54 protein-coding genes (1 of these 54 running past the window's edge) are annotated in these 57,671 nt (G+C 45.8%); 9 read left to right on the forward strand and 45 right to left on the reverse strand.

Translation table 11 applies throughout. The features are described from left to right. Positions 1-282 precede the first annotated feature (282 nt). Positions 283-558 carry a hypothetical protein gene (locus BK127_RS45610; RefSeq protein WP_076236911.1) on the reverse strand — a complete coding sequence of 92 codons (276 nt, stop codon included), beginning with the start codon at positions 556-558 and terminating at the stop codon, positions 283-285. Positions 559-761: 203 nt separating this feature from the next. Between BK127_RS45610 and BK127_RS34635 the strand changes: the two genes are divergently transcribed. Further along, positions 762-1,802: a YheC/YheD family endospore coat-associated protein gene (locus BK127_RS34635; RefSeq protein WP_076236914.1), complete on the forward strand. Its 1,041-nt coding sequence runs from the start codon at positions 762-764 to the stop codon at positions 1,800-1,802. A gap of 239 nt (positions 1,803-2,041) precedes the next feature. Beyond that, positions 2,042-2,209 (forward strand): SE1832 family protein, encoded by a 168-nt coding sequence (locus BK127_RS44150; RefSeq protein ID WP_179097714.1) that lies wholly within the window; start codon positions 2,042-2,044, stop codon positions 2,207-2,209. A gap of 27 nt (positions 2,210-2,236) precedes the next feature. Here the strand turns inward: BK127_RS44150 and BK127_RS34640 are convergent, their stop codons facing one another. The 13 genes from BK127_RS34640 to BK127_RS34700 form a co-directional block, all read right to left on the reverse strand. After that, entirely contained in the window at positions 2,237-4,057 is a 1,821-nt protein-coding gene (locus tag BK127_RS34640) for an ABC transporter ATP-binding protein (RefSeq protein ID WP_256711585.1), read from the reverse strand. A gap of 34 nt (positions 4,058-4,091) precedes the next feature. Next, a complete protein-coding gene (locus BK127_RS34645) occupies positions 4,092-5,837 on the reverse strand; it encodes an ABC transporter ATP-binding protein (protein WP_076236920.1) in 1,746 nt (581 codons plus the stop codon). A gap of 48 nt (positions 5,838-5,885) precedes the next feature. Beyond that, the gene (locus BK127_RS34650) at positions 5,886-6,524 is read right to left on the reverse strand and encodes an SGNH/GDSL hydrolase family protein (RefSeq protein ID WP_076236922.1); all 639 of its coding nucleotides are present in this window, start codon (positions 6,522-6,524) and stop codon (positions 5,886-5,888) included. A 115-nt stretch (positions 6,525-6,639) separates the two neighbouring features. Further along, positions 6,640-7,338 carry a PadR family transcriptional regulator gene (locus BK127_RS34655; RefSeq protein ID WP_076236925.1) on the reverse strand — a complete coding sequence of 233 codons (699 nt, stop codon included), beginning with the start codon at positions 7,336-7,338 and terminating at the stop codon, positions 6,640-6,642. 185 nt (positions 7,339-7,523) lie between these two features. Further along, positions 7,524-8,519 carry a hydroxyacid dehydrogenase gene (locus BK127_RS34660; protein WP_076236928.1) on the reverse strand — a complete coding sequence of 332 codons (996 nt, stop codon included), beginning with the start codon at positions 8,517-8,519 and terminating at the stop codon, positions 7,524-7,526. 25 nt (positions 8,520-8,544) lie between these two features. Next, entirely contained in the window at positions 8,545-9,543 is a 999-nt protein-coding gene (locus BK127_RS34665) for a hydroxyacid dehydrogenase (protein ID WP_076236931.1), read from the reverse strand. Between the two features lie 24 nt (positions 9,544-9,567). Continuing rightward, positions 9,568-11,256 (reverse strand): type 2 periplasmic-binding domain-containing protein, encoded by a 1,689-nt coding sequence (locus BK127_RS34670; RefSeq protein ID WP_076236934.1) that lies wholly within the window; start codon positions 11,254-11,256, stop codon positions 9,568-9,570. A 56-nt stretch (positions 11,257-11,312) separates the two neighbouring features. Beyond that, the gene (locus tag BK127_RS34675) at positions 11,313-12,206 is read right to left on the reverse strand and encodes a carbohydrate ABC transporter permease (protein ID WP_076236937.1); all 894 of its coding nucleotides are present in this window, start codon (positions 12,204-12,206) and stop codon (positions 11,313-11,315) included. A 19-nt stretch (positions 12,207-12,225) separates the two neighbouring features. Next, positions 12,226-13,194: an ABC transporter permease gene (locus BK127_RS34680; protein WP_083689831.1), complete on the reverse strand. Its 969-nt coding sequence runs from the start codon at positions 13,192-13,194 to the stop codon at positions 12,226-12,228. A gap of 87 nt (positions 13,195-13,281) precedes the next feature. Then, positions 13,282-14,292, reverse strand: coding sequence for a Gfo/Idh/MocA family protein (locus BK127_RS34685; RefSeq protein ID WP_218639065.1), 1,011 nt, complete (start codon positions 14,290-14,292; stop codon positions 13,282-13,284). Beyond that, positions 14,270-15,061 (reverse strand): sugar phosphate isomerase/epimerase family protein, encoded by a 792-nt coding sequence (locus tag BK127_RS34690; RefSeq protein WP_076236940.1) that lies wholly within the window; start codon positions 15,059-15,061, stop codon positions 14,270-14,272. The genes BK127_RS34685 and BK127_RS34690 overlap by 23 nt, the downstream gene beginning before the upstream one ends. A gap of 256 nt (positions 15,062-15,317) precedes the next feature. Then, positions 15,318-16,367, reverse strand: a complete 1,050-nt coding sequence (locus tag BK127_RS34695; RefSeq protein WP_076236943.1) for an aldo/keto reductase — start codon at positions 16,365-16,367, stop codon at positions 15,318-15,320. A gap of 37 nt (positions 16,368-16,404) precedes the next feature. Continuing rightward, positions 16,405-16,833, reverse strand: coding sequence for an RbsD/FucU family protein (locus BK127_RS34700; RefSeq protein ID WP_076236946.1), 429 nt, complete (start codon positions 16,831-16,833; stop codon positions 16,405-16,407). 199 nt (positions 16,834-17,032) lie between these two features. Here BK127_RS34700 and BK127_RS34705 point away from each other — a divergent pair, with 199 nt between their 5' ends. Further along, complete coding sequence (locus tag BK127_RS34705) at positions 17,033-18,232, forward strand: ROK family protein (RefSeq protein WP_076236948.1); 1,200 nt, start codon at positions 17,033-17,035, stop codon at positions 18,230-18,232. A gap of 63 nt (positions 18,233-18,295) precedes the next feature. Here BK127_RS34705 and BK127_RS34710 read toward each other — a convergent pair whose 3' ends face one another. The 12 genes from BK127_RS34710 to BK127_RS34755 form a co-directional block, all read right to left on the reverse strand. Then, positions 18,296-19,177 (reverse strand): carbohydrate ABC transporter permease, encoded by an 882-nt coding sequence (locus BK127_RS34710; RefSeq protein WP_076236951.1) that lies wholly within the window; start codon positions 19,175-19,177, stop codon positions 18,296-18,298. Positions 19,178-19,192: 15 nt separating this feature from the next. Further along, entirely contained in the window at positions 19,193-20,152 is a 960-nt protein-coding gene (locus tag BK127_RS34715) for an ABC transporter permease (RefSeq protein ID WP_083689832.1), read from the reverse strand. A gap of 94 nt (positions 20,153-20,246) precedes the next feature. Further along, a complete protein-coding gene (locus BK127_RS34720) occupies positions 20,247-21,791 on the reverse strand; it encodes an extracellular solute-binding protein (RefSeq protein ID WP_076236954.1) in 1,545 nt (514 codons plus the stop codon). A 196-nt stretch (positions 21,792-21,987) separates the two neighbouring features. Next, positions 21,988-24,261 (reverse strand): AraC family transcriptional regulator, encoded by a 2,274-nt coding sequence (locus tag BK127_RS34725; RefSeq protein WP_076236957.1) that lies wholly within the window; start codon positions 24,259-24,261, stop codon positions 21,988-21,990. 292 nt (positions 24,262-24,553) lie between these two features. Next, positions 24,554-25,804, reverse strand: coding sequence for a DUF445 domain-containing protein (locus BK127_RS34730; RefSeq protein WP_076236959.1), 1,251 nt, complete (start codon positions 25,802-25,804; stop codon positions 24,554-24,556). Positions 25,805-25,897: 93 nt separating this feature from the next. Next, entirely contained in the window at positions 25,898-26,863 is a 966-nt protein-coding gene (locus tag BK127_RS34735) for a bile acid:sodium symporter family protein (protein WP_076236962.1), read from the reverse strand. 149 nt (positions 26,864-27,012) lie between these two features. Then, positions 27,013-28,353, reverse strand: a complete 1,341-nt coding sequence (locus BK127_RS34740; protein WP_076236965.1) for a UTP--glucose-1-phosphate uridylyltransferase — start codon at positions 28,351-28,353, stop codon at positions 27,013-27,015. Positions 28,354-28,405: 52 nt separating this feature from the next. Further along, the gene (locus BK127_RS46115) at positions 28,406-28,573 is read right to left on the reverse strand and encodes a response regulator transcription factor (RefSeq protein ID WP_256711582.1); all 168 of its coding nucleotides are present in this window, start codon (positions 28,571-28,573) and stop codon (positions 28,406-28,408) included. Continuing rightward, entirely contained in the window at positions 28,536-29,195 is a 660-nt protein-coding gene (locus BK127_RS46120) for a hypothetical protein (protein ID WP_256711583.1), read from the reverse strand. The genes BK127_RS46115 and BK127_RS46120 overlap by 38 nt, the downstream gene beginning before the upstream one ends. Then, complete coding sequence (locus BK127_RS44155; RefSeq protein WP_179097715.1) at positions 29,192-29,353, reverse strand: hypothetical protein; 162 nt, start codon at positions 29,351-29,353, stop codon at positions 29,192-29,194. Before BK127_RS44155 ends, BK127_RS46120 begins: the two co-directional genes overlap by 4 nt. A 264-nt stretch (positions 29,354-29,617) precedes the next feature. Next, entirely contained in the window at positions 29,618-30,445 is an 828-nt protein-coding gene (locus tag BK127_RS34750) for a PPK2 family polyphosphate kinase (protein ID WP_076236967.1), read from the reverse strand. A gap of 61 nt (positions 30,446-30,506) precedes the next feature. After that, entirely contained in the window at positions 30,507-31,352 is an 846-nt protein-coding gene (locus BK127_RS34755) for an amidohydrolase family protein (RefSeq protein ID WP_076236969.1), read from the reverse strand. Positions 31,353-31,646: 294 nt separating this feature from the next. Between BK127_RS34755 and BK127_RS34760 the strand changes: the two genes are divergently transcribed. Next, on the forward strand, positions 31,647-31,874 hold the full coding sequence (locus BK127_RS34760) for a 3-dehydroquinate dehydratase (protein WP_076236971.1): 228 nt from the start codon (positions 31,647-31,649) through the stop codon (positions 31,872-31,874). A gap of 167 nt (positions 31,875-32,041) precedes the next feature. Continuing rightward, on the forward strand, positions 32,042-34,573 hold the full coding sequence (gene hrpB / locus BK127_RS34765; RefSeq protein WP_076236973.1) for an ATP-dependent helicase HrpB: 2,532 nt from the start codon (positions 32,042-32,044) through the stop codon (positions 34,571-34,573). 113 nt (positions 34,574-34,686) lie between these two features. Here hrpB and BK127_RS34770 read toward each other — a convergent pair whose 3' ends face one another. Both BK127_RS34770 and BK127_RS34775 read right to left on the reverse strand, forming a co-directional pair. Continuing rightward, entirely contained in the window at positions 34,687-35,202 is a 516-nt protein-coding gene (locus tag BK127_RS34770) for an acyl-CoA thioesterase (protein ID WP_076236976.1), read from the reverse strand. A 151-nt stretch (positions 35,203-35,353) separates the two neighbouring features. Further along, positions 35,354-36,172, reverse strand: a complete 819-nt coding sequence (locus BK127_RS34775; protein WP_076236979.1) for a shikimate 5-dehydrogenase — start codon at positions 36,170-36,172, stop codon at positions 35,354-35,356. Between the two features lie 269 nt (positions 36,173-36,441). Here BK127_RS34775 and BK127_RS34780 point away from each other — a divergent pair, with 269 nt between their 5' ends. Then, the gene (locus BK127_RS34780) at positions 36,442-36,786 is read left to right on the forward strand and encodes an SdpI family protein (RefSeq protein ID WP_076236981.1); all 345 of its coding nucleotides are present in this window, start codon (positions 36,442-36,444) and stop codon (positions 36,784-36,786) included. Between the two features lie 14 nt (positions 36,787-36,800). Here the strand turns inward: BK127_RS34780 and corA are convergent, their stop codons facing one another. Then, on the reverse strand, positions 36,801-37,730 hold the full coding sequence (corA, locus tag BK127_RS34785) for a magnesium/cobalt transporter CorA (protein ID WP_076236983.1): 930 nt from the start codon (positions 37,728-37,730) through the stop codon (positions 36,801-36,803). A 142-nt stretch (positions 37,731-37,872) separates the two neighbouring features. Between corA and BK127_RS45885 the strand changes: the two genes are divergently transcribed. Beyond that, entirely contained in the window at positions 37,873-38,079 is a 207-nt protein-coding gene (locus BK127_RS45885) for a DUF6199 family natural product biosynthesis protein (RefSeq protein WP_076236986.1), read from the forward strand. A 177-nt stretch (positions 38,080-38,256) separates the two neighbouring features. Here the strand turns inward: BK127_RS45885 and BK127_RS34795 are convergent, their stop codons facing one another. From BK127_RS34795 to BK127_RS34830, 8 genes are all read right to left on the reverse strand, one after another. Continuing rightward, positions 38,257-38,697: a DUF2935 domain-containing protein gene (locus tag BK127_RS34795; RefSeq protein WP_076236987.1), complete on the reverse strand. Its 441-nt coding sequence runs from the start codon at positions 38,695-38,697 to the stop codon at positions 38,257-38,259. 164 nt (positions 38,698-38,861) lie between these two features. Next, positions 38,862-39,779, reverse strand: a complete 918-nt coding sequence (murQ, locus tag BK127_RS34800; protein ID WP_076236990.1) for an N-acetylmuramic acid 6-phosphate etherase — start codon at positions 39,777-39,779, stop codon at positions 38,862-38,864. Next, positions 39,780-40,793, reverse strand: coding sequence for an N-acetylglucosamine kinase (locus BK127_RS34805; RefSeq protein WP_083689835.1), 1,014 nt, complete (start codon positions 40,791-40,793; stop codon positions 39,780-39,782). It lies immediately after the preceding gene. Beyond that, positions 40,780-41,604: a carbohydrate ABC transporter permease gene (locus tag BK127_RS34810; RefSeq protein ID WP_076236992.1), complete on the reverse strand. Its 825-nt coding sequence runs from the start codon at positions 41,602-41,604 to the stop codon at positions 40,780-40,782. Before BK127_RS34810 ends, BK127_RS34805 begins: the two co-directional genes overlap by 14 nt. Before the next feature lie 55 nt (positions 41,605-41,659). Next, positions 41,660-42,613: a carbohydrate ABC transporter permease gene (locus BK127_RS34815; protein ID WP_083689836.1), complete on the reverse strand. Its 954-nt coding sequence runs from the start codon at positions 42,611-42,613 to the stop codon at positions 41,660-41,662. Positions 42,614-42,650: 37 nt separating this feature from the next. Next, positions 42,651-43,943, reverse strand: coding sequence for an ABC transporter substrate-binding protein (locus tag BK127_RS34820; protein ID WP_076236994.1), 1,293 nt, complete (start codon positions 43,941-43,943; stop codon positions 42,651-42,653). 76 nt (positions 43,944-44,019) lie between these two features. Next, positions 44,020-45,039, reverse strand: coding sequence for a serine hydrolase domain-containing protein (locus BK127_RS34825; protein ID WP_076236997.1), 1,020 nt, complete (start codon positions 45,037-45,039; stop codon positions 44,020-44,022). Then, positions 45,032-45,892, reverse strand: coding sequence for a MurR/RpiR family transcriptional regulator (locus BK127_RS34830; protein WP_076237000.1), 861 nt, complete (start codon positions 45,890-45,892; stop codon positions 45,032-45,034). Before BK127_RS34830 ends, BK127_RS34825 begins: the two co-directional genes overlap by 8 nt. A 252-nt stretch (positions 45,893-46,144) precedes the next feature. On the opposite strand from BK127_RS34830, the gene BK127_RS34835 reads away from it, so the two are divergent. Then, the gene (locus BK127_RS34835; protein ID WP_076237002.1) at positions 46,145-46,897 is read left to right on the forward strand and encodes a hypothetical protein; all 753 of its coding nucleotides are present in this window, start codon (positions 46,145-46,147) and stop codon (positions 46,895-46,897) included. Between the two features lie 86 nt (positions 46,898-46,983). Here BK127_RS34835 and nagZ read toward each other — a convergent pair whose 3' ends face one another. The 5 genes from nagZ to BK127_RS34860 form a co-directional block, all read right to left on the reverse strand. Further along, positions 46,984-48,237: a beta-N-acetylhexosaminidase gene (nagZ, locus tag BK127_RS34840; protein ID WP_256711584.1), complete on the reverse strand. Its 1,254-nt coding sequence runs from the start codon at positions 48,235-48,237 to the stop codon at positions 46,984-46,986. Between the two features lie 208 nt (positions 48,238-48,445). Beyond that, entirely contained in the window at positions 48,446-49,684 is a 1,239-nt protein-coding gene (locus tag BK127_RS34845) for an MFS transporter (RefSeq protein WP_076237007.1), read from the reverse strand. A gap of 143 nt (positions 49,685-49,827) precedes the next feature. Then, on the reverse strand, positions 49,828-50,652 hold the full coding sequence (speD, locus tag BK127_RS34850) for an adenosylmethionine decarboxylase (protein WP_076237010.1): 825 nt from the start codon (positions 50,650-50,652) through the stop codon (positions 49,828-49,830). 275 nt (positions 50,653-50,927) lie between these two features. Next, entirely contained in the window at positions 50,928-52,073 is a 1,146-nt protein-coding gene (locus BK127_RS34855; RefSeq protein WP_076237013.1) for a metallophosphoesterase, read from the reverse strand. 99 nt (positions 52,074-52,172) lie between these two features. After that, complete coding sequence (locus BK127_RS34860; protein WP_076237015.1) at positions 52,173-52,649, reverse strand: nucleoside deaminase; 477 nt, start codon at positions 52,647-52,649, stop codon at positions 52,173-52,175. Between the two features lie 175 nt (positions 52,650-52,824). On the opposite strand from BK127_RS34860, the gene BK127_RS34865 reads away from it, so the two are divergent. Continuing rightward, positions 52,825-53,205: a hypothetical protein gene (locus BK127_RS34865; RefSeq protein ID WP_076237018.1), complete on the forward strand. Its 381-nt coding sequence runs from the start codon at positions 52,825-52,827 to the stop codon at positions 53,203-53,205. Between the two features lie 189 nt (positions 53,206-53,394). Here BK127_RS34865 and BK127_RS34870 read toward each other — a convergent pair whose 3' ends face one another. The 3 genes in view from BK127_RS34870 to BK127_RS34880 are tightly spaced (at most 23 nt apart) and all read right to left on the reverse strand, a layout consistent with a single transcriptional unit that may run on beyond the window. Further along, positions 53,395-55,080, reverse strand: coding sequence for a ribulokinase (locus BK127_RS34870; RefSeq protein ID WP_076237021.1), 1,686 nt, complete (start codon positions 55,078-55,080; stop codon positions 53,395-53,397). Positions 55,081-55,103: 23 nt separating this feature from the next. Then, a complete protein-coding gene (locus tag BK127_RS34875; protein WP_076237023.1) occupies positions 55,104-56,903 on the reverse strand; it encodes an L-fucose isomerase in 1,800 nt (599 codons plus the stop codon). A gap of 13 nt (positions 56,904-56,916) precedes the next feature. Further along, a protein-coding gene (locus BK127_RS34880) for a LacI family DNA-binding transcriptional regulator (protein ID WP_076237026.1) crosses the window boundary here: on the reverse strand, positions 56,917-57,671 show its 3' portion. It continues 253 nt past the right edge of the window; 755 of the gene's 1,008 nt are visible here — the last part of the coding sequence; its start codon lies beyond the right edge, outside the window; the stop codon is at positions 56,917-56,919.

A 57,671-nucleotide genomic window follows, 5' to 3' on the forward strand; every position in this document is an offset into this window, starting at 1 on the left:
ACCTTGCGTTCCCGTTTCTCCTGCTGGTCCTTGTGTTCCTTGTGCTCCTGTTAGTCCTTGCGTTCCCTGTGCTCCTGCTGGTCCTTGTGTTCCTTGTGCTCCTGTTAGTCCTTGCGTTCCCTGTGCTCCTGTTGGTCCTTGCGTTCCCTGTGCTCCTGTTGGACCTTGCGTTCCCTGTGCTCCTGATGGTCCTCGGGTTCCCGGTGTTCCTGCTGGCCCTTGCGTTCCCGATGCTCCTGCTGGTCCTTGCGTTCCTTGTGCTCCTGTTGGTCCTTGCGTTCCCTATACTCCCGTTACACCCGTCGCACCCGCCGTTCCTGTTGCCCCTGTCGCACCTTTCGCTCCTGCTGGCCCTGTCCCGCCTTTCTCTCCCGCTGGTCCGGTCGCTCCTGTTGCTCCGACTGCTCCTTCGAGCCCTCGCGCGCCTGTTTCTCCAGCCGGTCCTACTGGTCCCTGCCGCCCTTGCGATCCTTCCGGCCCCACTGGTCCCTGGAGCCCTCGCGGTCCTTCCGGCCCTTCGGGTCCCGGAGGGCCAGGAGGGCCGTTAAATTTACCCATAGTCTCATCTCCCTATTATCAGATGTACTGCATCATATTTAAAAGATTAATAACATAAACACAGTAAATGCCTATCTATCTTAAAAATAGGTGAATGCGGCCGTACATTCGCTGATTTTCTATACAACTATGCGATTGTCCTATGCACAGATGTCTATGCTAGCATTAACTAATAAAAGAGATTGAAGCTTAGGAGTGATGAGATGGAGCAGCGCCCACTAATAGGTATTCTGGTAACTAAAAGGAATAGTAGAAAAAGAATTTTGGAGCTTTGTCATCGTTATCACAATCTAAATCTGAAGCTTATCGCCTTTACACCGGCAGATATTATTTGGAAGGAACAACGTATTATTGGACTTGGCCTGAAAAAGGGTAGATGGACACAAAGTTCGTTTCCTTTTCCTTATGTCGTCTACAACCAGAGCTTCAACAAAAAAACTGTAACCACTCAACGCTTGGAGATGGTATTAGGCAGAAACAAATGTTTCAATAGTATCAATTTTTTCAATAAATGGGATCTCTATAACGTGTTAAAACAGTCAAATCTTAAATCCTGTGTCCCTGACACATTTTTATATCATGGAGTGAAGATATCAGAGCTATTAAAGAAATATAAACTGTTGTATATTAAACCTTACTACGGATGTAAGGGAAAGTCCGTATATCGGGTTGAGCTAACAGATCATGGAGATATTCATATCTCTTTACACAGCCTTGCTCCAAGAATCATTTGCAGAAAATACGAAAACCTTCAGGAAAAATTGGATAAACTTCTTGGGCAAAAGAAGAAATACATCGTTCAGCAAGGGATTCGTATGAGTCAGCTTGATCAAAAATATTTTGATATTCGGGTCCTTGTCCAAAAAAATATTGTTGGAGAATGGACGGTTTCCAGCCTCGCCTGTAGAGTCGCATATAAACATTACTTCAACACAAGCATATGTGAAGCCATGTATGATGCTGCAGAAATTCTTCCGCGTTTTTTCGCACCACTAAAAATGAATGAAATCCTTCAAACTTTGCAAGAGCTAAGTATAAATGCCGCATATGAGGCAGAAACACATATTGGTTCATTAGGAGAATTGAGCGTGGATTTTGTATTAGACGAACACAGTAAACTACGGATTATGGAGCTAAACGGAAAACCCCAGAAAAATATATATAAAGACCTTAAATCAATTAAACACACCAAACTAATTTATAGCAGACCCATGGAATATGCTTATTATCTCTCGCAAAATTGAAGGAGAACAAGTCGTTAGGAAGTTTTCGCGTATGATTTCATATAGATTTGTTCAGTGTTGTGTTGAGGTATCCGTTCTAAATTATTATAGATTTCATGCCAAAAAAGCTGCAGATTCGATAATCAGCAGCTTTTTGATTACTATTAAACTTTAACATCCTCTGTGTCACACTTTACAAACCACTTCATTTTGCGTAATCTAATTCAAGACTAACTTATAGAATAAAGGAGCCGCTCAGCATGACAAAGGATCAAATCAAGGCAAGAATTGCCGAATTAAAATACGATTACATTCGTATTCAAGAGGATATTGAAAAAACGGAGTCCACAGGTGGCAGTATAACCAACGCTGAACGCCAACTTCAAGCTATTGAGGATGAATTAAAGCTGCTTCATCAGCAGCAGTGATCAATCATCAAACTTTTATTCCCCTGCTTAATCCAAAGCACCCTCCAAATTTTTGAACTGATTGTTAAACATTCGATTATAGGCGCCCTGTTCGTTGATCAAACGGTCATGGCTGCCTTGCTCCACAATCTCACCATGATCGATAACTGTGATCGTATCCGCATCGCGAATGGTGTTCAATCTGTGAGCAATGATAAAGCTGGTGCGCCCCTGCATAATACTTAACAAAGCATCCTGGATATGAAGCTCAGTTCGTGTGTCAATGCTGCTCGTAGCTTCATCAAGAATTAAGATGGATGGCTTCGCTAATATTACCCGGGCAATAGCCAGAAGCTGCCGCTGTCCCTGACTAAGATTACCGCCATTCTCCGAAAGCAGCGATTCGTACTGATTGGGCAGCCGTTTAATAAAAGCATCTGCATTGGCCATTACCGCCGCCGCCTCGATTTCCTCGTCCGTCGCATCCGATTTGCCATATTTGATATTTTCCTTGATTGTACCTGAGAATAAGTACGTATCCTGCAGCACGATCCCAAAGGCTTTTCTCAAGCTGTCCCTCGTATACTCCTTGATATCTCTACCATCAATCAGGATTCTTCCGCCTGTTACATCATAAAACCTCGTTACCAGATTGACGATTGTCGTTTTTCCAGCTCCTGTTGGTCCTACAAATGCGGTGCTGCTGCCTTCCTGCGATTCAAAGCTGATATTTTTCAGGATTGGCACATCAGGACGATAACCAAAGCTGACATTTTCAAATACGACATGACCTTTGGCGTTTTCCAAAGGGATGGCGTTAGGGGCATCGGCCGTTTCCTCAAGCTCGTCAAGCACCTCAAATACACGCTCCGCTCCGGCAACACCGGATTGCAGCACGTTAAATATGTTGGCGATCTCATTGAGCGGTCTGACAAACTGCCGGGAGTAGCTCAGAAAGCTGGCAATAATACCGACTGTAATCAAACCTTTGACAGCAAGCACACCTCCTACTACAGCAACCGCAGCAAAACCAATGTTGTTAATCACGGCGAGCAGCGGCATCAAAAAACCTGACCATATTTGCGCCTTCAGGCCCACCTCGCACAGCTTGGCATTTACAGCATCAAATTCTTCTATCGCTTTGTCTTCACGATTGAAGGCTTTGACCACCTCAATACCGGATATGGTCTCCTCGACATGACCATTCAGCTTGCCAAGCTGAACCTGCTGATCCTTGAACAGCACACTCGTTCTTTTTGTAATCGTACGAGCCAGTAAATAGACGAGCGGCACTGTAATCATACTGGCCAAGGTTAGTAATGGGCTTAAGATCAGCATCATCACCAAGGAACCGATAATCGCGATCGAGCCACCCATCAGCTGTGTGATGGATTGTGATAAGCTGCTGCTTACATTTTCAATATCGTTGGACAATCGGCTCATAATTTCACCGTGCCTGCGAGAATCGAAATAGGCGAGCGGCAGCTTTTGCAGCTTTTCAAATAAGGCAGTTCGCAGCTTCATCACAATCCGTTGGGAAATACCCGCCATCAACCAGCCCTGCAAAAAGGTAAGCAGTGCATCAGCCACATAAGCAGCTATTAAAGCTATAATGACCATTTCAAGCAGCTTGAAATTGACGGTTCCGGCGCTGCCGCTGGTCATCGTATCCACAGAGACACCAATTAGATAAGGTGCGGATAATGTGAGCGCTGAATCGATAACGACAAACATAAACACGATCATCAGCAGCTTTCTTTCACTGCCTACATAATGCCACAGCCGCCGCATGGTAGCTTTAAAGTTTTTGGGCTTGACTACAGCTCTCCCTCGATTCATCATTCCCGGTCTTCCCGCACCTGCCATCATGGGAATATCCGGCTGCACGGACGCTGGCTTCTGTTCATTTTTCTCCGGCATTTTTGAGTGTCTCCTTTCCCATCTGGGATTGGAATATTTCCCGATAAACCTCGCAGCTTTTCATCAGCTCATCATGCTTGCCTGTACCGACAATCTGACCTTGATCGAGCACAACAATCGTGTCAGCATCCATGACAGAGGTAATCCGCTGCGCAATAATGAGACAGGTGAGATCCTTGGCGTACAACTTCAAAGCACGCTTGATGTTGGCCTCAGTCGTGACGTCGACCGCGCTGGTACAGTCATCCAAAATCAAAATTTCCGGCTGCCTCACCAAGGCACGGGCTATGGAGACACGCTGCTTTTGCCCACCGGAGAAGTTAACACCATGCTGTCCCAGAACGGTCTCATAGCCCTCGGCAAAAGAACTGACGAAATCATGAGCATCGGCCATTCGTGCCGCTCTCTCAACCTCTTCCATCGTAGCATCTTCTTTGCCAAATCGAATATTTTCGAGCACTGTGCCTGTAAACAGCATCGTTTTTTGCGGAACAATGGCAATCTTTTCACGAAGCTGCTTCGGATCCATGTCTCTGACATCCTGCCCATTGACCCGAATCACGCCTGCGCTTACATCGTAAAAACGCGGAATGAGCGACACCAGGCTGCTTTTCCCAGAGCCCGTAGACCCGATAATACCTACGGTTTCACCAGGCAAACAGGTCATTGTCAAATTTTTAATCACAGGCGGTCCGGACGTTCCAGCGTAAGAGAAGCTTACGTTCTCAAAATCGACTCTTCCCTTTATAGCTGTCGCGTTCATAGCTCCGTAATTTCCTGCCATCCCATTCTCCTGAATAAACACTTCATTAATACGTCCAGCCGAAGCCTTGGCTCTGACAAACATATTAAATACCATCGTGATCGTCATCAACGCGAACAATATCTGCGTCATATAGTTGACAAAAGCAATGATATGCCCGACCTGCATACTGCCAGAGCTGACTCGTAAACCTCCAAGCCAGATCACGGTTACGATCCCGAGATTCACCGTCAAGGTTATCGCAGGACTGAACACAGCCATAGCCCTCATCGCTATCGTGGAACGAGACTGATATTCCTGATTGGCTTGATCGAATTTATTAACCTCATAATCAAAACGGTTGAACGCCCTGACCACTCTGACGCCGGACAAATATTCTCTCATCACACTGTTAACACGATCCAGCGCCTTTTGCACCTTGATAAAAAAAGGAAAGCCTATCTTCATATTAATAAAGATTAATATGCCGACAATCGGTACAACGACAACAAGCACCAACGATAGATGAGGATTCAGGCGGACAGCCATAATCAGTGCACCGATACAGAGCAAGGGCGCCTTGGCAAAAATCCGCATAAGTCCGTTCGCAAAGTTTTGTACCTGGGTGACATCGCTGGTCAGTCGGGTGATCAACGCAGCACGATCAAATTTGTCGATATTCTCAAATGAAAGCGATTGAATTTTACGAAATAAATCGGAACGCAGCTCGGCAGCAAACCTTTGGGATACATGGGTTGCCAGAATGTTCCGCATGGAAGCGGATACCGCACCGACTGCCGTAATCAGCAGCATAAGACCGCCCATACGCAAGACAAAATCCAATTGCTGTTCGGCTACGCCTACATCGATAATTTCAGCCATAACGCTTGGCAGCAGTAAATCGCATATGGCTTCTAAAGTCAGAAATGCAAAGGCAACACTGAAAAGCTTCCAATACTTACCTGCATAGCTATGTAAAAATTGCATGGAGCTACTCTCCTCCAATCGCCACAGTCTGAAGCTTTTCTTTTCATGCTAGCTGTTCAGAGCACCTACCGTCTGCAGCCAGGCTTTAGCAATCAGTGCGTGTCCCCCTGGAGATGGATGCACACCGTCCGGTGCCCAGAAAGCAGCAACCGCACGTGTAGAAGCCTGCGCAAATAAACCGTCCAGACAAACCAGTCTGGCTCCGAACTCTACAGCCAATTCACGAACAACCGTAATTTTCGGATCCAAATCTTCCCTCCAGCGCTTACGATCCTCCGGTACTGGCAGCAGGAACGGTTCGATCAGAACAAGTCTAGCTCCTGTCGCAGCCACCGTTTCTCTCAGCAGCTTACGATAACCTTCAGCGAATTGCTCTGTAGAGGTTGGATCATTACGGTCATATCGACGCCAAGTATCATTAATTCCAATATAAATCGATACCACATTAGGCTTCAAATCGATACAATCCTGCTGCCAGCGCTGCTGCAAATCGACAACGCGGTTGCCACTAATGCCTCGGTTTATAAATATCGCTTGCTTTTCTGGGTATAGAGCTGAAAATTGCGCAGCTGCCATTAACGCATAACCTTTGCCGAGATCATCCGATTTGTCGCGGTTCCGACCTGCATCGGTAATACTATCTCCTTGAAATAACACTACATCTCCCTGCTGAATCCATGCTTCCATCGGCTACTTCCTCCTAAGGTTCAATACGAATAGGTATAAAAAAAGCTTTGATTATTATACCATATTTTTGAAAAGCAACAGCTACTAAATATGACTTTGATGTCGTTGTTACAAATTAAAGTTTGTCCTCTTGATTGTCGTCCGTTAGTGAATCCGTTTCTGTTCGCTGAGCAGCTTTGTCATCCATACTGGGATTCGGGACAGAAACCAAAAATTGTTTCAAATCGTTTTGAAAATTGGTCATTATTTCTTGAAACTGAGCTGCATGCTTGGAGGCGGGGTTTTCCTGTACTGCTTCTGCTGCTCTCGCCATTATATAAATGACTTCAGACCATTCCTTCATAAAACCACGCAAATCACGCCTTCTATGGCCACCACCGGAATGCCTATGTCGTCCGGGACGTTCCCAGTGATCCTCTGGCTGTTTGTTCTCTTCACTTTCTCTTTCACGAAGAGCTGCCAGTCCCTCATCCGTTATTCGGTAAAGCTTCTTACCATCAGCTTCATCAATGAAGCCTAAAATAAGTTTCATGTCTTCTAGCAACTGTAAATTAGGGTAGATAGAACCTGCACTGGGGGTGTACAAGCCACCTGTCTTCTCTTCCATAGCCTTGATCAGCTGATAACCGTGCATCGGCACCAAGGCCAACAACTCCAGTAAAGCGAATTTGAACTCCCCACGCTCAAAAAAACGACGTTTGCCTTCCCCCCGTCCTCCAAAACCACCGTGCGAACCGCCATGACGGTACCTCAAAAACTTCTCTTCATGAGCAACACCTTTTCGTCCATAATGACGTCCATGGTTAAATCTCATATTATGTTCACTCCTCAATACGATATATCGTAATAATATAACGATATATCGTATTCATCAACAACCTTTTGTATTCTATTTTCTTTAATACCGATATGAGCACAAAAAAGGAGATCTAAGATCTCCTTTTTCTGTAATTCCGATGAACAAGTCAAGCTCCACAGGTGGGATTTACAATTGGCTTCTTAGGCCATATTCTCCCACATAGCCTGAGTCACTTCCATGCTTGTTTTTTCCTGCTTAAGACCTTTCAATATATCCTCGACAACACCCTCCATCAGCGCCAAATGACCTTGAACCGTAGCTCCGGCGACATGAGAAGAAAGCAGCACATTATCCAGCTTCGTGAGAGGACTGTCCGCAGGCAGCGGCTCCTTGGTAAACACATCAAGCGCAGCGAAAAACCGGCCCTTTTGCAGCTCTTCTATAAGCGCTTCCTCATCAAGCACATCGGCTCGGGAAGAATTGATCAAAATGCCGCCATCCGGAATCGAAGCGATCATCTCTTTCGTCACCATTTTATAAGTTGCCGGAAGCTTTGGCGCATGAATCGATATAATCGAGCAGCGCATGACCTCCTCCAGACTTGCTTTGGTAACCTGCAGTTGAGCTGCTGCTTCATCCTTTAAATACGGGTCATATACGAGTACGTTGACATGAAAGGGCGCCAGCAGCTTAAGAAATGCCCTTGCTGTCGAGCTGGCCGACACGATTCCAATCGTCTGTCCCGCTAATTCTCTGCCCTTTAAAGAACTGACACGCCATTGCCCTGCTTTCACCTGCTTATCAAAGGTTGGCATATAGCGAAGTGATGACATCAATACAGTTAAACAATACTCACCTACACTATGAGCAATTCTTGGTGCTGCCGAGAAGACGCGTACCTGCTTGGAAAAAGCCGTTGGCGGGATCCTTCCTTTAACGGTACCTGCAGCGTGTCCGATCACTCGCAGCTTAGGCGCCTGCTCCAGCATTGCCTCAGTAATTGCTGGAGAACCCCAGCTGGTGAGAATGATCTCAGCCGATTCGATTAAAGCTGCGAGCTGTTCTTCGGTGTAATCAATACCCGTTTCATTCCATACCGGATCAAAATGCTCGTTGATCAAGCTTCTGCAAGTATCTGAGCATACCTCATCTAATCTGGATTTCGGTGGTAGTATAAGTGCCTTCGGTTTTCCCATTCTCCTGTTCCTTCTTTCTATAAGTTTAAGTCATAATGGCAAGCTGCGACTCCTTCACTTCAAAGCGCAGCGGTCCGTTGTTATAAAATTGCTGCAGCTCCTGTACCATCAACGTGCCTATCCGTAAGCGTGAATCCGGATTAACTCCGGCCAAATGCGGTCTTACGATAACGTTGTCCATGTGGCGAAGCTCGCTGTCAGCAGACAACGGCTCCATAATAAATACATCCAGTCCAGCATAAAACCGATTCTTCCTCAGCTCCTCAATTAATGCAGCCTCGTCAATCAAATCCCCACGCGCTGTATTAATGAGCAGAGCACCATCTCGGAGCAGCGACAATTCCTTGTGCCCGATCATCTGATACGTTTCCGGTACCTTAGGGGCATGCAGCGACACAATATGGGATTCAGCTATAACATCATGCAAAGGTTTTAGCTCGACATTCCATTCCTGGGCCTGTTCTGCCGACACAAAGGGATCGCAGCCAAGAAGCTTGACGCCGAACGGTTGAAGCAGCTTAATCACCTCGCGGGCAACCATGCCCAAGCCAATCAAACCAACGGTTCTTCCTCTTAATTCATAGGTTTCATATACCGCGCTTTTGGCATTTCTGCCCGTTCCCATCTCTTTGTTCACGGGAATGATCTTATGTCCCAATGCCAAAATTAGCGCCAGCACAGATTCACTGACCGAAACTCCGATCGCGTAGTTACTGTTCAACACCCGAATTCCACGACGATAAACGTCAAGGGTAGGCAGAATCGGTTTCACGGAGCCAGCCATGTGAGCGATCAGCTTGAGCTGATCGGCGTGCTTTAGTACCTCTTCACTGATAGGAGCGCTTCTCCAGGTTGTGATGACGGTATCCACTCCCTTGATGTGCTCGCATAGCTCCTGCTCGGTAAATGGACGATGATGTGGGTTCCATATGATATTGCCGAGCTGATGAATACCTTCAAGGCTTTCATCGGTGAAAAAGAGTTCGATCTGATCGTGTGGAATTTGCACCAAAATGGTACGCATCGAAGCCACGCCCCCTCCGGCCACTTATTTCTTGACGTTTTTCCCGTCGAGAGCTTTTTGATAAATTTCCAAATATTTTTTAAGATTCATTTTATCCAGCGTGGCTACATAGTTGGTCCACTCTTTCTCAATGTCCAGATCTCCGGTAACAAAACGCGCAATGCTCGTTTTTACATAATCATTGATCGTTTTGTCCAACTCAGCGAGTTGTTGAGAATCGGCAGGAGAGAAAAATAAAGGTGGAATGATCTCATCGATTTTCGGTTTATAAGGATCGTAATTTTTCTTCGTAATGTCGTAATACATTTTTTCTTTGTCCGGAAGCTTCAGCACCGCTTGACCTGCATAGTAGTCTTTGTCGGTACGGTAGTTCAGACCGTATTGTGCCCAGTTCTCATTTTGTACGCGCCCATAAGGGATTAACAGTCTATAGCTAGCCGGGTTGCCATCTCGACCCAAATCACCTGGTTTCGCTTTTTCCCATGCGGAGCCTTCGACACCGAAGTTCGAATACAAGGAGGCTTCAAACGTATACATCGCGTCCGCCCACCGCATCGTGGCTTCCGGATTTTTATTGGCGTTTGTCATAATAAATTGGCCTTTACCGTTAGCAATTTTGTCGTAAGCCAGCCACGTCGTTTTTTGTACGCCATTGGGTCCTTTGAGTGGTGCAATCGGTTGATACTCCAGCCATCTTCCGCTTTTGCCTTCAACAATTGTAATATCCGAAGGAGAGTGGGCAGGAATAGCTCCGCCGATGGCAATATCCGGATTTTCGGCAATCTTTTTCAAGCCTTCCTTATCGATCGTGAATGATTGGCGGTCAAGCAAGCCGTCTTTATACAGCTTATTCAGGTACTTGAGCCCTTCCTTCCATTCAGGCTTATTGTAGGCCACATCCACTTTCCCATTATTGACAATCATCCGTTTGTTGCCATCATCATAAATGAAGGAATTCATCAAAAATACGTCAATATCCGATTTTGAAACCCCTTTGGCTGTGCCGCCGATCAGGGCAATTTCATCCGCCTTGCCATTACCGTTCGGATCTTTTTCTTTAAATGCCTTCAGCATGTTATAAAATTCATCAAGGGTAGTCGGCTCCTTCAAGCCCAGCTTATCCAGCCACGGTTTGTAAACGTACATTTTGTAATCCAAGGAACAATGGAAGCAATCATTAATGTAGGGCAGTGTGTAAATTTTATTGCCAGGGGCCGTGACCGCACTCTTGGCTTCAGGCATTTCCGCAAAAATTTTCTTCGTGTTGTCCCCATATTTTTCGATCAAATCGGTAAAGGAAACGAAGGTTCCCTGCTCTCCGTAAATCATCTGCTGTTCAGGAGAAACATCGAGATTCATCAGGACATCCGGCAAATTACCTCCGGCCAGCAATAAATTCAGCTGCTCCTGGTAGCTTTTTTCATCCAAAATCGTCCAATCGACATGGACATTGGTTTTATTTTCAAGCCATTTGGTATATCCATTTGTCTTCATGTCTTCAACCAGACTGCTGCCTCTAATCGCGACCTTCAGCGTAATTTTGTCTTTTACAACAGGGAATTGTCCTACTGGCGTTACATTAGAAGCGGTTGCGCTCTCTTTGGGCGCAGTCGTAGTGCCTGCTGCCGGGGCAGCCTGGTCTTTCGTGCAAGCAGATAAAATCAATGAGGCGCACATCGGGACCGCCAACATCATGTACAGCTTTTTTCTCATACAGTCAACCTCCCTTTTCTTATCAATCATAATTGTACGTCAATCAACATTACGCCTTAGCCCTTAATGGAGCCTATCATCACCCCTTTGACAAAATGCCTTTGCACAAAAGGATAAACAATCAGCATGGGAGCGGTGGCGACGACAATCAATGAATATTTCAGCAAATCGGCAAGCCCCTGCCGGGCAATTAAATCCTCTTCGCTCGTGACCATGCTGGGATCAATCTGATTCTGAATCAGGATCGTACGCAGCACGATCTGTATCGGGTATAGGCTGCGTTCCTTCAAATACAGTAAAGCGCTGAAGTACGTATTCCAATGACTAACTGCATAAAAAAGTGCAAGAACAGCAATAATCGGTCCTGATAAAGGAATCACGATCTTCCACAAAAACTTCCAATCCGTGCAGCCGTCTACCTGCGCCGCCTCAAGCATTTCACTTGGTAGCGTCGTCTGAAAATACGTTCTGGCGATAATCACATTGAACACGCTCAGTGCCGCCGGCAGCAGCATCGCCCAACGCGTATCGAGTATGCCTAAATCCTTGACCAGCAAATAATTCGGGATAATCCCTCCCGAGAACATAATCGTAAATACAAATATAAACATAATGGCGTTACGCCCGATAAAGTCTTTGCGCGATAAAGGATAGGCTGCCGCAATAGTTAAAGCAACGTTAATTATCGTGCCAATTGCTGTATAAAACAGCGAGTTACCAAACCCTGTCCAGATTGCTTTATATTCGAATACAGCCTTATAGCCCTTGATTCCGGGTTCAACCGGCCATAGCCAGACCCTTCCCGAAATAACTGCATCCGTCGAGCTAAAAGAAGCGCTTACAATATAAACGAGCGGGTACAGCACAGCCAAAAAAAACAGGCTGAGTATGGTATAATTGACAACATTAAACAACCTGTCAACACCGGCTTCTTTCACTGTCGTATTCATTTTGTCGCCATCCTCCTTTCTACCACAGGCTGCTTTGGCCCATTTTTTTGGCAAGGCGGTTCACGGTAAGCAGTAAAATCAGATTGATCACATTTTTAAATAAACCGATTGCTGAAGAATAAGAGAAGTTCACGACTGTGGAGGCAAGACCAACTTTGTATACGTAGGTGTCAATAATCTCAGAGGCTTGAAGATTTAGTGGATTTTGCATTAAAAACGCTTTTTCAAAACCGATTTCCAGCATACGTCCGACTTCCAGGATTAGCAAAATCATCGCTATCGGTACAATTCCTGGCAGATCAACATGCCATACTCTTCGTAATTTGGTCGCACCGTCAACAACGGCTGCCTCATGCAGTGCAGGATCGATTCCCGCCAATGCGGCCAGGTAAATGATACAGCTGAAGCCAACATTTTGCCAGACGCCTGACCATACATAAATACTTTTGAAGTATTCAGCCTGACCCAGCAAGTTAACAGAGCCAAAGCCCAAAGCTTTAAGCAGCTCGCTCACAAGTCCGATACGAGGGTCCAGCACCTGGAAAATGATACCGACCATAACAACCACTGAAATAAAATGCGGCGCATAGGTGACCATTTGGACCATTTTTTTGAATTTATCGTGCATCACATAGTTCAAACTTAAAGCCAGTATGATTGGAAAAGGAAACCCGGCAGCAAGCTGATAGAAGCTCAAACCGATTGTATTACCCATGATGGTCCAAAACTCGTAGGATTCAAAAAAGCGAACAAAATTATCCAAACCTATCCAGGGGCTTCCCCAGATTCCTTTCGTTGCCACGAAATTTTTAAAGGCAATTTGAGCCCCATACATCGGGACATATTTAAATATGACAATGTAGGCAAAAGGCAGTGCCATTAAAACATATAGCTGCCATACCTTGGCCATATCCCTGATTACACTGCGACTTTTTCTTGTGTGCTTCACTGAAGACACCTCTTCAACACTTACCGATTCCACGGCCATTAGCTCACCTCCTCCAATTCACTGCCTGCTGCCTGAAGCCGAGGTGAAACCGAAACTCTACAGTCCCACCCAGCCCTCCTCTTATTATCATTTACCGTTAAGCAGTGCTTGAGCAAGAATAACTTCGGCGATCTCCATCGTTTTCAACGCATCCTTGAAATTCGATGAGGGCTGTGTCCCTGCCTTCAAACAGTCAATAAATTCACGATGTTTGGCCTGAAACCCGCCATATTGAAACAGCTCCGTGCCGCCGGCTTCTTCACGAGCATCGTATTCAATACCTGTAGTATCCCCGTCAGCATATAAGTAGCCTTTGGTTTCATGCTCAGCCTCAACACAAATATTAGGGGCATGCATTTCAACCGAAAATATTCTACGGCCACTCGACCAGCTATTAATCAAATATCCGGTTGCTCCCGTATCAAATTCAATTGTCGCTGAAATAAAGTTAATATCGGGAACACCTATACGTTTGGTTGTGCTCTCAATCTTGACCGCTTCGCCTCCACACATCCAGCGAATGGTGTCGATCGAATGAACCGTATCATCCATCATTCGATCACGAGCCCCAAGAAACGGTTCGATCTCCGATTTATAAAATTTGCATACCGCATGTGTGATCGGCCCACGCTTAAGGCACTCGTCACGCAGCTTCATAACCATCGGAGAACTGCGTCTTTGAAAGCTTACCTGGGTGATGCAGTTATGCTGCTCTGCCGTATACACCAAAGCTCTAGCCTGATGAATCGTAATGCCGAGCGGCTTTTCAATATACAGATTCAAGCCCTGTCTCAGGCACCACATCCATACATCGTACATGATGTGCGGCTGCCCGATCGCATACACCGCATCCGGCTTGGTCTCTTCAATCATCGCTTTGTAATCGATATAACGATTCTCTATTCCGTACATATCGGCAGTTTTCTTGAGTGATTCCGGATATACATCACAAATTCCGACAATATCGACTTCTTCACGGAAAGAAGCAAGTGATGGATAATGAACACTATTAGCCATTCTCCCCGCTCCAATAAACACAACTCTTAGCTTGTCATTCATCTGTGCTTTCTCCTCCTCAGGCAAATAATGACTTCGCATAGGCGATATCCTCTTTGATTAAACGATCTACATCGGCTTCATTCGTATATTCGGCACTTAAGCAGATCACTCCGCTGTAATTACGTTTTTGAAGATAGGCTGCTGCACGGGGCCAGGAAGCGAGTCCTTGACGACCTGATGTGAAATATCTTTTCCATTCTGCCGATTCGGCTTCAGGTCCGCTCATCAGCTTATAATAAGCATTTTTAAAATTGACCATGCACAGATGCGACCATACGATATCAAGTCCAAATTCCGGCTGCTGTCCAGCTAGCGCGTCATGAGCTGTATCCCAGATCGCCCCAACATGATCAGCGTTATAAGCTTCCAGCAAGTGAAGCAGACCCATGGAATCGATAACATTATTTCCGTAATGCTGCTGGCAGCCAATCTTCACCCCATATTTTTCACAAAGCGGCAGCAGCTTATCGATTTGCTCACGCGCCAACTGCTCCGAAGCCAGATACCCTTGCTCATGCTTGATGACAGGCATCGTACGAATCATCGGTATACCAGCCTCAGCACAACCGGCAAACACACTTTCAGTCGGTTCACTCGCAACACTGAATATTTTCAAGCCATGATCAGCGAATTGCTGTACCAATTGGGGCAGTTGATCTGGTTTAGCAGGTTCTAGCTGGTAGCCGTCACGCAGAGGAAATTCAATACCGTCAAAACCCAAATCACTTACAAATTTCCCAAGCTCCCAAACCGTTGCCGCTTTCCAAGGCTTCGTAAATACAGAAAATGAAATCGAATCGATTGTCATATATGGCACTCCCTTTACGTTGTAAGTTAATTTAAAGCAGCTGTAAAATCAATTTGATAACGCTTTCATTGGCCTTATAACCATTTTATATTAAACTTCTCAATTACGTCAATAATTAAATTATGTTTAGATCGAACTAATTATACTCTGTAAATATCTGTTAAAATAAAGTCAAATAAGCACATTTCACGCTGATTTTATTGTATTAATAGAAATTTTATAGCGTACCTCATATCATTATGTCTATTTTTAAACTTTAATAAATCCTGCTATTCAGACGGCTCTCGTAGTAATCCGGATTGCTGCCCAGCCTTTGCAGAACGGGCTCCGTGATTTCATTGAGACGCTGAATCGTTGCCTGTGACAGCTCATAGGACGCACCCTGAATATTCAATTCCAGCTGCTTGACATTACGCGAACCTACTATTGTCGTACTGATCGCTTCATTGGAAATGGCCCAGGCTAATGCAAGTGTGATGATAGGTGTGCCAATCGTATGGGCCAGCAGACGAATTTCCTGAAGTGCCTGCTGGATCTCTGCTTCTGCCCCCTCCTCACCATGCCTTGTCCCTTCCCCTCTGCTATGGTGGAAATGGCGAGACCTGGCTTGCAGCGGTCTAAGCTCGTCCAGACTTGTGACTTTATCCGTCAGCAAGCCCTGCAGCAGCGGCATATAACCGATAACGCCAATCTCGTTCTGGATGCAGTAGGGCAGTACGCTCTCCTCTATAGCCCGTGATAGCAGATTGTAGGCCATTTCATTAGCCACAACCTTGACACCTGCGTCCTGCACCTCCTTCATCTGCTGCACACCATGATTGCTGATGCCGATATGACGAATTTTCCCTTCCTTTTGCAAAGATTGAAGTGTTTCAAAAACTTCCTGAAGCTGCGGCGGATTCGCAATCAGAGCTGCATCCTGAGTGAAATGCTTAACGGATAGCGGACTGATCGGCCAGTGAAGCATATATAGGTCAATATAATCGGTTTGCAGCCGCTTCAAGCTTGCCTCACAATGAGCTCTCAGCACCGACGGCTGCGTATTCGAGGTGCTGATTTTACTGCCGATAATCGCCTGAGCTCGCCTGCCTTTGAGTGAAATCCCAAGTGCCAGCTCGCTTGCCCCATCATTGTAAACCTCAGCCGTGTCAAAGTAGTTCACGCCCAGATCCAGCGCCTTGTGTACGACCTCGTCGACATCCTTCTGGCTTTGCTCCCCCCAATAACTGCCGCCTCCATACTGCCAGCAGCCCATACCGAGCACACTAACTTCGATTCCCGAGGTGCCTAAAACCCGTTTTTTCACAATTCCCCCTCCTTCATTATGGTACAAGCATACATCCTCAATCTCTCACAACACCCTTTTTCAAAATCAGATTGCCTTTGAAAGACTTGTCACCTGTTGCGACAATAGCAAAAGCCTTAAGTGCCCGCTCATAAAAGGAGAAGCGTTCCACATAACCAAAATCCGTGAATCGACTCTCATGAGGACGGATCAGACCACGGTATACTTCCCACACCTCCGGTGTCGGGTCAGCTGGCAGCAGGGACATCACAACCGCCGGATGCTCTGTAGCATGATCCAAAGGGAACAACGGAATGATCGCTTGAAGCAAATCCGGAATCGAATGCCCGTCACTACGTAGCAAACGCTTCGCGTGCGAGGCAGCAGGAAAATTTCCATCCGCCAAAATAATTTCGTCGCCGTGCCCCATTTCCATCAAGGTCTTCAATAGCTCAGGTGATAGTATGGATGGGATCCCTCTTAGCATCTTGTAACCCCCAATTGCAATGACTTGTTTAACTTTCTGGAAGCGATTTCTAGATTATTCTAACATCGCAACCGACTTATGTAAATATTTAAATTATCTCATTCTTTTTCGTTGAGATTATAGTCTTTTATGCTATAATTAGAACCAATGATTCCCGTTTTTGAAGTTTTACCGACAGAATATAAGATAGGGTGCTGTTATGAGCAACAATGAAATCAGAGATCAAAAGGGCAGTAAACTAACTATTCTACAAACGCTGCGCATACAAGGCAGCATGTCGAGAATTGAGCTTACCCGAATTACCGGATTGAGCCGGGCTACCATTTCCATCTCCATAGCCGAATTAATTGAAAACGATCTTGTGTGCGAAACTGATAATCGTTTATCCACCAAAGGCAGACCTGCTACAGCTTTGGAGTTGGTTCCGAATTCCAGAGTTATTATCGGGGCCGATCTCGATAACAAGACCTGGACACTTGGCGCCTTCGATCTGCTTGGCAATGTGATCAAATCAATGAAAATTCCTCTGTATACTTTCGAACCAGAAGAGACCTTCAAAGCCTTGGCCATAGAAATCTCAACCTTCGTCAAAAGTCTGGACAAGAGTCCTATTCCTTTGCTCGGCTTGGGGGTTCCTGGTCTTGTCGATGCCAATCACCGTATGATCCGCAGTGCCGCTGATCTGGAATGGAATCAAGTTGATGTGGCTGGCATTATGGAAAAAGAAATTGGCTGGCCGACGGTCGTCGTGAACCGTCATCGGGCAAGGGGATTAACGGAATGCCGATACGGTGCAGGGCTTTCCTACAACAATATGATCTATATCGGGGTTGGCATGGGCATCGCAGCTGGATTATATATTGACCGTCAGCTGCTATCGGGATCACTTGGAGGCGCCGGCGAAATCGGTCATACCACCATAGAGCCGTCAGGTCCACTATGTCCATGCGGCAATCACGGCTGTCTTCAGGTACTCGCTGCTGGCCCTGCCATTGAACAGGAATTTCGCAAGCTGGTCCGTTCTTCCGAGCAGGAGCTTGTATATCCTTATCAAAATATGGACCTTCAATTTCTGAAAATGCATGATGTATGCGCGGCTGCAGAGGACGATGACAAGCTGGCTGTTCAGGTTATTAGCAATGCCGCTTCATACCTGGGAATTGCCATGGCCAACCTGCTGAATACATTTAATCCCGAGGCTATCATTCTGGGCGGCACGATACCGAACGCCAGTACGCTGTTTGTAGAAACAGCCACCAGAGTCATGCGCCAACGGGCTATGCGTCCGCTATCTGCTGACACCATAGTCAAAACCTCCGTGTTCAAGGATATCGGTGGAGCATTGGGTGCAGCTAATTTCGCTTTTGACAAAAATATTTCCATTTCAATTTTTAATTAAGCACAAATAAACCAGCAAGCCATGGGCAGCTTTTGGGTCTGCACACTGGCTTGCTGGTTTAAATCATCCTTTTAAAGCCCCGACCATAACACCTTTCACAAAATATTTCTGAAGGAAGGGATACAGCGCAAGAATCGGGATCGTCGACACCATGATGGTAGCATATTTGATGGTTTCTGCCACGTTCTGGGCTTCATTGATTGCGACGTTATTACCCATCATCATTTCCATATTATTGTCAATAAGAATGTTTCTTAACACCAATTGCAACGGAAACAATTCTTTGTTACGCAAAAATATATTCGCCTGAAACCAGCTGTTCCAATGCTGAACCCCATAAAAAAGAATCATAACGGCTACTACAGGTATCGCGAGCGGTAAATAGACCCTGAACAAAATAGTGATATGGCCCGCACCGTCCATAACAGCCGATTCTTCCATATCACGGGGGATACTCATAAAGTACGTTCTCATTAATATGAGATTAAAGGTGTTGATCGCACTAGGTAAAATTAATGCCCATAACGTATCGTGCAGCTCCAAACTGCGAACCGTCAAGTAGAACGGGATAAGCCCTCCATTAAAAAACATCGTGAAAACGATAAAAAACATGATCCCATTCTTCCACATGATATTTTCTCTGGATAGGAAATAAGCGCCGAGCGAGGTCAGTATCAAATTGATGGTCACACCTACAACAACAATAAACAGTGTGTTTCTATAGCCCATCATAATATTTGGGTTTCTGAAAACGGCATCATAAGCGGAGAAAGTAAAGCCTTCTGGCCAGAATAACAGGCCGTCATGGGCAATAAACTGGTTTCCGTTGCTGAAAGAGGCCGCGACAATGTATATAAAAGGGTATAGCGTTACCATGATCAATAGCAGCATGATGACGACATTGAGGATGTCAAAAATTTTCTCTCCCAACGATGTCTTATTCATGAATAATCCTCTTCCCTACCATAGGCTGTTACCGCTCGTTTTTTTGCTAAGATAATTCGCTAGAATCAACAAGATGAAATTAATTACCGAATTAAACAAGCCAACCGCCGTACTGAGACTGTAATTGAACTCTATAATCCCCTTGCGATATACATAGGAGGAAATCACATCTGCGGTTTCGAACGTTGCAGGGTTATACAATAAAATGATTTTTTCAAATCCGACGTCCATCATATGCCCCAATTTCAGAATAAGCAATATAAGGATGACGGGCCGAATACCCGGTAAGGTGATATGCCAAATTTGCCTCCATTTGTTGGCTCCATCGATTTTGGCAGCTTCATATTGCTGCTGATCAATACCGGTGATAGCTGCAAGATAGATGATTGTACCCCAACCTACACTTTGCCAGATCTCGCTCGTTATATAGATCGTCCGGAAATAATTGGCTTTCTGCAAAAAGGCGGTTCGGTCTCCTCCAAATGCTGCGATTACATCGTTAATTAACCCATCGGAAAGAGTAAAGTCGCGAATAATACCCGCAACCACAACCATAGTAATAAAATGTGGCATGTAGGTGATCGATTGCGTAATTCTTTTAAACACCTGATTTTTCAACTCATTAAATAAAAGGGCCAATATGATCGGAGCAGGAAAACCGATAATCAAGCTGTAGAAACTGATCATGATCGTGTTTTTTACAACTCTCGTGAAATAGATACTATTAAAAAACTCTCTGAACTTGGCGAAACCAACCCACGGGCTGTCGAAAATGCCCTTGGCCGGAACATATTCCTTAAAAGCAATAATCGCACCGTACATAGGCACATAAGAAAACACAATGTAAAAGATAACCACAGGCAGCACCAAAAAATATACCGCTTTATTACGGATAAAGTCTTTGCGTGCTCTGGCTAAGAATGCTGTTTTCTTGTTGATAGCACTCGTTGCCGCCTGAATGGAAGATGAATTCATAGAGTAATCTCCTTGTATCCGTTTTTTAAGCTAATTAATACCGCGCGAAGCGTTCAAGGACAGGGAGATTTAAGGTCAAATCCCCCTCGGCAGCTTATCTCTTTTTGTAGCGGTCGTACGCAGCTTGCTTCAGTTTAATGGCTTTTTCAATTCCCATTTTCTTTAGTGTGTTCACATTATCATCAAAGGTATCGATCGATATCGTACCGAGAATATATTTGATTTCCGTTTCCAATACGTAAGCGTTGATATCAGCCATAATTTGCGCGATTTCATTTGACTCCTCTGTGGTATGAGTGATTGGCGGAATAGCATATTTTTCAGCGTCCGTATCTCTCCATTTGGCAATGGCTGCAATCCACTTTTCACCTCTTGACGATTCGGTATCCCTTTGAAGCTGCGGGAAATTCGTATTTTTACCGTACACTTGCCTTGCCTGATCCACAGTCAATTTATCCGGATTCTTTAAGATTAGATCCGTATATTTCACTTTTCCATTTTCCATCGTATAACTGACACCTTCAGTACCGTAGGTTACGAGTGTTGATCCTTCTTTGGAATAGAAATAATCCAGCCATTTGGCAGCAGACTCCACATTCTTGCTCTTGGCCGAAATCGCACCGGAATTACCACCCGGATAGGCATTCTCAAGATGGCCGAACTTAGATTTCACTCCATTTTGAAGAGACGGGTACGTAATACCGATGTAATTGGCTTGGGGCAGACTTTCCCGAGTTGCGTTATGGTACTGGTCGGTACGGCTTCCTAATTGAATAGTAACTCCGCTTCCCCCTGTCATCATCTTCCGATCCACGGTATTCGAGTCTATAGAAGCAAAATCCTTATCAAGCAAGCCTTCCACATACCATTTGCGAAGTAATATCATAAAATCCTTGTACTTAGGCTGCATGTTTCCGAACACAATTTTTTCATTCTCCAGATAAAAGCCATTCATAACCCCATAAGCTCCAGAAAATGCTCCTGTTGAGAAAAAGCGGGATGCCAAAAAGGTTAACGGTGCCGCTGCGTTCTTCTTTTCTTTGAATGCCTTCAGAACGGTGTACCATTCATCAATCGTCTCTGGCACAGGCAATCCCAATTCATCCAGCCAGTCTTTACGGATAATCGGACCTACATAGGTTTTATCAAATTCGGATCGAATAAAAGGAAATGCATAATAATCCCCTTCGTCCGTCCTTATATCCTTAGCAATTTGCGGATTTTCCTGCAATACCTTCTTAAAGTTAGGCGCATACTTGTCGATAATATCATTCAACCTTAGTATGTACCCTTGATCGATTGCCCTCTTGGGACCACCCGGAAAATTAAGCCAATTGTTCATCCAAACATCCGGCAAGTCATTCGATGCCAGAACAAGATTAAACTCCTGGGTGTTCATACTGGCCCCACCTAAAAATTTGGTCTTGATTCCTGTTCTTTTCTCCAATTCTTCAAAAAAATGATTGGGGGGCGTTAATTCAACAGCTGCCTTGTCCTCTCCCATTCTTGTTAAGGTTACGTCTACTGGCTTTGTAGTTGTAGGCTTAGCAGGAGCATCATCGGGTGCTTTAACAGCTGTACACCCTGCAATAAGAAGAAGAGCAGCAATAATGGCAAGAAATTGTTTTTTATTTTTCATGTGACCTCCTTGATTATTCTTGAGTTTGGGATCCCACTTACACTATAGTAAGCGCATTCAATTATATCAATCAGCATTAAAAAAGGAGTTGTCAAAAACCAAAAAAAGGCAATCGACGATTTGAAATTGATTGTTCAATTGTTAAAAAACCCCATGGTTTACCATGAGGCACATGAAATAGATATACAGACAGACCCTATTGCTCATTAAATTGATACTTTCCTGGTGTGATGCCCTCGTATTTTTTAAACACCTTGATAAAGGTACTGCTGCTCGTGAAACCTGTATTTCGTGCAGTGTCTTCAATACTCTCACCCTTAAGGAGCAACCGCTTGGCATGTTCAATCCTCGTTTGACAAATAAATTCATGTAATCCCTGGCCTCTCTGTTCCTTGAAGAGCCTCGACAAGTATTGTGGGGTCATCGAAAAGTGCTCGCCGAGCAAAGACACACTAAGATTCGGGTCATGATAATTCTCTTGAACAAATTCAGTCACATGCTCATTCTTTACAAGATTCGAAATACTTTTGTTTTTACTTTCTATGTGTTGACAAACATAATTAAATATTTCAAGCATCTGATACTCAATCTCAAATTTCGTATTGCATTTAAGCAGTCGGCGGAACGGTCGCAATTCTTCCCAAACCGAACCATTATGCTGATCCTGGATCAGCTTCATCATCGTGCTCACCAAATCTATCATAATGCATTTCAGCATTTCGATTGAAGTATTTCCTTGGTTGAAGCTGCTCTGGATCACCCCCGTTACCAGCTCACGTGCCTGGATAAAATCACAGCTTTTGAGCAGATTGATCAGTATGAGCTCTTGGTTGACTGTGTAATAATAATCCTTGTTGGTGTGTTTCAAATCACCATACCAGACAACCTTTTCATCACCAAGCAGCATTAAATATTCGAGCGCCTCCAAGGCTTGCATAAAGGCCTGATGTATACCTCCCAATCCTCTTTGCAATTCACTTATCGTTGTCGCAAATTGAAAATTGTATCTTTTCTCTATAAATTCTCTGGCCTCTTTCAATACCGACTCTAAATTATCCTTCCAATCATCAAAGCCCGCTGGATGTATATTCAATACAGCTGCCAGCGTTCCGTCCATATCTGTGAAATGGAGAGTATGCTTAGCTCCAATCAGCTCGGTAACCACATTGGAAATGATAAACTGCAGCAATTGAAACTCGTCGGAAACCCCCTTGTCACTTTCAAGATGGAAGAGCATAACAAGAAAATAATCGGAAGACCACACTATGTGATAGGCTTTGGAAGCCTCTTCCAGAGATTGTTCCTTTTCAATATGACCTTTCATCAATCGGTGTAAAAAGTAATTACGCAGCAGCTTAATGTGCTGAACCTGTTTGTGATTACTATCATCTCTTTCCTGAATGGTTTTAATAAAATGCTGACGGATCAATTCAAATTCGTCTTGCTCTTTCTCTACAGGGGCAAAAGCTTTCCCTGTTACAAATCTGACAAGCTCCTGAATCGGATTATAGTTCTTTCTGGCAAATACCAGGATCATCACGCCGCCAATGATAAAACATATGAACAAACCAAGCAGATTCAAATTTCGTATATGTTCTGCTCTTTCCCAAAACACTTCCGCAGGAATCATACTCACATATTTCCAATCCACCACACTCGACGAAGCGTGAGAAATCATTACCTTGTGTCCCTGAACGTTCTCGAAAAAGGGCTCGTCCTTCTTCAGTTCCATTTCGCTGTAATGTATAGATAAAGGAAGCCCGGCATCCTTGGTATGAAAAACTATCTGATCATTTTTATCGAGAATTAGCACTTGACCATATTGAATCCAATCCATATTTTTTAGAATCTTTTCTATTTTGTTGTTGTTCAATGTGATGACAAGTGTACCCAACGGTTGGTTACTGTTATCAATCGGTAGTGACTGCACAAGCGCGGCGGTTTCGTTCAAAAGGCCGTTGTCACGCGTAGGAAGGACCCGGTATTCTTTAATATAATTACTTCTAGCGAATTTCTGCCAATCCTTAAAAGTAAAGACAGCGCTTTCATAATACATTTGATAAAAATGACTTTCTTCCACGAAGGTATCCGGTGTCAGCACCATATTCATACTTTTCGAGTATACAAAAATATCTTTAATAAAATCATTGTATAGCAAGTATTTATGGATTTCTTGTTTGGTTTTATAAATTTGAAAGGGATCCTTTTGTTGATCTACCTCCAGGTATTTTCTGATATCCGTATTAATGGACATTTGATTGCCAAGCTGTTCTGTCTGCAGCAGCCCGCTATCCACGATAAATTTAACCTGATTAAGCAAAGCCTTATTAGCCCGTTTAATCTCATACTCCACAATGCTCCCTGTTTGTACATATATAAGAGCGCTGATCAGTATCGGAATGAATAAAATCACACCATACGAGATTTTCCATTTGAACGCGACACTATTTTTGATATGCATGCGCAGCATGACCGGGTCCCCCCACCGCCTAAATTGAAATCATTTTCCCATCAACAATTTTGCACACGCAAACTGACTTCGTAAACGTATAATGGCCTAGTGGATTCTGTTGGATTTATTATAGAGGAAGGAGCTATGAAATGCACACAATATAATCACAAGTAATCACTATGTTCCCTTGCAATCATCTTGCCACATAAAAAAAACACAGAGAGACGAACATTGGCGCATCTCCGTGTTTTTGCATAATCTGATTCATTTCGTCTTATTCATGAGGGTATCAAAATGGAGTTTTTAGCGGTTATCCAGCAAAAAGCTTAATACCAGCCAATATAATCCCGATCAAAAATCCACAAATGGCTCCATTAACTCGAATCCATTGTAAATCGCCGCCGATTTTATCCTCCATCAACGTAATCAGCGTTTTATCATCAAAACGATCAATGTTTTCACGAATCAGCGTACCGATTTTGTGGTGATTCGCCTCGATCCAACGGGCAATTTGCTCACGCAAGCCGCTTTCGAGCCGATCCAGCAGCTCCTCGTTGTCACAAACCTGATTAACCAGCTTGTTCACCACCGGTATCACATAGGCTTCTACATAATCCTCACGGTTCACAAATTCCAATGCTTGAGCCTGCAAACGCTGCAGCATTTCAAGCAGCTTCTCCTCAAGCTTCCATTCATCCAGCAGCTGTGCCTTCCAGTGATCCATTTCGATCGCCAGCTTATACTGGTTGCCCGGATTATCCAGCCAGCTGTGTATGGCACGCATGACCGCTTTGCGGTTAGGATTATTAACAGATCTCAATCCATCCAGCCCATTCAGCATGAACTGTTGGATCAAACCACCCAGCTTCTCATCATTGAAAAATCCGGCAAAAGCGTTAAGCGCAAACTGCATCATCCCGCCCGCATTCAGATTTTGCAGCGCCTGAGAAGCCATTGCACCCATTCGATCGCGTATTTCCGGTTTCATAATTAACTGTTCAGCCGTATTCAGCGCAAAATCGAATACCTTCTCATCGTAGCCCCTGGTGTACACCTGTTGAAGTCCTTGTTTGAGCAGATCCTGCAAATCCAATGCATCAATCATATGTCTGACTTCTCGTTCGCCTAATGCGGCTAGCTTTTCAAGTGGCAGCTGACGAATCGCATATTCACTTAGCGTCACCACACCAGTCTTAGCCGAATTTGTACTGAGCTGCCCTGCTGCGCCCTGCAAAATTTTGGATACCAATGGGATTTGAGCCAGCTTGTCCGTAATGCTTTGCTTGCTCAGTAAATCCTCCTGAATGGTATTGACCAACGCTCTGGATACCTTTTCCCGATTTTTGGGGAGTAAGGCCGTATGTGGAATCGGTATGCCGAGCGGATGCCTGAACAGCGCTGTCACTGCAAACCAGTCTGCCAGTCCCCCTACAAGCCCCGCTTCAAATCCGCTTTGTAAAAACCGAACCCATGTCGGACCTTCGACAAATAAGGTTCCAATGAATCCTGCCGCCATAACAACAAGCGACACTGTTGCTGTATATCTCGAATTGCTTCCCATCCTCATTGTCACCTTCCTTCATGTCAGCACCTGTCTATTTAAGCAACATTATATCATTCTCCTGTTCCCGTTGAAAATCGCCACCCCTAAAGGCTATTTGGCTGTACTGGAAATGGAGGATGTCATGCCATATTTTTTACCCAATTGCTGTCCAAACAAAGCAGCGAGGATTTGCTGAAACAGCATACCGGCGATAACCGGCAGGGCGACAGGAGGCGGGAAGAAGCTGATTGCAAGCACCGCGCCTGCACTTAAATTGCGCATCCCTGAATTGATCGTAAGCGCAATGGTCACTTCACGGTCCCATTTCATCCAATGAGACACAAGCCAACCCGCGATATAACCAAAAGCCGCAAGCACAAAGGCTACGATGATGATCTCCAACAGCTTCATATTAAATTGCTTCAAATAGGGAGCTACCACCGAGCTATTGATCGAAACGACAATAAACAGCCCGATTTTGGAAAAAGGAGCAAGCTTTGGACCGAGCATCGGTTTGATTTTGCCCTTCGTTAATTGATTGAGCAGCATCCCGATAATAGAAGGGACAACAACCATCCAGAGCAGCCCGCCCATAATATCCAGCGGCTCCATATGAACCTTGGCTCCTACAATCCAGGAAAGACTCAGCGGAACGATAATAGGGGACAGCAGCGTATCCAACAGGATGAGTGCCAGCGTTAGCGCAATATTCCCCCCATAAATAGTGACCCAGACGAGACTCACGACTCCGGTTGGAATGACAAATAACAGCACAAATCCCGTCTGCGTCAAATCATCACCTGGAAAAAAGTAGGCCCCGGCGGCCCAGCCTAATATAGGCATGACCAAATGCAATATAAGTAGATTAGCCACAATCGGCAGTGGAAGCATCATTACCCGGCCCAAATCCTTGAAATTGGAGCCAATGCTGCCAGCAAACGTCATTGCGGCAAAAATCCACGGCACCAAAAAACTGAACGAGTGCAGCCATGCGGCACCCAAGAGACCCACGAGCACACCTGTCGGTGTAAGAAACGGCATACATTTTTCTAATATTTTGTTTAATCGGTTTAGCATACTCCAGCCCTCTTCTGCTTTTAAATGAACAACATTTAATGAATTATCGTTACATTGTAGCATAATCACGCGAACTGCAAACGATCTTTTTTGCTATTCATCCAAAAAGAAAACGCAAAAAAAGAGCAGTTTGCAGCTGCCCTGTTAGATTAAGTCTCTCTTGCTAATCCTTCTCCAGCGTACGATAGCAGCGGCGAAATCTCGACAGGCCCCTGAACCTCATCAAGCGAAGCACCCGCTTTCAGCAGCCAGCTCCGATGCAGCTCGTAAATAAGCTCTCTGGCTGTTTGCGGGCTGTCCTCACCTTCCTTGTTTTTTACAGGTGCAAAATCATGTTCACGCTTTCCTTTAAGAACCGTGATCCCCGCAGCCCATGGAAAAAAATCAAAAATAAACCGTTCGAATTTGTACCCATTCGGCTGTGAAGCTTCAATGATATGACCATTCACATCTACATGCCTGATTTTCTTGTGAGCGATATGGTAGGGAATGCTGCTGTTCACCTGCTGCTCGATCCAGTCACGACGAAATAAATGAATCGAGATATTGCCAAGCCCATACGTCAGCTTCCCTTCATTATTGTGCTCAAACATCAAATGCTGTGGCAGATCGGAGTATTCCACGACCATAGGCCGATTGTTTTTCATACATATAATACCGACCTTCTCCTCGGGATACGCCTTATCTATCACTTTGGTCGCAATCGGGTTGTTATAATGAGCCGCAACACCAACAAATACAGGGTCCGCCACCTTAATAAGTGCATTATCCACATTATAATAAAATAACCAATCGACACCGCGGCGCTTCATGTCGGCTATCGCTCCTGACTTGTTCAAGGCGGCAAAGCACTCTCCATTTCCGCTCGGAGCCAGGCTGATCTCATCCTTCTCCGATAAAAAGATGCTGCCATCCTCATCCACAGCAGGCATGACCCCCTGTTCAAACATAATGCAATCTTCAGCACAATAACCAAAATAATCAGCTGCTATCATATAATCGACCGTTTGCTGATGATTATCCGGGCTTGTCATGATATACCAAGGGATTCGGCTGCCTGCTCGCTTAGACAGATTGAGCAAGCGCTCCGCTTGAAGCTGAAACAACGACTTGTGGGAAGGCAGGCCAATATCGTAGGTCCCCTTTGGTCCTTCATGCCCCAACCGGCTTCCCTGGCCTCCGGCTACAACAATCGCTCCAACCTTCCCTTGACGAAGCAGCTCCCAACCCTTATCTGTAAAATACTGCTGCTCCTCCTCACTGAACAGCTCCCAATCAAGCGCTCCGATCGGCGACAGGTCTTCATAGATTGCAGGTGTTTGTGCTGCGCGCACTTCACCTAATGCTGCCCACTGGTCCCAATTGATACTCAGAATCTGATTCAGCAGCTTCAGCTGTGATGCCTCAGACAGTTCATCATAGAACTGAAGAAGATGTGCCTGATTGTGCCGGATAAGCAGCTCCAGCACTCCGTTATATAGCTCTTCCATTGCCCGCCTCCTAAACCAAAATTTCTTACAGCTGCTATGCTAGCTTCAATTATTATTGCAGCCAACCATTTTTCTCGGCAATACTGATCGCATCAATACGGTTTTTGGCCTCAAGCTTCTGCAAAATTTCCGATACATAATTCCGTACCGTGCCTCCCGTCAGGAACAGCTTTCTGGCTATTTCATTTACCGATAACCCCGCGGCTACCAGCTTCAGCACCTCCTGCTCCCGTTCCGTTAACGGATTTTCCGCTTCCCATAAAGAAATAGAAAGTGCAGGACTGATGACCCTTCCGCCCTTGAATATATTCCGCAGTGCGACTGCAAGCTCGTGTACGGGCGAATCCTTTAACAAGTAACCCTGAACCATTTGATCGAAAATTTCCCCGCATGATGACAGGCATCACGGTCATCACCAACGCGGAAGGCAGAGCATTGATTATATCCGATTCATTCAGGCCAAGACCTCTATAAAGTAGAGCAAGAATGAGCAGCCCAAGCTGAGCTGTCATTGCGGTTATAAACTGTTTATTGTCAGACAGCATACCGACGATGAAAGCGGTATAGAATCCCATCAAAATAAAGCTATCATTATAACGCAAACACAAAAAGCCAATAATCACGATCAGGCCTATCACATATAGAAGTCGTCTTGACGAGTTCAGATAACACAGCAGGTAAATCATACCAAACAAGGCAAGCGTAGAAAAGCCGATCCACATCTCGAAAATCGATTTGTGGAACAGCGTATGGATAGGTATGAACAGATAAATCAGAAAAACGAATGAATAGATCATGATTTGTCGTATTTTCCTGTCGAATGTCAAACTGAACCTGCTCATACCGCTTCCTTCCTTTTAATCATATAAGGCGATAATATCATAAAAATGATCACGTATGCTGTAAGAATCACAATACCTCCCCAATCCAGCGACAACCCTGCAATGATGTTCCAAGCACCTTTACCGTATCGGTAAGAAGGCATCCACAAAGCAAACATAAACATAATAAATTTCCGCTTCCTCACAGTACGCAGCAGCTATGCTTTATACACCTCATTTTTTTGGAGCTCACGCTTTTAGCTCTTTACTATAGCCTTAATTGACTTTACACCATACCGACGAATGTCATCACTTGCACCTGACAAATGTCACATCCATGAAAAAGAGTCCTCCATACAAAAAACATCCCTAGCCCACTTGATAATAAGCGGTCAGGGATGCTTGTAGTGTTCATATCGGTTGTCACACCAGTAACGAACCCACTATTCAGGCTGTTCGCCAAGCGGCAGCAATTCGATTAAATCCTTCATCGCAATGTCCGGCTGCGGATAGGACAGCGGCAGCTTTTTCAATGTATCCACAATTAGCGACAGCACAACATAATCTCTGTACCAGCGGTTATTACCGGGCACCAGATGCCAAGGCGCGTCCTTCGAGTTGCAATTGGTGAACACACCCTCGTATGCCTTTTGATAGGCGTCCCAATAATTGCGCTCCAGCAGATCGCTCGGATCGAATTTCCATCTTTTTGATGGATCGTGAAGCCGTTCCTCGATTTTTTTAATTTGAAAGTCTTTCGAAATATGTAAGAAAATTTTCAATACGACTGTATCATGATCAGCCAGCAGCTTCTCAAATTGCTTGATGTGCTTGAAGCGCCGCTCAGCCTCTTCATCCTCAATCTGATTGTGTACACGAGTGATCAAAACATCCTCATAATAGGAGCGATTAAATGCCGTAATGAACCCTCTGCCCGGCGTTTCCTTGTGGGCTCTCCACAGAAAGTCATGTGAGGATTCTTCGGTTGTCGGTTGTTTAAATGAAGTCACCTTGAAGCCCTGCGGATTGACCCCGGACAACACTTTTTTAATGACGCCATCCTTGCCGCTGCAATCCATCCCCTGAAAAATAATGAGCAGTGAATACTTTTTCCCGGCAAACAGCTTGTCCTGCAGCTCTGTCAATTCCTCTTTCAGCTTCTCGTAATGCTCGGCAACCTCATCCTTTCCGGAAAAAGAACCTGTATCATCGGGATCATACTGGCTCAGCTTGATTTTTTTGTCCCGCGGCAGTTTAACATTTTTGGACATTTTCAACCACTCCTCTGGATTGTGATGATCTGATGATACCCTGTACTGCGAACTTGATAACCTACCGAAGCAAATGCTCCAGCTTGTAAAAACGCAGGGCGTTATGGCCGAATATCGCCGTTTTTTCCGACTCTGTTATCCCTTCGGGCAAGGCTTCCTCCAACAGCTCCACAACTCGTTCATAGCTTGCTGCCAGCAGGCAGACGGGCCAATCACTGCCAAACATCACACGCTCTGTGCCAAAAGCTTTTACTATATGATGGATATAAGGAGTCACCTGCTCTGTCGTCCAAGTATGATGATCGGCTTCTGTTACCATCCCCGACAGCTTGCAGGTTATCGACGGATAAGAGGCAATTCCCTCCAGTTGTGAAGCCCAAGGCTCCCACTGTCCCTGTACAATAACTGGCTTGGCGATATGGTCAATAACCCCACGAAGATCAGGTACCTCCTGCAGTAATTTCAGCACAGTCGGCAGCTGGTGTGAACGCATCAGCAGATCGACCGGAAAATTCTCAGCCTCCAAAAACTTCAGCGCTTGTAAACTTGCGGGGCGCAGAACCGCATCCGCGTCCTCCATGATTTGAATCATAATACGAATTCCAACCAATTTGGACTGTTTTCGTAACGATTCATAATGCTCGCGGAAATCCTTGTGCTCCAGATCCAGCCAACCGACAACACCTGCAATAGAGTCGTTGTGCTGTGCCAGCTCAAGCATAAATTCCGTATCCTTCATTGTCGGAGCTGCCTGTACAACAATCGTCTTGTCAATCTGAGTGCGTGCCAAATGCTCTGACAGATCGGCAGGAAAATAATCCCGATGCAATATTTCCCCATCCTCTTTGGTCCAATCGTAATCTCCACGTGCCAATTGCCAATAATGCTGATGTGCGTCTACTCTCAACCTGCGTAACCTCCCTCATTCACTCTCTTTTTGCAGAGTTCTGTTAGTCTCTTAGCCATTATATTACAATAGAACCAAACGGTTTTACAATGACTTCAGATGTTCCATACTTTTTACAAAATAATTGATATTTTGCTGTTTCAAAAGCTATAAGATGGGTAATTAATTGTATCGAAACAACTTGGTGAACAAAATTAATGAAAATATCGCAAAATTGTACAATGATTTTAAGGTTATTTTAATGATGATCATATATACTATGTATTATATCCAATTATTAGGCGGGTGAGCGTAATGAAATTGTTCATAACAGTACAGAATAAAAAGGTGCCTGTTTACTCCGATGAAAAGAACAAAAAGAAACTGAATCTTCTTGTTTCTGCTCTGGAATCCAAAGTAGTTAAAGGAAAAAGAGCAATTAAAAAATGTCTCGACTCCTTAATCAGCATCGAAATTGTCGGATGCGAAGCGATTCTTCATTCTTACAACGAAACTGACTCTTTGGCTTTATCGCTCTATTAAACTACGGTAAAGCCTTCTCTGTTACCCAACCATACATATTACAAATTAAGAAGCTGCTGCTGCGGCTTCTTTGTTGTTTATTACATACACGTCTCCCTTTGCAGGTGAATGGTATCGGATTCTGTTATAATTCTTGCATACATAATAAGAATAGCTGGAGTGATAGAATGACCATTTTGCCCATAGATACGATTCTTCCTCAATTAAAAGAAACTTTACAAGTCCACTCGGCCATCGTACTGGTGGCCCCACCCGGAGCAGGCAAAACAACGCGAGTTCCACTAGCGCTGCTGGATGTGCCCCTATTCGCAAAGCAGCGAATCCTGATGCTGGAGCCGCGCCGACTCGCTGCCCGCACTGCAGCCCGCTATATGGCTGCATCGCTTAATCAGCAGGTCGGTGAGACCGTTGGATATCGGGTTCGAATGGATACCCGCGTAGGCCCCTCTACACGAATCGAAGTCATTACGGAAGGTGTCCTTACCCGGATGCTTCAGCAGGACCCAAGCCTGGAGGGTGTAGGTGCTGTCATCTTCGACGAATTTCACGAGCGCAGCCTTCACGCAGATCTTGGACTTGCCTTGTGCTTGCAGGCACAGGCTTTGCTTCGTGACGATTTACGTATCATCGTGATGTCGGCAACACTGGACGCCCAAGCCGTTGCCGGGTTGATGAACGATGCGCCAATCCTGATTAGCGAAGGGCGAAGCTTTGAAGTAGCTACCCATTATTTGGACCGAAAACCTGATGGACGCATTGAGCAGACGGTTGTACGCGTAATAGTCCAAGCGCTCGAGCAGCATGAGTATGGCAATATGCTTGTGTTTGTTCCAGGAACAGGAGAAATCAGACGAATCGAAGCAAGACTTCGCGAGCTGCAGCTCGGTCCGCTGGTTCAGATCACCCCACTGCACGGTTCCTTGCCACAAGAAAGTCAGGATAGAGCTATCTCCCGAGGTCAAGCGAATGAACGTAAAATTGTGCTTACCACATCCATTGCTGAGTCGAGCCTTACTGTTGATGGGATCGGGATTGTCATTGACAGCGGCCTGAGCCGTGTCCCCCGCTTCTCACCGCGCACTGGGATGACCCGTCTGGAAACCGTTCCGGTATCTCTGGCATCGGCCGACCAGCGCAGGGGGCGGGCGGGTCGCCTCGGTCCAGGTACCTGCTACCGCCTTTGGACGGAAGCCGACCATCGTCAGCTCCTACCGCTTAGCAAGCCGGAAATAGCAGAGGCTGATCTGGCTCCCCTAGCTCTGGAGCTGGCGGCTTGGGGTGTAACCGAGCCTGCTGAGCTGACGTGGCTTGACTCTCCACCACGAGCTGCATTCGTTCAAGCACGTTCGCTGCTTGTCCAGTTGGGAGCAATGAACCCGGATGGATCGATTACATCAGAGGGTCGCCGTATGGCAGGACTTGGACTTCATCCACGCTTGGCACATATGCTGCTTAAGGCGATTCCGCTTGGATATGGAGAGCTGGCTTGCGAGCTGGCTGCCTTGCTCAATGAACGGGATTTCTTAAAAGGTGATTCTGCAGCTCCTAATGCAGACCTGCGGCTGCGTGTGGAAGCACTTCGAAGGGCCATGAAGTCAAAGGATTACTCGTCTGGAGCCTTATTCTATGAGGGCTTTACAGTAGATGCTGCCGCCTGCAAACGCATATGGATGGAAGCTGGTCAGTGGAAAAGAGAGCTGCGTATTCAGGTTGCAAGCCAACCAGAGGATGTACATCACTGTGGACTGCTGCTAGCCTTTGCATTTCCTGACCGAATCGGACAGCGCAGATCACAGGGCGGCTTTCTGTTGAGCAGCGGACGCGGAGCGCAGTTTATTCATATGCAGCCGCTAGCCAACTCGCCTTATAATGTAACTGTGGAGCTTGATGATCAAGGTACAGACAGCCGGATTTATTTGGCTGCTCCGGTTGAATGGGAAGAGTTGGAGCAGCATTTCAGCGAAAGTATTGAACGGGATACCATTACCGTATGGGATCCAACTGTACAGGCCGTCCGTTCCCGCCATTATATACGTATGGGTGCTATTCTTATCAAGGATGTCCCAAACCACACACCTGATCAGGACGATGTGTACCGTGCTTTGGTCAGCGGAATTGTCAAGGAAGGTTTAGCCCTGTTGCCTTGGACAAAAGCATCCCTTCAATTACGTGAGCGTCTCCAGTTTATGAATCATTATGATACGGATTGGCCTGACATGGCGGACCCTGCACTTATCATTAATATTCAGGATTGGCTGGCTCCGCATCTGCATGGGCTCAAAAGCCGCAGCGACCTTCAGCGACTGAATATGTTCTCCATACTGGAGTCCATGCTGTCGTGGGAGCAGCGCCGCGCATTGGACGAATCGGCTCCAACGCATATCACCGTCCCAAGCGGTTCACGGATCTCCGTCGATTACAGCGATCCCGATATCCCTACCTTATCCGTTCGGCTGCAGGAACTATTCGGATTGGAGCAAACTCCGCGAATTGGAGGCGGCCGAGTCCCTATACGGCTTCAGCTGTTATCACCTGCCCAACGCCCAGTTCAGGTAACGAGCGATTTGGCAAGCTTTTGGCGTCATACGTATTTCGAGGTCAAAAAAGATCTTAAGGGTCGTTATCCGAAGCATTACTGGCCCGATGATCCGCTCGTTGCGATGCCCACCAGCCGGGTACGGCCGAAAAATTTACAATAGTGAATATAATGAATTCAAATAAGTTAAATGACCGTTGAAGACCAAACAAGACCAGACTGGCATTACCCATCTGGTCTTGTTTGTCATTCATCTTTTAGGCATATGTATCTTTTTTACTCCCAAGGGAACTTGGTGATCAGGTAATGGGCAAACTTTTTACTTTCTTCCCTGCGAGCTTTTCTCATCTCCGCCCGTTTGAAAGCCGTCTCGTGCAGCTGCTTCTCTTCCTCGGTCTCCGGAATAACGGATGGAACCTTGGCCGTTTTTCTATTTTCATCAAAAGCAACGAAGGTCAAAAACGAAGTCGCCGCGATATTGCGCTCTCCTGTCTTCAAATCCTCGGTTACTACTTTCACAAAAACCTCCATCGAGCTCGTTCCCGTCCAGGTAACGAAAGACTCCAATGAAACGGCATCACTTGGGTTAATCGGCAGCAAGAAGTCTACCGAATCCGTTGAAGCCGTCACAACCGAACATCGTGAATGCTTTGACGCTGCTATTGAGGCAATATCGTCGATATACGCCATTAGTTTTCCACCAAACAAGGTGTTGTTGTTGTTGACATCAACTGGAAATACCCGTGCTGTTTTGTAGGAACGGGACTCCTTGACAAATCGCTGCTGCTCCATAAATTTAGCTCCTTTTTTCTTCTGAACTTTATCTACCCTAACATATCATATCCGTTTATAACTGACTATAACGTCGCTTCTATTTACAGCCAGTGTGCACCCACTTTCAACGTACCCCAGCCGAAACGGTCTTCATCTCGCATGATACGTATCAGCCTCGGGCGTATTCTGCCGCTCTTTTGAACTGCTCGTCGGTTGGGCGTACACCTGTATACAGAATGAATTGCTCCAATGCCTGAATAGCAAAAACCTCCGCACCAGTAATCACTTTCTTACTCTTTAGCCTTGCATGACGGATCAGCGGAGTCTCGGCAGGGAGCGCAACCACATCAAATACGGTCTCAGCCTTTTCGATAAAATCGGGTTCAAATGACAAATCGTCAGCCTCTAAACCACCAGCCATACCAACAGGTGTCACATTCACCAACAACTCCGGACGAATCCTTCCCAGATCATCCGTCCACTCATATCCATAAGCTTGTGCCAATGCACGACCAGCCACTTCGTTCCTGGCAACAACAAAACCTGAACCAAAGCCTGCATCACGCAGCGCACATAAGACAGCTTTGGCCATACCGCCGCTTCCACGGAGAGCGAATACACTATCACGCCGCACGTTGTGCTGGTTCAGCAATTGCGAAACCGCTATATAATCGGTATTATAGGCTTTCAATCGCCCCTGATCATTCACAATAGTGTTAACAGATTGAATCGCAGTCGCAGATTCATCCATCTCATCAATAAACGGGATACAGGCTTCTTTGTAAGGCATGGAGATAGCGCAACCACGTATTCCCATAGATCGAATGCCACCGATTGTCGCTTGCAAATCATTCGTGGTAAATGCTTTGTAAATGAAATTAAGATTCAACTCGTTGTACAAAAAATTGTGAAAACGGGTACCAAAATTACCCGGCCTTCCTGCAAGAGACATGCATAGTTGAGTATCTTTATTAATGGCTGCGTTCATAATTAATTACCTCCGTTTAAGCAATTAGCCTGCTGTTTAAGTCATCATTTTGTGCACATATTCGGTCAGTGTGCATATGTATGAGATTCATTCTTCTTATTGTATTCAGCCTCTTCATAGATTACAAGTTCGCTTCATCTAAGGCTACACCTAAATGTCTATGTTTTTCGATCTCATAATTTGTTACAATAACCATACATCTGTTGAAAGAAAGTCAAATTATGGGCAATTTAAAAGTCTGCAGTTGTTCATCAAAGGAGTTGCTAAACATGATATTTGTAAGCATTGGTTTTGCTTTGTTAATCGGCATCATTTTCATTCTATCCGGGCAATTATTAAAGCGTAACCCCCCTAAGGACATTAATGCCATTTATGGGTATCGGACCTCTCGCTCAATGAAAAATATGAACTTATGGAACGAAGCGAATCAATATAGCTCGAAAATTATGATAAATAACGGTTATGTGATGATTGTGGCTGGATGCTTGGTTGGCATGGGGCTTGGAGTCAAGTATCAAGTAGCTGCCATATTTTCAATTATGGGTATGATGCTTTTGCTAATCATTATGATGTTTATCCAAGTAGAACGTAGATTGAAGCAATTAGACAAATAAACAAATCGCAAGGTCTACATCCACTTTTTACTTTTGAAAAAAAACAGCATTCCCACCATGATCGCGGCCATTAGAATCCACACATAGAGATACCCGAAGCTCCAATCTAATTCCGGGATATCTTTAAAATTCATGCCATAAACCCCAGCGACAAAAGTTAACGGAAGGAATATCGTGCTGATGACGGTAAGTGTTTTCATCGTTTCATTCATGCGATCGGATTTCATACTAACCAGCATTTCGAGCAAGCCCGTCAGAGATTCACGGTACATATCAATGGAGTCCACAACTCGTGAGATGTGATCGAAAATATCTGCGAAATAAACGTCGGCATCGGGATGGGAATACGGAAAGCTTTGATGACTGATGGTTCCTATCACGGTTCTTTCTTCAACGAAAACCCTGCGAAGGTTATGTGTGATGCGTTTTAATTGGAAAATTTCACGGGATATTGGGGCGTATGGATCATCATGAATAGCCTCTTCCCATGTTTCCACCTTATCTTCAATGTGATCTATAACTTGAACGTATTCATCCACACACCTGTCCATAATATGGTACAGAATCTGAGCAGGAAACGTCATCCTTCCCTCAATTTCTTTAAATTCCTCATATAAACTATCTAGCAGTGGAATATCAGCTTTATATACAGATACGACATAGTTCTTCCCAATTACCAAGGCAATTTCCATAGGATCATACTGCTCATTGATAGCAAAAAATGAAATGAAAATATTGTTTTTATATCTATCCATTTTTGGGCGTCCATGTAGTTGGATACAATCCTCTACCAAAAGATGATGACTTTCAAGTAAGTCGGATAACACATGCTTGGTTTCTGATGACTCCGGGTTGCGTAGACGAATCCAGACCATCTCATGGTCCTCTGGCTTTCTTACTTTTTCTGTAGTTGTTCGATGGGTCAAAGTATTATAAATGAGCATAAGTATCCTCCGTCAGCCTTTGATTTCTTGGGTAGATCACTCTGATTAAATTATATCACTCCATTAACGATTAGCTAGCTCGCACGGTATGCGCCAAATATGGGGGATGTTGAAAATAAATCCATAACTTCCGGAGGCACCAATGATTATTGTTACCGTATTACTGTTGCTTTGTGGTCTATTGATGTTAATACGACCAGCCATCCTTTGGACAATTACAGAAAGCTGGAAGTCGAACGACGCAGCTGAGCCTTCTGATTTGTACCTTTGGTCAACCCGGTTTGGTGGAGTCATGTTTACCCTTGTTGGCCTTGCAGGTGTTTACGTTTATTTATTTGTCTCAGCTTAACCAACATCATTGGGAGGGTAATCTATTGAGAAAATGGTCTGTCAGCGCATGTGTCATTGTTGTATCAACAAGGGAACAGAGGTTTTTGAAATAACCGAAATTAAGTAAAAATGATGACGCTTATGGTCCTGCAACAGTAAAAAAGAGCCTCAGTAACGCAGGCTCTTCATCTATCATTTATGGAGTTGGTACTACGACCTCTGAGAGCACCGCTTGGGCGATGCCTATAAAATATTCGGATTCGCGACGTATGTGGTTTAACACAGTTATCGCGGTCGGATTGTTTTTCAACGCTGAGCTTTCGGTCCCCAGTTGGTTTAATAATTGTATAAATTGCTCACTTTGCCTTCTTGCAAACAAAACCAGCTCCATAATTTGCTTGTAAACCTCACTGCTCACCTGATGCTCCATGCGCCCAACCCACTCAATATAACGAACAAACATCGCTTGTGTTCGAGCCAATGCTTGTTCCCATGCTTGTAAAGCTTCTACAAACGGCTGCTCCAAATCAGGCACTAACGCTCTTATTACATCGGTATGCTCAGTTTCCTGCAGCTTCCAGAATTCTCCCTCATCGAGAATTCGCAGCGGCATTTTATCTCCGTAATCAAATTGCATTTACAGATACCTCCGTCTTCTCATCCATTCATAGATGTAATCTATTCTGATGGAAGACGATATATGTCTGTCTCGCTTGCTCTCCAATTCAGGCTGTGACAACACAAAAAAGGATACCGAATATAAATCCGGTACCCCTCATTGTGTATATCGTGTAGGTGCTGTTAAGCCAAGCTTTCTTTATCCAGGATACGAACCGCGTCGCCAAAATGACCACGGCACTGCTCCAATACAGCCAAAGCCCTATTCGAATCTACGGCAAACTTGATCATCAAAATAGCTACCCGTGCATCTCCATCTGCCTGCTGGGTATACGAAGCAGCCTTCTCGTAATCAGCCCCGGTCGCTTCACCGACAATCCGGATAACCCGATCACGTAGCTTTTCGTTCGTCGCCTGCACATTTACCATCAAATTACCGTAAACCTTGCCGAGCTTGATCATCACGGTGGTCGTGATCATGTTGAGCACCAGCTTCGTTGCAGTACCTGCCTTAAGCCGTGTCGATCCGGTCACAACCTCAGGGCCAACCGGAACCTCAATCGCATATTCTGCCGCTGCACTGAGTCGTGCATTGTCGTTGCAGGACACACTGGCCGTTACTGCCCCCATCGCCCGAGCACGATTAATCGCCCCGATTACATATGGTGTGTTACCGCTCGCGGCTATGCCTACCAATGCATCATTTGCTGTCAGACGGGCTTCGATTTCTCTCGCACCTGCTTCGGCATCGTCTTCGGCATTTTCGATAGCTGTCATGATCGCGGCTTCCCCGCCAGCGATGATCCCGGTAACCAACTCACGGTTAACACCAAATGTCGGTGGACATTCCGAAGCATCCAGGATGCCGAGACGTCCGCTTGTTCCTGCTCCTATATAAAACAGTCTGCCGCCTTTGCTCATCACCTCAACAATGGCTTCAATCGCCTTGCCGATTTGCGGGAGCGCATGCTGTACGGAAAGTGCAACTGTCTGATCCTCAGCATTCATGATTTGAATAATTTCCTGCACATTCATTTCATCCAACTGACTCGTTTTCTCATTTCTTTGTTCCGTAATGGGTTGACTTTCGATGTGTTTCAACTATGTTTCCCTCCTTGTCTCCCATGCACGAATTTGTGTTTTCAATGCATCTGTAATTGCAATACCGGCCTGCTTGAGTGCAAGCACATAACAGCCTGTCACAGGCGGTACCTCGAGCTTACTTACTTTTAGCTTGCTGTTCATAATGTCTTGCCGAGACTCAAAGCAGGTTTGAAACCATCTGTCCGAGAATAGCCCTCCACTAAGTAAAAGCGGCAGGTCCGACATATCCTGATTCGGTTGTAATTGCTGCAGTCGTGCTTTGGCGGTTATCGCGATCTGGGCCAATTCCTTGACCGCTTGATCCACGATCTCCAGAGCCACTTCATCATCTTCCTTAGCCGCTTGAAGCACGACCTCGGAGAGCACAGCGATAGCGGTTCGTATATTCGCCTGTCCATACACATATGTGACGATCTGATTGGGATCGGTTAGAGACAATTGGTCCAGTATATATGATGTCAGCTTCGTGTGGGGACCTCGGCCATCATGCTGCTTCATTACAGCAATCAACGCGTGCTGGCTCATACTAAAGCCGCTACCCTCATCGCCTAACATATATCCCCAACCCCCGACACGAACGCTAATGGAGGCTTCAGGCACAAAGCCGTACGCAATCGATCCCGTTCCCGAGATCAGCACAATCCCCGCCTCTCCCCATGTCCCGGCAGATAATGCAGTAATCGCATCATTATGCAGCGTAATGACAACCGAATCCGGCAGCTTCCCTTCTAATAAAGAAAGAATTTGCACCTTATCCTCTGGACGATCTGCACCTGCCAAGCCGAGAAAAACACCCTCAAGCTGTGACTCCGTACTGTTGGACAACGCCAAAACTTGTTGAATCAAAGACAGCAATACTTCCTGTACAACCTCCCTGGAGTTGGACTTGATACTGCTGGATGCCCCATAACAAACAGCCAGCACATTACCCAAGCCATCACCGATCATACAGGCCGTTTTCGTACCGCCACCGTCAATTCCTATAAACCTGATATCTTTACTTAACGGCACCGGCAGTCATCCCTTCCATAAATTGTTTGGAAGCGACTGCGAACAAGATGATCATCGGAAGCGAAGATAAGGTCAGACCGGCGAACAGTACGCTCCAATCGGTCGAATATTCACTGAACAAGGTAAGCATACCAACTGGAATTGTCTTTTTGACTTCATCCTGGATAAATATTAACGGAAAGAAAAAATCATTCCATACCGTAATAAAATTCATAATCATAACCGTACCGAGCGCAGGACGCATCAATGGGGCAATGATTTTTACCAGAATCCCCAAATCTGAGCAGCCGTCAATTTTACCAGATTCCTCCAGCTCCTTAGGTAAGGTTCGGAAAAAACCGACCAGAATCAGAACGGACATCGGAATGCCAATCGCCGTATATACGAAAATCAGGGAAAAGCTTGTATTCATCAAACCGAGAGTTTTCATCAGGATAAACAAGGGAACAATACCCAGCTTGACCGGAATCATCATCCCCAACAGGAAGAAGAAAAACAAGGCCGGGTTCCACTTGAAATTAAATCTCGCAATATAAAACGATACCAATGCCCCCGATATGAGAATCAGTGCCACAGAAGTAACACTAACAAATACACTGTTCCAAAAGTAATCGAAATAAGGCAATTGATCGAGTAATTTTCGATACGCATCAAAGGTCCAAAGCTTGGGGAACGCCATCGGGTTTTTAAAAATTTCAATGTTGGTCTTGAACGAAGACAGCAGCATCAGGAAGATCGGGTATAGACTGACAACCGTGAACAGTATGGCAATCGCATAGTGTCCAATACGTAATCCTTTGTGTTCTTTCATCGAGACTCCTCACCTTTCATGAATGTATGAGAGCACAGCATAGTCTGCATTCCGCTTAAGCCATATCCCGTTTTCTCACATATGCCATGAAAAGGGCTGACAACACTGCAATAATAAAGAACAAAGTAACTGCCAGTGCAGAGCCAAGTCCAATAGCCACTCCATCTCCGCTTGAACCTCCAAACGCAACCCGGTAAAAAAATACAGCCAGCAAATCGGTCGAATGGTACGGCTCACCTTGAGATCCCTGCATCGCATACACGAGCTCAAACGCCTCAAACGCCTGAACAAACGTGAAAATCGTAACAATAACAATCGACTGCGACATCATCGGGAAAATGATCGATTTAATGAGTCGGAAGCCTTTGGCGCCGTCCAAACGTGCCGCTTCAATAGCCTCTAGAGAAATGGACTGCAAGCCTGCCAATAAAATCAAGATGGAGAAGCCGATTCCGAACCAGCTGTTGACCAAAATGATCGAGGTGAGCGCGTATGCTGGATCTCCCAGCCATGGCTTTGCCCACTCCCCAAGTCCTACCTGCTTAAGCATCACATTAATCGCTCCAAAATTCGGATTAAGCATCAGCTTCCACAGAAATCCGACTACGATGACGGAGAGCAATCTGGGTAAAAAATAAGCCATTTTGAACAATTCGGCTCCCTTTACCTTCGTAAAAATGATATAGGCGAGCACGAACGCAATTCCATTCTGCACAATCATTTCCATGGCAAAATAGTACCAATTGTGTGCGAATGCATTCCAGAACAGCCCTTTAAAAGGTTCTGTTGTAAATAGCTTTGTGAAATTCGCAATTCCTATAAAAGCGCCCTTCTTGAGTCCAGTCCAGTCAAATAAGCTGTAACTGAACGCTGCGAGAATCGGATATACGATGAATAACGTATATACGGCGAGGGCTGGAATCGGGAATAAGTGAATGAACCCTTTACTCCAGTTGAACTTCTTATGCTTGTGCTTTGGTTCATGAGCCTGTGCATGGATCCCATTCATTACGCCTCGCCGCCTTTGTCAATCTGAATTTGTTTACTTATTTGGCTGCCGGTTTGAACCAGCTGTCCACGCTCTTTTGCAATTCTTCCGTAACCTTAGCCGGTGTTTCCTTACCCAGATACATACCTTGCAGCAGCTGCTCAAAGATCGATTTGGAGGTCGGGTTGCCGCCGTTAAAATGGATGACAAACATGTACGGAGTTGAAACTGTATTGGCCAAAGTAGAAATTTTGGTTACGATCGGATCGTTGGATTGAACACCCGGAATCGTGCTCGGCTTCTTCAATTCGTTCGCTACCAGCGTACCGAATTCTTTGGAGGTCATAAATTCAATGAATTTCATCGCTTCTTTCTTGCCTTTGGATTCTTTGTTGACTCCAAAAGATCCATCTACCCACGTAGTAACCGTAGCTTTACCAGCGGCTGCATTCGGAACAGCGAATAAATCCATATCGAGATCCGGATTCATTTTTTTCATGACCGCTACTTCCCAGTCACCCATAACCATCATTCCAGCCTGCTCGGTCACGAAAAGGTTACGCATATCATCCATCGACAGCCCTACATAATTTTCAGGGAAATATTTGGTGAGGTCCTGCATCATTTGCACCGAATCGGTAAATTCCTTGCTCTTCAGATTCGTTTGACCAGTTGTCACTTTGTTCACGTAATCGGTTCCACCATAAATCGCAGGTCCAAGTGCGCCATGTGTAAGTGAAAGAATCCAGCCTTCCTTGGAGCCAAAAGCAAATGGAGTCACTTTATTTTGCTTCAGTGTATCCGCCGCTTTGATCAAATCGTCCCAAGTCTTGGGCTCTTCAATATTGAATTTCTTGAACAGCTTCTTATTATAGAAGATTTGCGTGGAGCTAAATACCGTCGGCACACCATACACCTTGCCGTCTTTGCCCGTTGCCGCTGACAACGCTGATTTGGAGAATACATCCATGCCTTTAACGGAATCCAGAGGCTCCAGATATCCGCCATCTGCAAGTGCAATACCAGGCGCATAAGGACGCAAATGTATAATGTCAGGAGCACTGCCCGTTTGCAGTGAAGTGTTCAGCAATGTATTGTACTCTGTGTTTTTGGTAGGCTTGAACTCAATTTCGATGTTCGGATTTTTGGACTGGAATTCTTTAATGATTTTCTCATAGGCTTCCTTGTCTTCTGTTCTCCAGCTGCCCATTGTCAGCTTAACTTTGTCTACCTTAGTGTCCGGCTTGGGCGCGGGTGTTGCACCAGGTTGGCTGGCAGTGCTGCTACAGCCTGTAATAACCAAGGTTAAAGCGGCAACCATAATAACGGAAAGTTTCATCGTACGTTTCATCTTGTAGACTCCTCCTTGGAATGTGCGAAGCTGATTAATCATGAGCATTCGCTGTGCTGTGATGGTTTACCTATATTCAATCCCCGACAAGCGAGGAATAAATAGCTTCATGTACAAGTGGACGCAGCTCCCGGATCGGAGTGCTTCTGCCATAATGAACCGCATTCGTCATAAAAACGACGATAAGCTCGCTATGCGGTTCTATCCATAGACTTGTTCCGGTAAAGCCTGTATGACCAAAGCTGCCAAAAGGCCATGATTGCCCACAGCTCGGAATTACGGGTTGCCCTTGCCATACTTCCCAACCAAGACCTCTGCCTTGAAAAGGGTTGGTTACACATAGCTCGCGTTGACCTGGAGTGAGCAAGGATTCCTCTGGAGTCAGCCAGCTCCTTGCATATTGAAGCAGATCGGCGGCTGTGGTGAACATCCCGGCACTTCCCGAAATGCCTCCCATTTGATAACACTTCTCATCGTGAACCTGTCCCACAATATAGCCATTTCCATCGGCTTCTGTGGCCGCGATACGCTCTTTCAGAGACATATCAGGTACGAATGTCGTATCCTTCATGCCCAGTGGCTGGAATATTTGTTTCGTCACGAATTCGGATAACCTTTGGCGAGTCAGCTCTTCGATAACGCTTCCCAACAGAATAAATCCGAGATCGCTGTATACAACCTTCGTGCCCGTTTCATAAACCAGCTCTTGCTGCAAAATGTCCTTAACGACATCTCTCGGCTCATACCTGTCTACTCGCGGCAGATCGGCTGGAAGACCTGAGCTATGCTGCAGTAACTGCCTGATCGTTATTAGTCCGTGCCGAAAATCGGGTATATACTTCTGAACGGGATCATTCAGAGAAAGCTGCTTGTGCTGCTCAAGGAGCAGGATTGCCGGTAAAGTCGCGGTCACTTTCGTCAGAGAGGCCGCATCAAACATCGTGTTATACTTGATATCGCGAATCTTTTGTCCATCTGAGTAGGAGCCCCACTCCTTATGCCAGCGCAGCTTGCTGCCCAAGCTAATATCCAATACAGCACCAGGGATTTGATTAAGCTCTACCCAGTTTTGTATTTGTTGTTCAATGTTATGCATTGCGCTTCGATCCTCTGACTGCTTTTCTTGTATTCTCCAGCGCCTGGATGACCGCTTCATACGAGCGGCTTGCGATCCCGACGTACAAGATATCGATAACGTTCAGTTGGACAATTCTGGATGCCATCGCTCCGCTGCGGATGCTTTGCTCCATCGAGCTTGTGAACAAACAGATATCAGCCAATTCTGAGACAGGATTATGACCAAATTTGGTCATCGCAATGATCGTGGCCCCGCTCTCCTTAGCAATCTCCAACGATTGGATAATTGATTCCGTTTGACCTGAGTACGATATGCCAAATGCGACATCGTGCTCGTTCATATTCGCAGCCAATGTGACCTGGGAGTCAAAGTCAGACGCCATTTCACACCATCTGTTTATCCGCGAAAGCTTTTGCTTGAAATCCTGGGCAATCACGGCTGAGGCGCCAACTCCAAAAATATACACACGCTTGGCACGATCCAGACTTTCAATCGCTTTCTCCACATCCTCTACCGACAGCACAGCCAATGTGTCCTGAATCGATAAAATGTTGTTATGTGAGATCGACTGAATTAAGGACGGAATCGACCCGTCAATCTGGATTTCCTGATAGGAGGTTCCCATACTGTTCGAGGACTTAGCGAGGTCAGCAGCAATTCTCAGCTTCAGCTCCTGGAATCCTTTCATATGGAGGGAACGCGCCAGGCGCACAATCGTCGCTTCGCTGACTTCAGCCAGTTCGGCCAGCTTTTGCACCGAAGCATTCATCACCATCTCAGGGTGCTCCAAAATGTACAGGGCAACCTTACGTTCAGTAGGTTTGAGTGTATCCAACGATTCACGGATACTTATGAGACCCTGATTCACCATGCCATCACTATCCTTTGCACTTAATTCGTTGAAGAGTCAGCAACATGTAAACTTAGCTTACAACTTCATTATAAAATAATATTTCGTTTTGTAAAGACTTTTTGTGAAATTTTATTTCTTTACAAATTTTTAAAAGATATTGTCCGGCTGCAAACAAGCTGCAAAACCCCATCTACCAATACCCTTTTTCATTTCAAAGCAATAATGGTAAAATAAGATCAGGATCTATGGAATTTATAGGAGGAAAATAATATGCCACAGTGGACGCATCCCGAACAATATACAGCTTTTGATAATGAAGATCAGGCATTGGCATTTTGCAAGGATTGGGGGCTGCTCCCGCAAAAAGCGGCGAAGCTGAAAACCTTCAGATACAAAGGTCAAAACCTGGATATCCCTTGTGAAATCGTAGGATATGCAGACCTTGTATTTGCTGTCATCCAGATCGACGGTGAGCTTCATAATATCCATCCTTCTTATCTACGCGAAATGCAGAACGCCCATTTTGGTAAAATTAAGCTTGAGGAAGATTCGGAGGCAAGCGAAGCAGGTGCTATTGCGAGTGAGGATCTGGCTGAGACTTCAAGCCAAAGCTTCGCAGAAGCAGCGCCCGGAGCACCTGCTGCAGCATCAGAACCGCCCAAAGCCAAAAAATCAGCAGACAAGAAAACCTCTGATAAACCGCCTGCGGCTCCTGTTGCCCTGCCGGAAGGAAAGGTTAGCGTTGAAGCGACTGTAGCAGAATTCGCCTCGGTACCTAATCCATTCAGCGACACAGATGATGAAGTCGTGATCTTTGAGCAAATAACGTTCCAGCATGAGGGTACGGCTACATCACTGGATACTGCATGGTCCAGCCACAGCATGGCCTTGAAAAAATTGGAATTACAAATAGGCGATCAGCTCAGCTTTGAAGCCAAATTGGTCGCCAAAAAGTTAAACAAACATCCCGTTAAATACAAAATCAATAATGCTGCCAAAATTACCAAACAAGATCCACAATAAGTGATCGAAATCCATAGGATAATCTGCGATCGGCCCGTATTTTGTCATATATAACCGTGACAAAATACGGGCCTATTACGCTATGGTTACTTTTGATATTTGCCAAGCAGCGCCGACAAGTTAGCGTTCAAACCCTTAATATCAGGCTCTTCACACTTCGAGTTACTCAAATGATATTTCTCTTTTAGCTTCAATATCCGTGTTACACTTGCATTTAACACAGACTCCGGGATTGTTCCATTGGATACAGCGCTCCGCAGCGCTTGAATGACCTGAACCTGCTGATCGAAAGAATGTCCTACAAGCACAATATCCCCGCCTGCCAACACCGATTCTACCGCGGCCTGCCCGATATCATAATTTTGAGTAATAGCCCCCATGGTCATATCATCGGTAAAAACAACCCCATTAAATCCCATCTCCTTACGCAGCAAATCGGTAATGACGGCTTTAGAAAAGGAAGCAGGATGATCTGCGTCCAGCTTGGGCATAAGCAGATGTGCCACCATAACAGCATCGGCCCCATTATTAATTGCACTTGCAAAGGGAACTAACTCCAACTGACGAAGATGGGTTAAATCATGATTGACCACCGGAAGCCCAAGATGTGAATCAACCGCAGTATCCCCATGTCCAGGAAAATGTTTAACCACAGCAACCACTTGAGCGGACTCTATTCCTTGCATGGTCGCAACACCAAGTCGACTGACCACGTCAGCCTGATTCCCGAACGAACGGTCACCAATAACCGTGTTGTTCGGATTACTGAATACATCAAGGACTGGGGCAAAATCCATATTCAATCCAAAACTCTTCAGTTCCTTACCCAAGGTTGCTCCTATTTCCCTTGAAAATTCACTATTATTGATTTTACCAATTGCCGCATTCGTAGGGAGCTTCTTCAATTCATCAGGAAGCCGGCTAACCCTGCCACCCTCTTCGTCTACGCTAAGCATTAACGGAATGCCAGTCACCGATTCATTAGTGGATTTCAATGAATTAAACAGGGCTAGCGCCTGTGGGGTATCTTTTAAATTCACCTTAAAAAAAATAAACCCGCCGACGTGGTATTCGGATATAAGCTGTGTAGTCTGGTCATTATTGGTAAGCCCATCCATGCCGACTACAACCAACTGACCCACCTTTTCATGGATCGACATCTTCTTGATTTGTTCAAGAACTTTGTCTGCTGGTTGGGTTGGCTGATTAACAGCCGGTGCTGGTGCAGGGACTGCCTCAGAGGGCGTACCCGTTTGTGTCGGCTTTGGAGTTGAATTAGGAACCGGAGAAACCGGTGCAGGGAGATTGGGATTACTTGCAGATGGGCTTCCTTGGTTCATACAGCCACTCAGCATTAGGAAACAAAGGGGAGTTATCGCCCACCAATTTCTTTTTTTTGCCGTCACAGTTCATCACCTCATGATGTCAATTGATAGCTGGCAGTGCCTAAGTCGGTTAGCGAATGAATCTGTACTTGATCGACTTCTTATGTTACTTCCTATTCTTTCCCAAAGCTTGAAATTTTACATAAATTCAGGAGAACTACATTTAGATCAGTTCCTTGCGCGCTTTCAAATATTTGTACAAGATACATCCGGATATGGCGCAGATTAGTGCGCATAAACCGATAAAGCCGTATCCAGCCTGAAGTCCACGCAGCAATCCTGTTTCCGCGTCCAGCCCATAGCTGTTTTTGATACCGCTAGTGATCGCTCCGATAGCATAGTTGCCCACAACGCTGCCAATTCCCATCAAAGTAACGGTGAACGTGATGGCAGTGTCGCTGCCGCGTGGATATCTTTTGGCAATAAAAGCCATGATGGTCGGATAAATCGGTGCAATTCCCACGCCTGCTGCAGCGAACAAAAATGCCAGTGATTCCCCGCCCCAGATAGCTGCAAACGTACATACGGCAGAAAAAGCGGAAAAGATGATGAGAGACAGATTAAACCCGATTTTATCCGTAACCGGACCCAGAAAAAGTCTTGCAGCCGAGAAGCAAAAAAAGAACGCAGACAGCATCCCGGAAGCCGCAACCCCATCCCACCTGTAGGCTTTTTCCAAGAAATTGACCAACCAGCCACCAACCGCCATTTCCGATACGACGCCAAATGAAAGTATAAGCACCAGCAGCCATAAGGCGGGATCCCGCACAAGCATTTTCAACGGAACTCGATCCTCCAGCGGCAGATCGTCACCTGGAAAATAGCTGAGTAGCGCCGGAATCATCGGCAGCACAGACAAGGATAACATGACCAGATACATCCCGCGCCAATCCAGCATATGCCCGTACAAAGTCACCGACATCATTCCCGAGGCAATCATCGGCGCTACCGTAGAACTAAGTCCGTAAAAGAAATGAGAAAGATTCATCATCGTGCCGGTATTTCTAATAAATATTCGCGCCCCAAGTATAGCAAGTCCGATCTCCAGCATTCCATTACCGATGTACATCAAGAAGTAAGATGAGGAAAAAATGGGATAGCTGCGGGAGAAAAAAATCAGGATTCCCGACACCAGCATCGCTCCGAAAGCCAACAGGGTCACAGCTTTGATTCCCAGTTTGCGAGTCAGGTAAGCCGTAAAAGAGCAGGCGATCAAATAACCCAGCGCATTCAGCGACAATAGCGATCCCAGCTGCATTTCATCCAGGTTAAAGTCGTATTGTATTCGAGGAATGGCCGGTCCTTTAATATTTTCTGATATGCCAAAAATAATAAATCCCAAAAAAATCGTCGCCAGTTGCATCATATAAGTTTTATTAAGCCCGCTTACGCGTTGGAGCATGGATTAACTTCACCCGCCATTTCATTAGTCAAATAAGAGCATACTACACATCGTACAAAGCCAAAAGCCCAATCAGGTCATGGATCACCTAATTGAGCCGATTCAAAACAGGATAGGCAGGTCATGAGACACAATGGCTAACGCTAATTGATCCGCATTCCACCACGATTTGTATTTTTACCGTAAAAGATTTCGTCCATTTCCACTTTCAGCCGCTCTGTAATCTTCTTTTCTTCACCGGGCGCCAGCTTTTCCTTGGTATAACCGAATAAATAGTTGTTAATATCGAACTGCTTAAGCTTGCATTTGGTATGAAAAATATTTTCCTGGTACACATTCACATCAATCATATCATACATATTGATAATTTCTTCCGGAATGTAGTTTTGGATCGAGCTGATATCATGATCAATAAACAGTTTGTTGCCGCGGATATCTCTCGTGAAGCCCCGAACCCGATAATCAATCGTCATAATATCGGTATCGAAGGAATGAATCAAATAGTTCAAGGCTTTGAGTGGTGAAATTTCACCACAGGTCGACACATCAATATCCGCGCGGAATGTACTGATACCTTCATCTGGATGATATTCAGGATAAGTATGAACGGTAATATGACTTTTATTTAAATGCATGACGACAGCCTCAGGAAGAGGTCCCGGCGATTCGTCAAACGATTCCTTCTTGGCTTCAACTGGCTCCTCCGAGATGAGAATGGTGACACTCGCTCCTTGAGGATCGTAGTCCTGACGGGCAATATTCAGTACATGTGCACCGATAATCGTGGTTACTGTTTGCAAAATTCCAGTCAGTCTCTCAGCATTATACTGTTCATCGATGTAGGCTATATAGGCCTCACGCTCTTCTTTGGTTTTCGTATAACAAACGTCATACATGTTAAAGCTTAACGATTTCGTTAAATTATTAAACCCATGTAAGGTTATTCGCTGCTCGGGCGTTAATGTCATGATGAACACATCCTCAATTCTTATAGTCTGAATAAGCTTGAATCTACTTATATTACCCATAAAACCGCTGTGCGTATAGATGTTTTACGAATTCTTCACGAATATCAAGCTTTCGCGTCCATAATCTCAGCCTTGACCCTACGCGCACCTTCGGTTGCCATACAAGTGTGTGCGAGTCAATCAGGTATATTTGTAGCCAGTGTAACATAGTATAACGCTCTCATAAACACCAAAAAACTTTGTCCGCCAGCTCAACGCCCCGGCGAACAAAGCATTTATCCTTCAAAATGAATGATAAGCTCTATGACTTCCGATCTGCTGCCAATACGAACGGGCGGCCCCCACGTTCCGAAGCCTGAGGACACAACCGCATGCAGGTTGCCTTTCTTTAGATAGCCCCAGTCCAGTTCAAAGAGGCGTCTTGTGATCAGGTGATTCGGCATCATTTGTCCACGATGGGTATGACCAGACAACATAATATCAACACCTGCGGCCTCCGCCTTATCTAGCCGATGCGGCTGATGATCCATCAGAATCAGAGGGAGTGTTTTATCCACACTGGCAAGCAAAGCGTCCAGTTCCTCCCTGCCACTCGGTCCACCATGCTCAGCAGCTTTATCTTTGCGGCCAATGACATAAAAGCTGTCGGCAATCTTCACCGATCGATCCATCAGCACATCGATCCCAATCGCACTCATCTGCTCGGTGAATTCTTGAATGTGGCCACCCATGTATTCATGGTTGCCCAGAACGGCATAGATCCCGAGCCGCGAACGCAGCTGCTTCATCACAGCCCCCATATTATGACGGATAAAGGGCTTGATGTCATCATCGATAATATCACCTGGCAGCAGAATCAAATCCGGATTCAAGGCGTTGATTTGATCAACCAGCACCTGAAGCTTTTTGTTGCCTACAACCGAGCCCAGATGAATATCTGATGCAACGGCCACCCTTAGCTTGTCGAGCTGACCTCCGACTTTGGGTATCGACATCTCGTACGTGCGAACAATCGGATTGCGCGCATTCCATAAGCCACGGGCCATGAGCAGCAGCACAACCAAACACAATAAGCTCCCAAGAATAAGCACGCTGAGTGACAATGGAACGGAGAATAACCATAGCACCAAGGCAGCCAGATCAATAAACGGAAGCAATACGAACGTAAAATACATCACAGCGAACCAGTAAGATCCGATCTTCTTCAAAACGCTTGAAAGCGAGTAAGGAAGATAACGCGAGCCCAGACGTCCAATCATATAAGAAAAGGCAATCAACCAATAGCAAATCCACCAAATCGTAAAATGCTGTATATGAAATACGTGACTCAAAAACAACTGCGCATGCCAGCCAATATAATAATTGATCAAGGCAAATATCGATAAAAATATAGTAATCACTGCTGCAAATCGCGGGTTCATCCTCTGACACTCCTGATCATTTCCATTAGAAAATCTAATTTTGCAAGTCGTTTTCGCTTAGCTCGTATTCCAGCTTGATCTTTATTCTTGTGCTTTGAATTAATATTCCTTCTTGATATCCGACACAGCCCACTGCTCAAAAGGCCGCTTGTACTGGTCTGGCTTCATTTGCTTCATCACAATCGAGCGCTGCTCCATAGGTAAGGCGATCTGCTCATATATAAAGTGATCGTCAAAGTCAATGGCTGCAGCATCCTCTTTCGTACAGGCATAATAGACAGCGTCAGGCCGGGCCCAATATATCGCACCGATACACATCGGACAAGGTTCGCAGCTTGTATAAATCTCACATCCAGTTAACTGAAAGCTGCCAATATTCTTACATGCATCGCGAATGGCTTGTACTTCCGCATGCGCTGTTGGATCATTGTTTAAAGTAACCAGATTGCTGCCTCTACCGATAATTTCACCATTACGTACGACAATAGCGCCGAATGGTCCCCCTTGGCCGGTTAACACGTTCTGGACAGCAAGTTCTATCGCCTCCTGCATGCGCTGCTCTTGTTCATTTATCATCCATGAAAACCTCCTCATTGGGTAAACAATTTCACATGCAATTTCCAACATATTAATAATAGATCAAATCAGGATCATTTACAAAATAAATGTTCATTCTTTCCACCTCTGTTTCATTGTTAGGCAGGACGGTTAACAAATGGATATAAATCGAATGGCTCAGGAGGAATTTCACATGCCCAAATCTACCTATTACGTAACCGTTGCAACGGGGCTTATCGAAGAGCTGCAAGCGCTGCAGGACAAGGCCAATCGAACCCATGAATTTGTTGTAGAGGCAAGCGTTGAGGAAATTGCCGTATTGCGGGATTTGTTCGACAAGCAAGCAGCATCCGAGGAATTAACGTTTAAACGTGCAACCATCCCATACAAAACTGCCGATCAGGACCCCTCTACAGAACGGTTTAATGGAGATATCCTTAACATTTATCGGTATTTATATGAAATAGGAACCTATGAAACCAAAAAGCATATAGAAAAAATGGGTATATTACCGCGCTTGTTAAGCCCGGACTATCATCATGCTGGATATGAGGAACAAAAGTCCAAGCAATAGCCTGGATGATTGCACTGTAGGGCGCGAGTGTCTGCAATAAGACTTCAGCCTGCTTCTGACATGGAAAAGCCTCAATCCCCGTCTAACTTTGGGATTGAGGCTTTTTCTCGACCGATTATCGGCTCATTAAGAGTGCGGTGGATAATGAGCGCAGTAGTACTTATTCACCGCACTATTAGCAAGAATGTATTATGAAATAACAGGCTGTGCCGCGTCCTCGCTGATCTGTTTCAACCGCTTCATAATCGGATTGGCGCCACGTCCAAAATAATCGTGCAAGGTGCAGTACTCCGCATACAGCTTATCATAGACATCTGTATGTGCAGAATTAGGCTGGAACGTCTCTTTTCTGACTCTCGCCATCTGTTCAGCAGCATCGACGATATTATCATAGCCACCAGCCGCAGCTCCAGCTGCTACTGCGCCAAACATCGCGGCACCCAATGCCGGTGTTTGCGTGGAATCAGCGATTTTGATCTCGCGTCCGGTCACGTCCGCATAGATTTGCATCAGCAGCCGATTGCGCTGCGGCAGCCCTCCGCATGCATACAGTTCGTTCACTTTAACCCCATTGTCGTTAAAGGCATCGATAATTTTCCTTGTACCAAAGGCTGTGGCTTCAAGCAGAGCACGGTAGATTTCCTCCGGCTTCGTTTGCAGCGTGCAGCCTATCAGAAGTCCGGTTAGATCAGCATTGACCAGCACGGAGCGGTTGCCGTTCCACCAATCAAGCGCAAGCAGCCCGGTTTCACCCGGTTGATATGCCGAAGCCTGCTGCTCTAGCCATTCATGAACACCGATACCCGCAGCCGACGCCGCTTGCTCGACATAAGCGGGAACTCCCTGCTCTACATACCAGGCGAATATATCCCCTACCGCCGATTGTCCTGCTTCATAGCCGTAATACCCAGGGATAATTCCATCCTCTACAACACCGCACATGCCCTCGACCTGCTTCTCGGTTTCGTCGAGAAGCAAGTGGCATATGGATGTACCCATCGCCATAACCAGCTTACCCGGTTCGACCACACCAACAGCAGGAACCGCAGCATGGGCATCCACATTGGCTACAGCAACCGCAGTGCCAACTCGCAGACCCAAAGACATCGCCATTTCCTCTGTCAAACCACCCGCCTTCGTACCCAGTGGATGAATCGCTCCACGCAGCTTGGTACTTGTCAAATCCGCCAGCCGTGGATCGAGAGAACTCAGAAAATCAGAGGATGGATATCCCTGTTCCTTGTGCCATATGGCTTTATATCCGGCTGTGCAGCTATTCTTGGCGATTTGTCCGGTCATTTGGGAAATGACCCAATCGGCAGCCTCAAGAAACTGATCTGTCTGGTCATACAGCTCAGGTGCTTCATTCAAAATTTGCCATACCTTGGCGAGCATCCACTCCGAGGAGATTTTACCCCCATAGCGGGCCAAAAATGCTTCGCCCCGCTGCTCAGCCGCCTCATTGATCCGGTTCGCTTCTTCCTGTGCAGCATGATGCTTCCACAGCTTGACCCAGCTGTGCGGATTATCGCGATGCTGTGGATCGAAGCACAAGGGCCGACCTGCACTGTCGAGCGGCAGCATGGTGCAGGCAGTAAAATCGATCCCGATACCAATCACGTCAGCAGGATCAACACCAGACTCTCGAACGACCGCGGGAACGGACTGTCGGAGCACCTCCAAATAATCGTCAGGGTGCTGCAGCGCCCAATCCGCTTCCAGACGACGGCCCGATACGGGCAGCCGTTCATCAATAACTCCATGTGGGTACTTGGTTACATGTGTAGCAATTTCCGCACCATTCGAAATATCTACCAGCAGCGCTCTTCCTGATTCCGTACCGTAATCCACACCGATTGCATATGTTTTTTTCATAATGAATAAGTCCTCCCTACAGTCTACTTCTTGCCATATAAAGGACCAAAGTTATCGCAAGCACGGAAATCGGCTCCCGTACGGTCACTCGTGCCAAAAGCATTCCAGGCACTTGGCTGGAACAAGCGTTCTTCAGCCACATTATGCATGGTAACCGGAATCCGCAGCATCGAGGCCAATGTAATCAAGTCTCCGCCGATATGCCCGTAGCTGACTGCTCCATGATTGGAGCCCCAGTTGTACATGACCGAGTACACATCTTTAAAAGCACCCGTCCCAGTCAGGTTCGGTACGAACCAGGTCGTCGGCCATGTCGGGTTGCTGCGTTGATCCAGCTTATCGTGAACATCATCCGGCAGCTCTACTGTGTAGCCTTCAGCCAGCTGCAGCACAGGTCCAAGACCTGCAATCAGATTGATTCTGGCCATCGTCACCGGCATTCCCTCGCGTGTTGTAAAATCAGTTGAAAATCCACCGCCACGAAAGAAGTCAACAGCCGGGCACCACTGGGTGGCCTCCAAAGATTGCTTCACCTCTTCGGCTGTAATGTCCCAATAAGGCTTCATCGCGGGTTGACCATCCACGCTTTGCGTGCCCGTTCCATCAAGTGCCGCTGGACCCGAGTTAATCAGATGGATAACGCCATCCTTGGCTCTACCTTCAAGCTCCTTGCCGGTTACACGCTTCACCGCTTCAGGACTCCAATACGTACGGACATCGGCAAAAATTTGCGCCGCATTCGTAAGTAAATGTCCGAACAGCATCGTAATCCCGTTCAGCGTATCATTTTCTGTTGCGATTACATAAGGCTCCCGAATGCCATTCCAATCGAACGAGCTGGACAAGATCGCCTCCATAAAATCACCATTAGGGAAGAAATCTGTCCAAGCCCGCTGACCTTGAAATCCTGCGGCTATCGCATTGTGGCCCAGCGCTTCCTCTCCATAGCCAATGCCATCGAGCTGCGGATTGCCGATCATTAAATCTCTTGCAATCAAAGTCATTTTAACAACCGTTTCCCAGTCTTGATCCTTTTGTTCACGCGTCCGTGTCAGCTCAGGCGGATTCACATCCCCGCCCTCCTTGCAGTTCTCCTTCGTCCACACCAAAGCACGCTCATATTCTTCCTTATCATAAATGCCGAGCTCCATGCGGCGCACAAACTCGGTCATGTCCACATACTCGTTGCGCATTCCCAGGTAGCTTTGGAAAAAGCTCTCGTCTGCAATGCAGCCAGCGATTCCCATCGAGACAGAGCCCATCGACAGGTACGACTTGCCTCGCATCGTCGCTACAGCCAAGCCCGCTTTGGCAAATTGCAGAAGCTTCTGCTGAACATCGGGAGTAATCGTCGTATCGCCGATATCCTGTACGTCTTTGCCATAAATACTGAAGGCGGGTAGCCCCTTCTGGTTATGCGCAGCCAATGCAGCAGCCAAATATACTGCTCCCGGACGCTCAGTTCCATTAAATCCCCAGATCGCTTTAGGAATCGTTGGGTCCGTGTCGATGGTTTCTGTCGGGTAGCACCATGAAGGAGTGACTGTGATGCTGACACCAACGCCTGCACGTGCGAATTTCTCGGCTGTCCGTGCAGCTTCCGCTACGCCACCGATACACGTATCCGCTACGACACATTCCACCGGCAATCCATTCGAATGGCGCAAATTGGACGACAAAAACTCCGCCACAGCATGTGCCATGTTCATCGTCACTTCCTCCAATGACTCCCTAATCCCGCCGCGACGACCATCAACCGCAGGACGAATACCAATTTTCGGCATACTGCCGTTCAAACGATTAACCGCTTCTACATGTTTCATAAAAAAGCTCCTCTCAGGATTCCAATTTTTTGATTACAGGTTGTAAAATATCGCGAACTGCCTCTGTGCTTTCCGCACCCTTCTCCAATCGATGCAAAACCGTTCTTCCAGCCTTGATACCCAATTCGTATGGCTTTTGATCGACATACACAATGCCGGAGCGCTTGAGCAGCCTTGCCGCCTCCACTTCTCCATACGAAGCAATCGCAATATCACCGGGAATGTCCCGACCGTTCTCGGTCAGCTCCAGCAGGGCCCCAAACGTCATTTTGTTATTGAAGGATAACAGTGCTGTCGGCGGCTTTGCCATTTGCAGAAAATAACGTACAGCCTCTCTTCCACCCGATTCCGTGAACTTGCCATCATAATCATACGCAGCCTCATGCTCCATACCAGCCTCCGTAAAAGCTTTCAGACAGCCAACAAATCGATCCTGTCCCGTGCTGACGCCCATACAGCCATTAATCACGCCGATAACGGAGTGACCCTGCAGAATTAACTGCTTCGTCAGCTCGTAGGCTCCATTCACATCATCCTCAGCTACGAGGTCAACAGCAGGTCCCGGTAAATCCAGACTTCTATCGACCAAAATAAACTGAATCCCAGCAGCCGACATTCGTGCCACCAGATCCTCATTGCCACCTGTGGTAGCCAGGACAACAGCGTCCACTCTTTTCTCGGTCATCAACTGCAGCAGCTGCGCCTCTTTCTCCGGCAGCTCATCGGAGCTGCAAAAGATCAGGTGGTAGCCGTATTCCTGAACCACAT

Source organism: Paenibacillus sp. FSL H7-0331, from assembly GCF_001956045.1.

Coding starts and splice junctions, on each gene's coding strand:
- BK127_RS34775 (WP_076236979.1), bottom strand. CDS start 36,172: ATGAACGCAGCCATTAATAAAGATACTCAACTATGCATGTCTCTTGCA.
- BK127_RS46120 (WP_256711583.1), bottom strand. CDS start 29,195: ATGAGCAGGTTCAGTTTGACATTCGACAGGAAAATACGACAAATCATG.
- BK127_RS34700 (WP_076236946.1), bottom strand. CDS start 16,833: ATGCTAAGAGGGATCCCATCCATACTATCACCTGAGCTATTGAAGACC.
- BK127_RS34770 (WP_076236976.1), bottom strand. CDS start 35,202: ATGGAGCAGCAGCGATTTGTCAAGGAGTCCCGTTCCTACAAAACAGCA.
- BK127_RS34645 (WP_076236920.1), bottom strand. CDS start 5,837: ATGCAATTTTTACATAGCTATGCAGGTAAGTATTGGAAGCTTTTCAGT.
- BK127_RS34670 (WP_076236934.1), bottom strand. CDS start 11,256: ATGAGAAAAAAGCTGTACATGATGTTGGCGGTCCCGATGTGCGCCTCA.
- BK127_RS34810 (WP_076236992.1), bottom strand. CDS start 41,604: ATGAAAGAACACAAAGGATTACGTATTGGACACTATGCGATTGCCATA.
- BK127_RS34635 (WP_076236914.1), top strand. CDS start 762: ATGGAGCAGCGCCCACTAATAGGTATTCTGGTAACTAAAAGGAATAGT.
- BK127_RS34675 (WP_076236937.1), bottom strand. CDS start 12,206: ATGAATACGACAGTGAAAGAAGCCGGTGTTGACAGGTTGTTTAATGTT.
- BK127_RS34820 (WP_076236994.1), bottom strand. CDS start 43,943: ATGAAACGTACGATGAAACTTTCCGTTATTATGGTTGCCGCTTTAACC.
- BK127_RS34665 (WP_076236931.1), bottom strand. CDS start 9,543: ATGCGTACCATTTTGGTGCAAATTCCACACGATCAGATCGAACTCTTT.
- BK127_RS34855 (WP_076237013.1), bottom strand. CDS start 52,073: ATGAACCCGCGATTTGCAGCAGTGATTACTATATTTTTATCGATATTT.
- BK127_RS45885 (WP_076236986.1), top strand. CDS start 37,873: ATGATTATTGTTACCGTATTACTGTTGCTTTGTGGTCTATTGATGTTA.
- BK127_RS34825 (WP_076236997.1), bottom strand. CDS start 45,039: ATGCATAACATTGAACAACAAATACAAAACTGGGTAGAGCTTAATCAA.
- BK127_RS44155 (WP_179097715.1), bottom strand. CDS start 29,353: ATGTTTGCTTTGTGGATGCCTTCTTACCGATACGGTAAAGGTGCTTGG.
- BK127_RS34875 (WP_076237023.1), bottom strand. CDS start 56,903: ATGAAACATGTAGAAGCGGTTAATCGTTTGAACGGCAGTATGCCGAAA.
- BK127_RS34830 (WP_076237000.1), bottom strand. CDS start 45,892: ATGGTGAATCAGGGTCTCATAAGTATCCGTGAATCGTTGGATACACTC.
- hrpB (WP_076236973.1), top strand. CDS start 32,042: ATGACCATTTTGCCCATAGATACGATTCTTCCTCAATTAAAAGAAACT.
- speD (WP_076237010.1), bottom strand. CDS start 50,652: ATGACATTAACGCCCGAGCAGCGAATAACCTTACATGGGTTTAATAAT.
- BK127_RS34715 (WP_083689832.1), bottom strand. CDS start 20,152: ATGAATTCATCTTCCATTCAGGCGGCAACGAGTGCTATCAACAAGAAA.
- BK127_RS34655 (WP_076236925.1), bottom strand. CDS start 7,338: ATGAGATTTAACCATGGACGTCATTATGGACGAAAAGGTGTTGCTCAT.
- BK127_RS34760 (WP_076236971.1), top strand. CDS start 31,647: ATGAAATTGTTCATAACAGTACAGAATAAAAAGGTGCCTGTTTACTCC.
- BK127_RS34730 (WP_076236959.1), bottom strand. CDS start 25,804: ATGGGAAGCAATTCGAGATATACAGCAACAGTGTCGCTTGTTGTTATG.
- BK127_RS34845 (WP_076237007.1), bottom strand. CDS start 49,684: ATGCTCCAACGCGTAAGCGGGCTTAATAAAACTTATATGATGCAACTG.
- BK127_RS34685 (WP_218639065.1), bottom strand. CDS start 14,292: ATGCGAAGTCATTATTTGCCTGAGGAGGAGAAAGCACAGATGAATGAC.
- BK127_RS34780 (WP_076236981.1), top strand. CDS start 36,442: ATGATATTTGTAAGCATTGGTTTTGCTTTGTTAATCGGCATCATTTTC.
- BK127_RS44150 (WP_179097714.1), top strand. CDS start 2,042: ATGACAAAGGATCAAATCAAGGCAAGAATTGCCGAATTAAAATACGAT.
- BK127_RS45610 (WP_076236911.1), bottom strand. CDS start 558: ATGGGTAAATTTAACGGCCCTCCTGGCCCTCCGGGACCCGAAGGGCCG.
- BK127_RS34735 (WP_076236962.1), bottom strand. CDS start 26,863: ATGCTAAACCGATTAAACAAAATATTAGAAAAATGTATGCCGTTTCTT.
- BK127_RS34690 (WP_076236940.1), bottom strand. CDS start 15,061: ATGACAATCGATTCGATTTCATTTTCTGTATTTACGAAGCCTTGGAAA.
- BK127_RS34710 (WP_076236951.1), bottom strand. CDS start 19,177: ATGAATAAGACATCGTTGGGAGAGAAAATTTTTGACATCCTCAATGTC.
- BK127_RS34865 (WP_076237018.1), top strand. CDS start 52,825: ATGCCCAAATCTACCTATTACGTAACCGTTGCAACGGGGCTTATCGAA.
- BK127_RS34725 (WP_076236957.1), bottom strand. CDS start 24,261: ATGCTGCGCATGCATATCAAAAATAGTGTCGCGTTCAAATGGAAAATC.
- BK127_RS34640 (WP_256711585.1), bottom strand. CDS start 4,057: ATGATGGCAGGTGCGGGAAGACCGGGAATGATGAATCGAGGGAGAGCT.
- BK127_RS34660 (WP_076236928.1), bottom strand. CDS start 8,519: ATGGGAAAACCGAAGGCACTTATACTACCACCGAAATCCAGATTAGAT.
- corA (WP_076236983.1), bottom strand. CDS start 37,730: ATGCTCATTTATAATACTTTGACCCATCGAACAACTACAGAAAAAGTA.
- BK127_RS34705 (WP_076236948.1), top strand. CDS start 17,033: ATGAGCAACAATGAAATCAGAGATCAAAAGGGCAGTAAACTAACTATT.
- BK127_RS34680 (WP_083689831.1), bottom strand. CDS start 13,194: ATGGCCGTGGAATCGGTAAGTGTTGAAGAGGTGTCTTCAGTGAAGCAC.
- BK127_RS34650 (WP_076236922.1), bottom strand. CDS start 6,524: ATGGAAGCATGGATTCAGCAGGGAGATGTAGTGTTATTTCAAGGAGAT.
- nagZ (WP_256711584.1), bottom strand. CDS start 48,237: ATGAACCAAGGAAGCCCATCTGCAAGTAATCCCAATCTCCCTGCACCG.
- BK127_RS34870 (WP_076237021.1), bottom strand. CDS start 55,080: ATGAAAAAAACATATGCAATCGGTGTGGATTACGGTACGGAATCAGGA.
- BK127_RS34860 (WP_076237015.1), bottom strand. CDS start 52,649: ATGATAAATGAACAAGAGCAGCGCATGCAGGAGGCGATAGAACTTGCT.
- BK127_RS34815 (WP_083689836.1), bottom strand. CDS start 42,613: ATGAATGGGATCCATGCACAGGCTCATGAACCAAAGCACAAGCATAAG.
- BK127_RS34835 (WP_076237002.1), top strand. CDS start 46,145: ATGCCACAGTGGACGCATCCCGAACAATATACAGCTTTTGATAATGAA.
- BK127_RS34750 (WP_076236967.1), bottom strand. CDS start 30,445: ATGTCCAAAAATGTTAAACTGCCGCGGGACAAAAAAATCAAGCTGAGC.
- BK127_RS34720 (WP_076236954.1), bottom strand. CDS start 21,791: ATGAAAAATAAAAAACAATTTCTTGCCATTATTGCTGCTCTTCTTCTT.
- BK127_RS34740 (WP_076236965.1), bottom strand. CDS start 28,353: ATGGAAGAGCTATATAACGGAGTGCTGGAGCTGCTTATCCGGCACAAT.
- BK127_RS34795 (WP_076236987.1), bottom strand. CDS start 38,697: ATGCAATTTGATTACGGAGATAAAATGCCGCTGCGAATTCTCGATGAG.